The 47,331-nt window shown below is 37.5% G+C and carries 48 protein-coding genes, 2 tRNA genes and 7 pseudogenes; 42 read left to right on the top strand and 15 right to left on the bottom strand.

Annotated elements, in window-relative coordinates; translation table 11 throughout:
- The first annotated feature begins 307 nt into the window (after positions 1-307).
- From JCM17102_RS15840 to JCM17102_RS27975, 22 genes and pseudogenes are all read left to right on the top strand, one after another.
- The gene (locus JCM17102_RS15840) at positions 308-1,732 is read left to right on the top strand and encodes an NDP-hexose 2,3-dehydratase family protein (protein WP_025075879.1); all 1,425 of its coding nucleotides are present in this window, start codon (positions 308-310) and stop codon (positions 1,730-1,732) included.
- Complete coding sequence (locus tag JCM17102_RS15835) at positions 1,729-2,763, top strand: Gfo/Idh/MocA family protein (RefSeq protein WP_025075878.1); 1,035 nt, start codon at positions 1,729-1,731, stop codon at positions 2,761-2,763. Before JCM17102_RS15840 ends, JCM17102_RS15835 begins: the two co-directional genes overlap by 4 nt.
- Positions 2,760-3,635 carry an NAD-dependent epimerase/dehydratase family protein gene (locus tag JCM17102_RS24305; RefSeq protein ID WP_033886951.1) on the top strand — a complete coding sequence of 292 codons (876 nt, stop codon included), beginning with the start codon at positions 2,760-2,762 and terminating at the stop codon, positions 3,633-3,635. Before JCM17102_RS15835 ends, JCM17102_RS24305 begins: the two co-directional genes overlap by 4 nt.
- Positions 3,636-3,651: 16 nt before the next feature.
- On the top strand, positions 3,652-4,233 hold the full coding sequence (locus tag JCM17102_RS15825) for a hypothetical protein (RefSeq protein WP_025075877.1): 582 nt from the start codon (positions 3,652-3,654) through the stop codon (positions 4,231-4,233).
- A complete protein-coding gene (locus tag JCM17102_RS24300) occupies positions 4,185-4,772 on the top strand; it encodes a glycosyltransferase (protein WP_025075876.1) in 588 nt (195 codons plus the stop codon). Before JCM17102_RS15825 ends, JCM17102_RS24300 begins: the two co-directional genes overlap by 49 nt.
- Before the next feature lie 166 nt (positions 4,773-4,938).
- Positions 4,939-5,493, top strand: coding sequence for an EpsG family protein (locus JCM17102_RS32550; RefSeq protein WP_025075875.1), 555 nt, complete (start codon positions 4,939-4,941; stop codon positions 5,491-5,493).
- Positions 5,483-6,121, top strand: a complete 639-nt coding sequence (locus tag JCM17102_RS15810; RefSeq protein WP_148302072.1) for a hypothetical protein — start codon at positions 5,483-5,485, stop codon at positions 6,119-6,121. Before JCM17102_RS32550 ends, JCM17102_RS15810 begins: the two co-directional genes overlap by 11 nt.
- Positions 6,122-6,125: 4 nt before the next feature.
- On the top strand, positions 6,126-7,112 hold the full coding sequence (locus tag JCM17102_RS29140) for a glycosyltransferase family 2 protein (RefSeq protein ID WP_025075873.1): 987 nt from the start codon (positions 6,126-6,128) through the stop codon (positions 7,110-7,112).
- A 5-nt stretch (positions 7,113-7,117) separates the two neighbouring features.
- The gene (locus JCM17102_RS15800; protein ID WP_159106345.1) at positions 7,118-8,386 is read left to right on the top strand and encodes a right-handed parallel beta-helix repeat-containing protein; all 1,269 of its coding nucleotides are present in this window, start codon (positions 7,118-7,120) and stop codon (positions 8,384-8,386) included.
- A gap of 376 nt (positions 8,387-8,762) precedes the next feature.
- Positions 8,763-9,101, top strand: coding sequence for a hypothetical protein (locus tag JCM17102_RS15795; RefSeq protein WP_148302071.1), 339 nt, complete (start codon positions 8,763-8,765; stop codon positions 9,099-9,101).
- Positions 9,049-9,876 (top strand): glycosyltransferase, encoded by an 828-nt coding sequence (locus tag JCM17102_RS15790; protein ID WP_081800225.1) that lies wholly within the window; start codon positions 9,049-9,051, stop codon positions 9,874-9,876. Before JCM17102_RS15795 ends, JCM17102_RS15790 begins: the two co-directional genes overlap by 53 nt.
- A gap of 434 nt (positions 9,877-10,310) precedes the next feature.
- Positions 10,311-11,402: a glycosyltransferase gene (locus JCM17102_RS15785; RefSeq protein ID WP_025075869.1), complete on the top strand. Its 1,092-nt coding sequence runs from the start codon at positions 10,311-10,313 to the stop codon at positions 11,400-11,402.
- A gap of 9 nt (positions 11,403-11,411) precedes the next feature.
- Positions 11,412-12,386: an SDR family oxidoreductase gene (locus tag JCM17102_RS15780; RefSeq protein ID WP_025075868.1), complete on the top strand. Its 975-nt coding sequence runs from the start codon at positions 11,412-11,414 to the stop codon at positions 12,384-12,386.
- A gap of 34 nt (positions 12,387-12,420) precedes the next feature.
- Entirely contained in the window at positions 12,421-13,692 is a 1,272-nt protein-coding gene (locus JCM17102_RS15775; protein ID WP_025075867.1) for a nucleotide sugar dehydrogenase, read from the top strand.
- Between the two features lie 71 nt (positions 13,693-13,763).
- Complete coding sequence (locus JCM17102_RS15770; protein WP_199901483.1) at positions 13,764-14,870, top strand: glycosyltransferase family 4 protein; 1,107 nt, start codon at positions 13,764-13,766, stop codon at positions 14,868-14,870.
- A gap of 136 nt (positions 14,871-15,006) precedes the next feature.
- Complete coding sequence (locus JCM17102_RS15765; protein ID WP_025075865.1) at positions 15,007-15,615, top strand: sugar transferase; 609 nt, start codon at positions 15,007-15,009, stop codon at positions 15,613-15,615.
- 12 nt (positions 15,616-15,627) lie between these two features.
- A complete protein-coding gene (locus tag JCM17102_RS15760; protein ID WP_025075864.1) occupies positions 15,628-16,263 on the top strand; it encodes a PglD-related sugar-binding protein in 636 nt (211 codons plus the stop codon).
- A gap of 25 nt (positions 16,264-16,288) precedes the next feature.
- The gene (locus JCM17102_RS15755) at positions 16,289-16,513 is read left to right on the top strand and encodes a phosphopantetheine-binding protein (protein WP_025075863.1); all 225 of its coding nucleotides are present in this window, start codon (positions 16,289-16,291) and stop codon (positions 16,511-16,513) included.
- A 4-nt stretch (positions 16,514-16,517) separates the two neighbouring features.
- Positions 16,518-17,597 carry a 3-oxoacyl-ACP synthase III family protein gene (locus JCM17102_RS15750; RefSeq protein ID WP_025075862.1) on the top strand — a complete coding sequence of 360 codons (1,080 nt, stop codon included), beginning with the start codon at positions 16,518-16,520 and terminating at the stop codon, positions 17,595-17,597.
- Between the two features lie 8 nt (positions 17,598-17,605).
- Positions 17,606-18,364: an SDR family NAD(P)-dependent oxidoreductase gene (locus tag JCM17102_RS15745; protein ID WP_025075861.1), complete on the top strand. Its 759-nt coding sequence runs from the start codon at positions 17,606-17,608 to the stop codon at positions 18,362-18,364.
- Positions 18,365-18,961, top strand: coding sequence for an MBL fold metallo-hydrolase (locus JCM17102_RS15740; protein ID WP_025075860.1), 597 nt, complete (start codon positions 18,365-18,367; stop codon positions 18,959-18,961). It begins immediately after the preceding gene.
- Between the two features lie 330 nt (positions 18,962-19,291).
- Positions 19,292-20,559 (top strand): annotated as a pseudogene (locus JCM17102_RS27975) (DegT/DnrJ/EryC1/StrS family aminotransferase).
- Positions 20,560-20,711: 152 nt separating this feature from the next.
- On the opposite strand, the gene JCM17102_RS15725 reads toward JCM17102_RS27975, so the two are convergent.
- The 3 genes from JCM17102_RS15725 to JCM17102_RS15720 are packed head-to-tail and all read right to left on the bottom strand — an operon-like array spanning position 20,712 to position 21,761.
- Entirely contained in the window at positions 20,712-21,125 is a 414-nt protein-coding gene (locus JCM17102_RS15725; protein WP_025075859.1) for an N-acetylmuramoyl-L-alanine amidase, read from the bottom strand.
- Between the two features lie 4 nt (positions 21,126-21,129).
- Positions 21,130-21,237, bottom strand: coding sequence for a smalltalk protein (locus JCM17102_RS30720; protein WP_159106344.1), 108 nt, complete (start codon positions 21,235-21,237; stop codon positions 21,130-21,132).
- Positions 21,238-21,278: 41 nt separating this feature from the next.
- A complete protein-coding gene (locus JCM17102_RS15720; RefSeq protein WP_025075858.1) occupies positions 21,279-21,761 on the bottom strand; it encodes an HU family DNA-binding protein in 483 nt (160 codons plus the stop codon).
- A gap of 220 nt (positions 21,762-21,981) precedes the next feature.
- On the opposite strand from JCM17102_RS15720, the gene JCM17102_RS15715 reads away from it, so the two are divergent.
- Positions 21,982-22,200: a DUF4248 domain-containing protein gene (locus tag JCM17102_RS15715; RefSeq protein ID WP_025075857.1), complete on the top strand. Its 219-nt coding sequence runs from the start codon at positions 21,982-21,984 to the stop codon at positions 22,198-22,200.
- Positions 22,201-22,326: 126 nt separating this feature from the next.
- Here JCM17102_RS15715 and JCM17102_RS27970 read toward each other — a convergent pair.
- Positions 22,327-24,167: pseudogene (locus tag JCM17102_RS27970) on the bottom strand (DUF3987 domain-containing protein).
- A gap of 54 nt (positions 24,168-24,221) precedes the next feature.
- The gene (locus tag JCM17102_RS15705) at positions 24,222-24,860 is read right to left on the bottom strand and encodes a BT4734/BF3469 family protein (protein WP_245798619.1); all 639 of its coding nucleotides are present in this window, start codon (positions 24,858-24,860) and stop codon (positions 24,222-24,224) included.
- Positions 24,861-25,022: 162 nt separating this feature from the next.
- Here JCM17102_RS15705 and JCM17102_RS30960 point away from each other — a divergent pair, with 162 nt between their 5' ends.
- From JCM17102_RS30960 to JCM17102_RS15670, 7 genes and pseudogenes are all read left to right on the top strand, one after another.
- A complete protein-coding gene (locus tag JCM17102_RS30960; RefSeq protein WP_168770347.1) occupies positions 25,023-25,172 on the top strand; it encodes a hypothetical protein in 150 nt (49 codons plus the stop codon).
- Positions 25,169-25,318, top strand: coding sequence for a hypothetical protein (locus tag JCM17102_RS30715; protein WP_159106343.1), 150 nt, complete (start codon positions 25,169-25,171; stop codon positions 25,316-25,318). The genes JCM17102_RS30960 and JCM17102_RS30715 overlap by 4 nt, the downstream gene beginning before the upstream one ends.
- A gap of 95 nt (positions 25,319-25,413) precedes the next feature.
- The gene (gene feoB / locus JCM17102_RS15690; protein ID WP_025075855.1) at positions 25,414-27,900 is read left to right on the top strand and encodes a ferrous iron transport protein B; all 2,487 of its coding nucleotides are present in this window, start codon (positions 25,414-25,416) and stop codon (positions 27,898-27,900) included.
- Positions 27,897-28,112, top strand: coding sequence for a hypothetical protein (locus JCM17102_RS15685; protein WP_025075854.1), 216 nt, complete (start codon positions 27,897-27,899; stop codon positions 28,110-28,112). The genes feoB and JCM17102_RS15685 overlap by 4 nt, the downstream gene beginning before the upstream one ends.
- 50 nt (positions 28,113-28,162) lie before the next feature.
- Positions 28,163-28,234 (top strand) — tRNA-Cys (locus tag JCM17102_RS15680).
- Between the two features lie 192 nt (positions 28,235-28,426).
- Positions 28,427-28,657 (top strand): annotated as a pseudogene (locus tag JCM17102_RS15675) (Fic family protein); the annotation flags it as partial.
- 197 nt (positions 28,658-28,854) lie between these two features.
- Positions 28,855-29,595 carry a hypothetical protein gene (locus tag JCM17102_RS15670; RefSeq protein WP_025075852.1) on the top strand — a complete coding sequence of 247 codons (741 nt, stop codon included), beginning with the start codon at positions 28,855-28,857 and terminating at the stop codon, positions 29,593-29,595.
- Positions 29,596-29,632: 37 nt separating this feature from the next.
- Here JCM17102_RS15670 and JCM17102_RS15665 read toward each other — a convergent pair whose 3' ends face one another.
- On the bottom strand, positions 29,633-30,457 hold the full coding sequence (locus JCM17102_RS15665) for a hypothetical protein (RefSeq protein ID WP_033886949.1): 825 nt from the start codon (positions 30,455-30,457) through the stop codon (positions 29,633-29,635).
- Between the two features lie 149 nt (positions 30,458-30,606).
- Between JCM17102_RS15665 and JCM17102_RS27965 the strand changes: the two are divergent.
- A pseudogene (locus JCM17102_RS27965) lies at positions 30,607-31,490 on the top strand (DMT family transporter).
- A gap of 51 nt (positions 31,491-31,541) precedes the next feature.
- Here JCM17102_RS27965 and JCM17102_RS15655 read toward each other — a convergent pair.
- Positions 31,542-31,615: transfer RNA gene (locus tag JCM17102_RS15655), tRNA-Thr, on the bottom strand.
- 100 nt (positions 31,616-31,715) lie between these two features.
- Here JCM17102_RS15655 and JCM17102_RS15650 point away from each other — a divergent pair.
- On the top strand, positions 31,716-32,318 hold the full coding sequence (locus tag JCM17102_RS15650; protein WP_025075850.1) for a TlpA family protein disulfide reductase: 603 nt from the start codon (positions 31,716-31,718) through the stop codon (positions 32,316-32,318).
- A gap of 113 nt (positions 32,319-32,431) precedes the next feature.
- Here JCM17102_RS15650 and JCM17102_RS15645 read toward each other — a convergent pair whose 3' ends face one another.
- Positions 32,432-33,163 carry a class I SAM-dependent methyltransferase gene (locus JCM17102_RS15645; RefSeq protein WP_025075849.1) on the bottom strand — a complete coding sequence of 244 codons (732 nt, stop codon included), beginning with the start codon at positions 33,161-33,163 and terminating at the stop codon, positions 32,432-32,434.
- A 93-nt stretch (positions 33,164-33,256) separates the two neighbouring features.
- Between JCM17102_RS15645 and JCM17102_RS15640 the strand changes: the two genes are divergently transcribed.
- Entirely contained in the window at positions 33,257-33,442 is a 186-nt protein-coding gene (locus JCM17102_RS15640) for a hypothetical protein (RefSeq protein ID WP_025075848.1), read from the top strand.
- A gap of 237 nt (positions 33,443-33,679) precedes the next feature.
- Here JCM17102_RS15640 and JCM17102_RS15635 read toward each other — a convergent pair whose 3' ends face one another.
- The 6 genes and pseudogenes from JCM17102_RS15635 to JCM17102_RS27955 form a co-directional block, all read right to left on the bottom strand.
- The gene (locus JCM17102_RS15635; protein ID WP_025075847.1) at positions 33,680-34,057 is read right to left on the bottom strand and encodes a VOC family protein; all 378 of its coding nucleotides are present in this window, start codon (positions 34,055-34,057) and stop codon (positions 33,680-33,682) included.
- 17 nt (positions 34,058-34,074) lie between these two features.
- Positions 34,075-35,148 (bottom strand): DUF4468 domain-containing protein, encoded by a 1,074-nt coding sequence (locus JCM17102_RS15630; protein ID WP_025075846.1) that lies wholly within the window; start codon positions 35,146-35,148, stop codon positions 34,075-34,077.
- 13 nt (positions 35,149-35,161) lie between these two features.
- Complete coding sequence (locus tag JCM17102_RS15625; RefSeq protein WP_025075845.1) at positions 35,162-35,893, bottom strand: MBL fold metallo-hydrolase; 732 nt, start codon at positions 35,891-35,893, stop codon at positions 35,162-35,164.
- 67 nt (positions 35,894-35,960) lie between these two features.
- Positions 35,961-36,604: pseudogene (gene pdxH / locus JCM17102_RS27960) on the bottom strand (pyridoxamine 5'-phosphate oxidase).
- Between the two features lie 30 nt (positions 36,605-36,634).
- A complete protein-coding gene (locus JCM17102_RS15615; RefSeq protein WP_025075844.1) occupies positions 36,635-37,339 on the bottom strand; it encodes a pirin family protein in 705 nt (234 codons plus the stop codon).
- Between the two features lie 59 nt (positions 37,340-37,398).
- Positions 37,399-38,399: pseudogene (locus JCM17102_RS27955) on the bottom strand (2-hydroxyacid dehydrogenase).
- 207 nt (positions 38,400-38,606) lie between these two features.
- On the opposite strand from JCM17102_RS27955, the gene JCM17102_RS15605 reads away from it, so the two are divergent.
- Positions 38,607-39,959, top strand: coding sequence for an OmpP1/FadL family transporter (locus JCM17102_RS15605; protein ID WP_025075843.1), 1,353 nt, complete (start codon positions 38,607-38,609; stop codon positions 39,957-39,959).
- Between the two features lie 155 nt (positions 39,960-40,114).
- On the opposite strand, the pseudogene JCM17102_RS27950 reads toward JCM17102_RS15605, so the two are convergent.
- A pseudogene (locus JCM17102_RS27950) lies at positions 40,115-41,403 on the bottom strand (DcaP family trimeric outer membrane transporter).
- A 163-nt stretch (positions 41,404-41,566) separates the two neighbouring features.
- Here JCM17102_RS27950 and JCM17102_RS15590 point away from each other — a divergent pair.
- The 8 genes from JCM17102_RS15590 to JCM17102_RS24255 all read left to right on the top strand — a co-directional run.
- Entirely contained in the window at positions 41,567-42,070 is a 504-nt protein-coding gene (locus JCM17102_RS15590; protein ID WP_025075842.1) for an RNA polymerase sigma factor, read from the top strand.
- A 363-nt stretch (positions 42,071-42,433) separates the two neighbouring features.
- Positions 42,434-43,114 carry a queuosine precursor transporter gene (locus JCM17102_RS15585; protein ID WP_025075841.1) on the top strand — a complete coding sequence of 227 codons (681 nt, stop codon included), beginning with the start codon at positions 42,434-42,436 and terminating at the stop codon, positions 43,112-43,114.
- A 76-nt stretch (positions 43,115-43,190) separates the two neighbouring features.
- Complete coding sequence (queC, locus tag JCM17102_RS15580; protein ID WP_025075840.1) at positions 43,191-43,850, top strand: 7-cyano-7-deazaguanine synthase QueC; 660 nt, start codon at positions 43,191-43,193, stop codon at positions 43,848-43,850.
- Between the two features lie 486 nt (positions 43,851-44,336).
- On the top strand, positions 44,337-44,792 hold the full coding sequence (gene queF / locus JCM17102_RS15575; RefSeq protein ID WP_025075839.1) for a preQ(1) synthase: 456 nt from the start codon (positions 44,337-44,339) through the stop codon (positions 44,790-44,792).
- A gap of 66 nt (positions 44,793-44,858) precedes the next feature.
- Positions 44,859-45,365: an RNA polymerase sigma-70 factor gene (locus JCM17102_RS15570; protein WP_025075838.1), complete on the top strand. Its 507-nt coding sequence runs from the start codon at positions 44,859-44,861 to the stop codon at positions 45,363-45,365.
- 38 nt (positions 45,366-45,403) lie between these two features.
- Complete coding sequence (locus JCM17102_RS29135) at positions 45,404-45,952, top strand: hypothetical protein (protein ID WP_139262198.1); 549 nt, start codon at positions 45,404-45,406, stop codon at positions 45,950-45,952.
- On the top strand, positions 45,953-46,579 hold the full coding sequence (locus JCM17102_RS29130) for a FecR family protein (protein ID WP_306302484.1): 627 nt from the start codon (positions 45,953-45,955) through the stop codon (positions 46,577-46,579).
- 133 nt (positions 46,580-46,712) lie between these two features.
- The coding region (locus JCM17102_RS24255) for a DUF4974 domain-containing protein (protein WP_033886948.1) at positions 46,713-47,331 on the top strand (619 nt) is incomplete at its 3' end.

Here is a 47,331-nt window from a genome sequence, read left to right as displayed (position 1 = left end):
TAAGTCCGATGGATACAATGTTTGTAAGTATCATCACGACAAGCTGATTGACGTGGAGCACCTCTGTTGTATAGTTCATGCCTGTGCCAAGTTCCAATACGATTGTCAAAGGTCGTAGGGATTATGAGAACTTATTATCACTGACCATCGGAGTAAGTAATAACAAATACTAAAATACTGTCCAACTTTTGATTTTATTTATAGGAAAACCTCCTCTCATAGGCTTTCCTTGATAGATATGTCAAAATTGAATGCTAACTATAGAATATCTAAGAAATACAACATTTTTATAAACTATTTATAATATATGCATATAGAGCAAATAGAACTTGATTTTCTTATTTCTGCTATTAGTCAAGGCAATGTTATATCAACTGATAAAGTCCTTGCCTGGATGAAACAGCAGAATGACGAAGTAGTAAGCAATATAAGACAGATTCCACTTGAAGAGGTTAGAAACTGGAGCTATAGAGAAGATAGGTTACGACATGATTCTGGAAAATTCTTTTCCATTGATGGTATACGAATCACAACAAATTATCTTGATGTATCTACGTGGGATCAACCAATTATAAATCAGCCTGAGATAGGTTTCCTTGGTTTCATCACTAAGAAGATTGGTGGGGTTGTACATTTTCTTGCTCAAGCAAAAATAGAACCAGGAAACCTAAATATTGTTCAACTTTCTCCAACTCTGCAGGCTACTCGAAGTAACTTTATGCAGGTTCATGGAGGAAAGAAACCGAATTATTTGGATTATTTCAATGGAGTTAGGAAGGTACGCGTACTTGTTGATCAACTCCAAAGTGAGCAGGGGGCAAGATTTTTGCAGAAACGCAATCGTAACATCATAGTGGAGATTTCAGAGAATGAGGAAATAGAGGTTAAAGAGAATTTTATATGGCTTTCTCTTGGTCAATTCAAAGAACTGATGAGATATCCGAATGTGGTGAATATGGATTCGCGTACAGTAATTTCATGTATTCGATTTGGAAATTATTCTGAGCATTCTCTTAAGATGATGTCAGCATTCTTGAAGTTAAACACCAAGAGTGACGATCAACTGATATATTCAATGCTGAGTCATAATAATCACTTGCATGAATTGGAGGAGATTATACAATGGATGACTTCATTGAAATTCAAGTATGAATTGGATGTAGAGAAAATTGGTATTTCTAAGATGAATAATTGGATTTATGATGGTAATACTATCCATCATGAAGCTAATAAGTATTTTGACGTAATCGGTGTTCGTTGTGAAATTGCTAACCGTGAGGTTGTGTCGTGGGATCAGCCGATGGTGCGTTCTGCTCAGCATGGGTTGATGGGATTCCTTGTGAAGAAAATTAATGGTATTTATCATTTCCTTGTTCAAGCTAAACTAGAGAGTGGTAACTTTGATATCGTTGAAATGGCTCCTACTGTTCAGTGTCTTACAGGAAATTACCGTAAGGGTTTAAATGAATACACTATTCCTTATTTGGAATATTTTATGAATGCTTCAAAAGAGAATATTTGGTATTCTACATATCAGAGCGAAGAAGGAGGAAGATTCTTTCAGGAACAGAATCTGAATACAATCGTTGAAGTAGGAGATGATTTTCCTGTGGAGGTAGATCTTAACTATTGTTGGATGACACTTAATCAGATACTTTCGTTTGTGACTTATAACAATTATCTAAATATTGCAGCACGCTCGTTGTTGTCGGCAATAAGCTTTGTTAAATGATAAGAATAGGAATAATATGTCCTTCTGAAATAGCATTCAGAAGATTTTTGCCTGCATTAAAGCAAGTAAAGAATTTTACTTTTGCTGGAATAGGTGTCGCTAACGCTGAGGAATGGTATGGTAAGGGAGTTAGCTTTGATGCAGAAGCAGAGGAGAGTCGTTTAGAAAAAGAAACTGCAAAGGCGCAGACCTTCATTGATGAATGGGGAAGTGGAAAGATAATCAAAGGATATGAAAATTTTGTGTCTTTAGATGATATAGATGCTGTATATCTTCCTTTACCACCAGCATTGCATTTCAAATGGACTAAATTGGCTTTGGAGCATGGTAAGCATGTATTTGTAGAGAAACCTTCTACAACAGACACTGTTGATACTAATGAATTAATAGAACTTGCCCGCAAAAACAATCTTGCTTTCCACGAGAATTATATGTTTGTTTATCATGAGCAACTTAAAGTTATAAATGATGTTGTGAAAAGTGGGGAAATTGGGGATATACGACTCTATCGTATTTCTTTTGGTTTCCCTCGTCGTGCTCAAAATGATTTCCGTTATAACAAATCTTTAGGCGGAGGCGCTTTGATTGATGCAGGTGGTTATACTATTAAGTATGGCTCCTATTTGCTAGGGGATACAGCAAAATTAACAACTGCGCAACTCAATTATATCGATGAATTTGAAGTCGATATATATGGATCAGCTACCATGGTTAATGATAAAGGTATTACTGCACAGTTGGCTTTTGGTATGGACAATGACTATAAGTGCGACATTGAAATTTGGGGAAGTAAAGGAACAATTACTTCTAATCGTATTTTTACTGCACCTGCTGGTTTTGAACCTGAATACACTATCAAAAAGAACCAAGCTTACGAGACAAGAAAACTTCCAGTTGATGATGCTTTCCGAAAGAGCATAGAGCAATTTGAGGTTTGTATAAAAGATGAAGTGTTCAGAGAAAATGAATATAAATTAGTCGGTACTGAAGCAAAGCTACTGACCGACTTTAAAGATATGGCTGGATTATGAGTAAAGTAGCAATAATAGGCTCAAAGGGATATATTGGTCGTCACTTGGTTTGGTATCTGAAGGAACATAAAGGTATCATTGCCGAAGAATATGATATAGTTGATTCTCATGAAGAGTATTATCACAAAGTGAATATGCTGGAAAAAGAAGCTGTAGCGGGTATTAACCTGAACGTGGATTATATTTTCATGATGACAGGTTTAACAGGAACTAAAGCAGGCTTTGATAGTTATGAGCGGTTTGTGGATATAAACGAGATCGGGTTGCTTAATTTACTGGATGCAATCCGCAAATCTCCATATAGACCAAAAGTAGTATTCCCTTCAACAAGGCTTGTATACAAAGGAGTAGATAAAGCTTTGAAAGAGGAAGATGAGAAGGACACAAAGACTATTTATGCAGCTAATAAGATAGCCTGTGAAGGATATTTAAAGGCTTATAGTTATAACTTTGATATTTCTTTTACTGTATTCCGTATCTGTGTGCCTTACGGTAATATGCTGGATGATAACTACAGTTTTGGTACTGTGGGTTTTTTTATTAAAATGGCATCAGAAGGAAAGGATATTACTATGTATGGAGGTGGAACAAATAAACGTACTTTTACTCATCTTTATGATATTTGCTATCAGATGGTGGAAGGTGCTATGAATCCAGCTTCTGACAATCAGATTTATAATGTCGGTGGCGAGACTCATTCCCTCCATGATGCCGCTGAAATATTTGCAGAGAAATATGGTGTGAATGTAGTGGCAGTGCCATGGCCTGAAGCAGATTTGAGATTGGAGAGTGGTCACACTTATTTTGACGATTCGCGTATACAGTCATTGTTGGGTGAGCTTAAATATAAGAAACTAAAAGATTTGTTGTAAGAAACCTAGTCAATCTATGAGAATATTATTCTTAGGTGAATATTCTGGAGCTTTTCTTGAAATTTGTAAAGGCTTGAATAAATTAGATGTCGAAACTTATAGAATTTCTGACGGAGATAGTTATAAACATATACCAACTGATTATTTGATAAAAGTAAAGCCATTTTCAAATAGGTATGCATCAATATTGCATTATAAAGTTTGGAATAGGCTTGGTATTTCGAGATTATTTCTTTTCCTGAAAATTTGGAAATCTTTGAAGATGAAATTGATAGGATATGACGTTGTAATGCTTAATAATCCTAGATTTTTCCCGTTTGGAGATTTAATTAATAGATATATAGTCAGTTACTTAGTAAAGCATAATAAAAAAATATTTATGGCAGTCTTAGGTGATGACTATTATGTAGATAGATGGTATTTTGCAAATGATAATAAATCTTTGATGTATAAAATGCAGAAAAAAGATAAGATTATCTTTGAATTGTTCTTTGGAAAATATTTAACGGATTATATTGTAAAGAAGGCTACTGCTATAATAGCACCGACATGGTATATAAATCTGCTTATGAATGGACTGGCAAAACGTCAAAGTTGATACCTTTTGCTTGTGATGAGAGTAGAATAGGAATCCCTTTTTATATAAAAGAAGGAGAACCTATTAGAATTTTTCATGGATGGCAGAAAGGCAAAGAATACCGTAAAGGAAATGATGTTTTCGATAGAGTTATTAAGAAAGTCGTTCTTAAATATGGGAATAAAGTTGAATATCAAATAGTACAAGGCGTACCATTTGAAGAGTATCAAAAAATGTATTCAGAGTGTCATATCTATATCGATCAGCTTTATGCTCATGACAAAGCTACTAGCGGAATGTATGGAATGGCTGCAGGTAAAATAGTTTTTGCTGGGTTTGAAGAAGAGAGTCTGCAAGAATATCCTCATTACAAAGGGGAAGAGATAGGAATACCTTCAAGTATGGATGAAGACATTCTTTATAAACAATTCTGTGATTTGATTGATGACCCTCGCAGAATGGAACGAATATCAAAAAACGCAATAGAATTTGTGATGGCTAACCATGCATCAAAGAAGGTTGCTCAAATGTACCTTGATGTTTGGAATTCTGTACAGTAGCTTATAAATTTTACAATTATGTCTAACCCTACTGCATCTCTTGAGACATCAATTAACGGGAATACTCAACAGCCCCAGTTTTTCAAAATCTGAATAAGTAGCTTAGGGTGAATTGGTGTATAACCGTGTAACATGGATTTTGAAATGTTTAAAAAGATATTGAAAAATGTTGTTCGGATTTGATGAAAAATTTCAGACTATATTTTTGTTCATTTTTACATTGCTGATATTTTTCGTCGTTCCGTCTACATATTTGAATATTAAGGGTGGAAAACTGGAGAAGATATATAGCAAAAGTCTTTTAAAAGATGGGCGTTTTTGGGTAGTATGCATAGTCTACTTTGTAATTTTCGGATTCAGGTATAACTATTTACAGGACTGGAGTCAGTATGTTAGATATTACGAATACATTCAGTCGGGAGGTGAGAACAATGGTTGGCGAGAACCAGGGTTTTACATATTCGTAAAGATGTTGACGATACTGGGGTTCAACTATTACGCTATGTTCGTAATAGAGTGTTTCATGTGGATATTTTCTATATGTTATCTTTTTAAAGATAATAGAAAATATTTGGTATGGGTATTACCTTTCGTTTTCGTTACCTCTACTAATTTGGCTTTGGTAATATCTCGACAATTTTTTGCAATGTCGTTTTTACTTTTAGCTTATCGAGATTATTGGGACGGTAAGAATTTAAGGGCGCTGATATTTGCTGTATAGCCCCATGCTTCACTTTTCTGCTGTCATTTGGGTACCGGTATTTTATTTTCTAAAAAAGATAGAGTTTGTAAAGCCTGTATGGATGGTTGCAGCTTTCCTTGTGATCACTGTGTCATCTTCTGTTTTTTTTGATATTCTCGCTTCATCTGCAGAATCAATCACAGTGCTTTTCAACCTTTTTTTCGATTCGGCAGTGTACGATGTATCGACATTAGATTCGTTACAGTCTGAGACGACGGGGGCTAATCTACGTCAGATGCTCACCCTAAGTATAACACGAGGTATATATATATATAGTTATTACTATTTTCGAAAGCGCGGGTTCCTTAGCAATCCAATTATGAACAATATTGCTCTGATAGGTAGCTTGGCAATTATTGTTGATTTGTTGTTGGGTTATAACATGATTTTTTCCCGTTTTGCAACTTATATAAGAATATTCTATGATATAGGTTGGGGCATCTTTTCCTATATGGCTTTTGTTCGAATTAAAGCAGCCAGTACCACATCTAAAATACTCATATTCTTGGCTATGTTTTATATGTTTGGTAGCTTTTTTCTAGGTCTAGGTGGTCGAAAGGCGGAGGTGTCAGATGTTAATCCATTTCTAATTTACGAAATTAAATAAGAATATGTTACTAAGTATTATAATTCCTGTATATAATGTCGAGAAGTACATACGTAAGACTTTAGATAGCATCTATAGTCAGTCGTTTTTATATGAAGATCTGGAGGTCATTGTAGTTAATGATGGTACTCCTGATCATTCGATGAAAATTGTTGCAGAGTTTGATAAGGTTTGTAGCAATTTTCATGTGATTAACCAAAAAAACAAAGGACTTAGCGGGGCACGTAATACTGGACTTCTAGCTGCTCAGGGTAAGTATATTTGGTTTGTTGATAGTGATGATTGGCTTGAAGATGGATGTGTTGATAAAATCCTTCATCTGTTAAAATCAGCGACAGAGGATGTATTTGTTTTCAGAATTAGAGAATATGATGAAGAAGGAAGAATAATTATAGAAAGGCGTCATCCTTATCCTGATGGTTATCATTGTACTGGCAAAGAATGTATGCTTAATGAAAAATTTATTAATACTCCCGTTCAGATATATGTATTAAGACGGAAGTTTCTTTTGGATAACAAACTTGACTTTGTTGAAGGTCTTATACATGAGGATATGGAGTTTGTTCCTCGGATGATGATTTTTGCGCAATCTGTTGTATTTCAGCCTATCTTTTCTTATTGCTACCTTAGAAGAGTATCAGGGAATATTACCTCAGACAAAACGTTGAATCCTAAAAGACTTAAGAGTTTACTATATATAGTTGATAGATTCGAACGACTTGCCAAGCACTCTGATGATGAAAAAGCAAGAAGAATCTTTGTAAAGCATCAGGCTGGAATTGTATTAGGTATTTATTATCGTGTTACAGATGATATGATGGAGAATAATGCGGAGGGTATAATGAACCGTGAATATATCACAAGTTGTAAATTAATAGTGATGCATTGTCTTCGATACGAAAGAAATCTTCGTCATATATTGCGAGATATATTGTTCTTGTTATCAGTAAAGCAGTATCATAGAATCATGGTTCGTAAATTTATGAAATGATAGGTATGAGTAAAATGATGAAATATGCTTTTCTTTTATTCTGCATATCAATACCTTTTATTGCTAGTGCAAAGAAAATACTACTCCCTCAAAACTTCGAAAACGGGAAAAATGTGCTTAAGCAGTCTATGCTAACAGTATCTGGTGCAGAATATGTGCTACGTTATAAGTACGACTTGTTGGGTGATACAATTACTATGCCTAAGGGGGCTTCTCTTTCATTTAATAGTGATGCTTCAATAAGTAATGGTTTCCTTAAAGGTAACGATTCAAATATTAAAGCCGATGCTGCCTTTGTTATATTCTATGGAATTCAATTTGGTGGTGATTGGAATGTGAGGCATATTTATAGTACGTGGTTTAATATGAATGAAGATACTGAAGCTAATACAAGCAATTTTCGAAGTATGTGCATGCTTACTGGGGATAATCACAAAGGTACTATCTATATTGCAAGAGGAAATTATTCAGTAAAAGCCGATAAAAAGTATCCATCAGTTATGGTACTAAATAGTAACACAGAACTTATACTTGATGGAACTATTATTTTAGAAGGTAACGAACTTGAAAGTTGCAACATTATTGATATAGATAATAGACGTAATATTGTAGTGCATGGCTTAGGAATAATAATGGGGGATGTTACTACTCATATTGGCGATAAAGGGCAATGGGGAATGGGTATTTCTGTACAGAGTTCTGATAATGTTGACATAACAGATATTAAAATTAAGAATTGTTGGGGTGACTGTATCTATGTAGGCCAATCGATAAGAGAGCGAGGTAGCATTTGTCATAATGTGCGCATTCAGAATGTTGTATGTGAATCCGGGCGTCGTCAAGGATTAAGCATAATTGCAGGTAAGGATATCCTTGTGAAAAATTGCAAATTTATCAAAATTGGTTCTATTAAATTCACTGCTCCAGGTGCTGGTATTGATATCGAGCCAAACCATCCTCAAACTATTACGGAAAATATTATAATTGATGGATGTAGCTTTGGGGAGAACAATAAGGGCAAGGATCTTGCCATCATCAATCTTGATAAAACGGCAAGTATTAAAATACGTAACTGCAGTTTTGATCATAAACTAGTTTTTTGGGATAATAGTTACAATATTGAGGTTGAAAATTGCGTCATAAATATTTTAGATATAAATAAGGCAGAAAATATCATCATCAAAAATTCTTTGTTCAAAAAAAACATCTCGCCAAGAGTACGGAAACAAATTAAAGTTTTGAAGAACTGTTCTTTTCCAAAAGAAAGAATATAGTGGGACTATTTTTTGTCCATGTGGATAGGGTAAATATTTATCCGAAATGCCTTTAAAATCGACATGTTATAATGATGCAATTGCTAAAATATATGATTAAGAGTTTTTTGTAATCACACTTGTTTGTTTTGTAAAAATTGATTATTATGTTTTATTGTTTTGAAATTAAGTCAATAGCTACGTATATAGGCTTAGATCATTGAAAAATATAAAATAACACTAGTGCTAAAGTTGTGTGGATGCCTTCTATGCATCTAATGGAAAAAAGTTTATACTCACTTTGTGACGCTTACTAGATTAAGAAATGAAAATATTATATCTTACTTCACCTAACTTTTTTGATTTAGAGATTTCTTACATAAGAGAATTATCCAAGTTGGCTGACGTACGAGTGTTGTTGTATGTAGCACCTATGAATCTGAAGTCGTCAGCATTCAGTTTGGATAGTCAACTCAAAAAAGAAGAAATTATTATAGCTACAGAATATCCTGGTATGGAAAAATACGATGGAATGATAGATCGTAAACAGTGGTTTATAGTGAATGATTACACTAACTTCTCTTTGGGCTCTTGTTATCGTCTTAATAAGAAAATGATTAGATTCATGGAGGCTTACAACCCTGATATTGTGCATTTAGTTGGTACTGGCAAACAAAAAAAGTATGCTTGCTGCTATGATGGATGGAAGACGAAAAATGTTACTATCTGTTCATGATGTAATTGAACATGGGAATAACGAATCATTTAAAATACAATTGTTATATAAAGTTCGTAATTTTGTGATAAAGAAGATGCACAATATTTTGCTTTATTCATATATTTCGGATGACATTCTAAAGAAACAACTAAACAATATTCCTCATACTATATATCATTCTACATTGGGAGCATATGATTTCTTAAATTCGTATCCCTTAATAAGTAATCAATATGGTAAATATGTATTATTTTTTGGTCGTATAGACTATTATAAAGGTGTAGATATTTTGGTGGAAAGTTACCTTAAATCAAACTTGCCAAAGCAAGGAATAAGACTTTTGTTGGCAGGAAAAGATAATGTGGGTATCGTGAAGAATATGGATAATGAAAATGTCATAATCCTTAATAGATATATAGAAAATGATGAATTAGCTAATCTTATAAGAAATAGTATGTTTGCTGTTTTACCTTACCGAACTGCAACTCAGAGTGGCGTTACAAAATCTGCTTTTGCATTAGGAAAACCAATGCTGTGTACCGATGCAGGTAATTTACCTATTGAAGTGATAGATGGAAAATATGGAAAGATAGTAAGGGCAGATGATTCTTCTCATTTAACAGAAGGACTTAATTGGATGGTTTCTAATACAGATATACTAGAAGTTTATGCTGACAATATAAAGACAGATTGGAATGAGGATGGTCAGTATTCATGGAAATGTATAGCTAAAGATATGATAGCTAATGTATATGAAAAAATTATAGAAAACAACTTATATGGGGCTAATTAGAGTTTTGCAATTCCTAATATATATAGGAGTTGTGGTGGGCAAAAGGCATGCTTATGAATCTTTATTGAAAGATTGATAGAACAAGTTCCAGTTTGATTTTCTCGAACATTCATAATAAAAAGGTTTATTCGAAGATGAGAGTACTGTGTTGGGGCACGTTTTTAGGGTACAGATCTTTAAGGGATATACATCCTAAGATTTTGAAAGGAACGCATATGCTTTATGGGGAGAAGGTTTATCAGTAATCCTGTTTTGTTTAATGGTCATATATATTTGAACGAAGTGGGTACTGCACAATATATTGGAGTGATAATTGAGGAGATTAAAAATAATTAAATCATATAACAATATTTTATACGCCATTTGTGGAGGCGTTCGGACTTAGCAGGATTTTTCTTACTAAAAGAAAAATAAGAGGCATCAAATAGCTACATATGAAGATACTACAATTTGAAAATCGGCTTCAGCGGGGAGGAGGAGCTGAAAAATTTCTATTAGATTTAATTATTGCTGAACATCAAAATAATGAAGTTGAAGTTTCATTATTAAATCTTGTGGCTCCTTCAACTGATGAGTTTAGTAATCATATTAAAAGTATAGACGTAAAAGTAGATAATTTATCTACTTCTCTCTATTCACCACTTAATTTTATAAAACTTTGGAAATATATAAGGGATAACGATTTTGATATTATACATGTACACCTATTCCCTTCTCTTTATTTTGCTGTGGCTTGTAAATTCTGTCAAAAGAAAAAGCCAATATTAGTATACACAGAACATAGCACTAATAATCGTCGTAGAGGCAAGAAAATTTTTCAGATTTTTGATAGATTCTTCTATAAAAGGTATGATTACATTTTCGCTATCTCTGAAAAGGTAAAAGACTCTCTTGAAAAACATGTTACAGGATTACCAATTACTGTGATTAATAATGGAATAGATATTTCTGCAATTAAACAGACACCTTCGGTCAATATTCGAAAAGAATTAGGATTATCTGATGGTACAGTTCTTTTAACTATGGTCGCGCGTTTTGCATGGATGAAGGATTATAAGACAGTATTTCAGAGTATGAAAAATCTGTCAGATAATATACATTTTTTATGTATAGGTGATGGCGAGGGGCTTGAAGAACATCGACGGATTGTTGGCAATGAGGGTTTAAATAATAGAATTCATTTTTTAGGTTTGAGATCTGATGTGATTGGGGTAATGAAAGGCTCTGATATTATTATTCTTTCATCAAAATATGAAGGATTTAGTATCAGTATGCTCGAAGCAATGGCATGTGGAAAACCCTTTGTTGCAAGTGATGTTCCAGGTTTAAATGATAATGCCGCAGGAGTAGCTGACTTTTTTGAGTATCAGAATGCAGATTTACTCGCTTCGGTAGTAAAATCTCTCATTAGTGATAGAACACACTATGATAATGTTGCTCAACGATGCTATCAGTTTGCAGAGAGATATGACATCAATTATATAGCACAGAAATATATTGACGAGTATAAAAAACTAAGAAAATAATATATTAATATGACTTACAAAGAGTTACAATTTCCTGCGAGAAGTCTATTTCTTGTAACAGGAGGTGCTGGGTTTATTGGATCAAATTTGTGTGAGGCCATTCTTAATCTTGGTTATAAGGTACGCTGTTTAGACGATTTGAGCACCGGAAAGCAAGAGAATGTGGATTTGTTTCTAAATAACCCTAATTATGAATTTATTAAGGGAGATATTAAAGATTTTGACACCTGCATGAGAGCGTGTGCGGGTGTAGACTATGTACTTAATCAGGCGGCATGGGGAAGTGTGCCTCGTTCTATAGAAATGCCTTTGTTCTATAGCTTGAACAATATTCAAGGTACATTGAACATGCTGGAGGCAGCTCGCCAAAATGGAGTGAAGAAATTTGTGTATGCATCAAGTTCATCAGTTTATGGTGACGAGGCTAATTTGCCTAAAAAGGAAGGCGTGGAAGGAAACCTTCTTTCTCCGTATGCATTGACAAAACGCTGTGATGAAGAGTGGGCAAAACAGTATACGCGGCATTATGGACTTGATACTTATGGTATGCGCTATTTCAATGTATTTGGCCGCAGACAAGATCCTCATGGTGCCTATGCCGCAGTACTACCTAAGTTTATCAAGCAGTTACTGAATGATGAACAGCCCACTATTAATGGTGACGGAAAACAGAGTCGTGACTTTACTTACATTGAAAATGTGATTGAAGCAAACTTAAAAGCATGTATGGCTTCACATGAAGTAGCAGGGCAAGCTTTCAATATTGCATATGGCGGTCGAGAATATCTCATTGATATTTATTACACATTAACAAAAGCTTTAGGAAAGAATATAGATCCTAACTTCGGTCCTGATCGTAAAGGTGATATCAAGCACTCTAATGCCGATATTAGTAAGGCTAAGGAAATGCTTGGCTATGATCCGCAATATGATTTTACAAAAGGTTTAAATGAGGCAATTGCTTGGTATAGAGAGAATTTGTAAATACTTTTTGTATAATTAATCTCATAAATATATTATGGAAAAGAAAATTAAAATTGCCGTTATTGGTCTTGGCTATGTAGGGTTGCCACTTGCACGTCTTTTTTCTACAAAGTATAAAACAATTGGTTTTGATATGAATCAGCATCGTGTTGATGCCCTTATGGATGGTCACGATGCGACTCTTGAGGTCAGTGATGAACTTCTTCAAGATGCAATCAATAATCATGGATTTGTGTGTACGGCAGATATTGAGCAAATTAGAGATTGTAATTTTTATGTAGTTGCCGTACCGACTCCAGTAGATGAGAATAACAATCCTGATTTAACTCCGCTTTACGGGGCAAGTACTACAATTGGTAAGGTAATCAGCAAGGGAGACATTGTTGTTTATGAATCAACAGTATATCCAGGTGTTACAGAAGATGAGTGTCTTCCGGTTGTAGAAAAAGTATCTGGTCTGAAATTCAATGAGGATTTCTTTGCAGGATATTCACCAGAACGTATAAATCCAGGTGATAAACTTCACACAGTAGAGAAAATTAAGAAGGTGACTTCGGGTTCTACTCCTGAAATAGGTAAGGTTGTAAACGATGTTTATGCATCGGTAATCACCGCAGGAACTCATCTTGCACCAACGATTAAGGTAGCGGAAGCTGCTAAAGTGATTGAAAACTCCCAGCGTGATATTAACATTGCTTTTGTAAATGAGTTGGCTAAGATTTTCAATTTGATGGGTATCGATACTCAGGCAGTTTTGGAGGCAGCAGGTACAAAATGGAATTTCCTTCCATTCCGCCCGGGTTTGGTAGGTGGTCACTGCATTGGTGTAGACCCTTACTATTTGGCTCAATGTGCTCAGCGTCATGGATACAATCCTGAAATTATCCTTGCTGGTCGTCGTATGAATGATGGTATGGGGGAGTATGTAGCTAACCAAGTGATTAAATTAATGCTGAAAAAGGGGATTCAGGTACTGGGTTCAAGTATCTTGATTCTTGGTTTCACTTTTAAAGAAAATTGTCCAGATTGTAGAAATACGAAGATTGTAGATATCGTCAAGTCACTCAAGGAATATAACTTGAATTTAACTATTTACGATCCATGGGCTAATCCTGCAGTGGCAATGCATGAATATGGTATTGAAATCACTAATAAATTGCCTGCTGACAAGTTTGATGCTGTAGTACTGGGTGTTGCTCACAATGAGTTCACAGGAATGGATGTAAAATTATTCGGCAAAGAAAAGTCAATCGTTTACGACGTGAAATGGGTATTACCTAATACAGAAGCTAACGGAAGATTGTAATTAAATCAAAAACAGTTCCTACCTATGTATAGCATAGATTTGGAACTGTCTCATACTATTTTAAATATATTATGCAGATTTTACTGTTAGCAAATAATGTTTCAGGACTCCTTTCGTTCCGAAAAGAAGTAGTAGAAGCTATCATAAAGGCAGGCCATAAAGTGACTATTTCAGTTCCGTATGATCAAAGGATGGACGAATTAAAGTCACTTGGGGCAGATTGTATAGCAACGGAAATCGATCGCAGAAGTACGAATCCAATTAAAGACATAAGTTTGTTATTTACCTATAGAAATTTAATTAAATTTATTAAGCCACAGGTAGTGCTGACTTACACCATCAAACCTAATGTCTATGGGGGTATGGCTTGTCGCCTAAGTCGTGTTCCGCAAATTGCCAATATTACGGGGCTTGGTACTGCTGTAGTAAATCAAGGACTTTTGCAGAAGATAATTATCTTGTTGTATAAATTAGGATTAAAAAAAGCACATAAGGTTTTCTTCCAAAATAGTGATAATAAAGCTTTTTGTTTGGCAAAAGGAATGGTGTCCAATCGTATTGAAGTTATTCCAGGTTCGGGAGTCAATTTAAGCCGTTTCCAAGCGATGGATTATCCACAAGATGATGTGGTGAAGTTTCTCTATATCGGACGTTTGATGAATGACAAAGGCACCAAAGAACTTTTTAATGTAGCACGTATCATTCGACAAGAAAGAAAAGATGTGGAGTTTCATATAGTAGGCGCTTTTGAAGAAAATTTTGAAGAAGAACTCAATGAACTGGTTTCGCAAAATATAGTGATTTTTCATGGAAAACAATTGGATGTCCGTCCCTATATTGCACAAAGCCACTGTTTAATTCATCCTTCTTATCATGAAGGTATGTCGAATGTTATTTTAGAGAGTTGTGCATCTGCTCGTCCTATTATCACCACGTATGCAAATGGCTGTAAGGATGCAGTAGACGATGGAGTGAATGGCTTGTTGGCAAAAATTAAAGATGCCGATGATTTATTGTTGAAAGTCCGGCAATTTCTATCTTTATCATGGGAAGATAAGAAAAATATGGGGCTTGCTTCTCGAAAAAAAGTAGAGAAGGAATTTGATCGAAATATTGTAATAAAGGTCTATTTGAACGCTATTGATACAGTGCAATATGTAAGTAGAAGTGAACGATAGCAAAAAGTGGGCTATTTTTCATTTGTTATCTTTAGTTCGATATCAATATCTCATTCTTCTTATGGCTTTTTATAGAATACGGATAGGAAAAGGTTGGTTAGAAAAATCTTCTTCAACTTTATAAATAAAGACAATAATGTATAAAAACTATTTTAAAAGAATTGTTGATTTCATAATCGTATTTATTACATTATCAATAATCTGGCCAATTTTATTGTTTATCACCATTTGGCTTCATTTTGCCAATAAGGGTGCAGGTGCTTTCTTCACGCAAGAGCGCCCGGGTAAAAACGGTAAAATTTTTAAGGTGATAAAGTTTAAGACTATGACTGACGAGCGTGATGCCGAGGGCAATCTTCTTCCCGATGCCGACCGCCTGACCCCAGTAGGTAAGTTTGTGCGCTCAACATCAATTGATGAGTTGCCACAGTTGATAAATGTACTAAAAGGTGACATGGCGTTGATAGGACCACGTCCGTTGTTAGTGAAGTATTTACCTCTCTATAGTAAAGAGCAGGCTCGCAGACATGAAGTAAGACCAGGTATAACTGGTTGGGCTCAAGTGAATGGTCGCAATAACATTTCGTGGACAAAGAAATTTGAGTTGGACGTGTGGTATGTAGACCACTGTTCACTAATGACTGATATCAAGGTTATTTTATTTTCAATAAAGAAAGTTTTGTTTAGAGAAGATATCTCAAAGGAAGGGCAAGCGACTACGATTCCTTTTAACGGTAAAAACTAAAAAGAAATAAAGATGAAAGATATTGCTATATATTGTGCTGGTGGGTTTGGTAAAGAGGTATACTGTACTATGAGACGAATGAATAATCCAGAATGGAATTTTATAGGATTCTTTGATGACGGTGTGGAAAAAGGCAAACAGTTGCAATATGGTGTGTGCTTAGGAGGAATCAATGAACTGAATGCATGGGCTACTTCTATTGATGTATGTATTGCTAATGGAAATCCTAGAATGTTGAGACGTATCAGCGAGAATATTATTAATCCAAAGGTGGATTTTCCCAATATAATTGACCCGAGTTGTTTCTTTGCTGATAGGAAAACTAATGTTATAGGCAAGGGAAATATCTTGTGTAGAGGAGTGGGTATAAGTGTAAATGTGTCGTTGGGCAAATTTAATGTGGTGAATGCTGATGGTAATTTTGGTCATGATGCAACTGTAGGTGATTTCAATGCATTTATGCCAGGTGTAAGAATTTCTGGTGAAGTGAAAATAGGGAATGAAAACTTCTGGGGATTTAACAGTGGAATTATTCAACAGAAAACTGTGGGTAACAATGTTACAGTGGGAGCTGGTGCGGTTCTTCTAAGAAAACCCAAAGATGGATGTACATATGTAGGTGTGCCTGCTAGTATGGTAAAGTATTAATGTAAATAATTAAATTAATAAAATTATGGAATTCAAAGATTTTATTGAGAGATTGGCAGAGGCCGTTGAAATTGAGAGTGTTGAAAATTTGATGCCTGAGACAGAATTTCGTGAATTGGACGATTGGAGTTCTTTATCTGTTATGTTACTTATTGCATTTTTCGACGAGGAGTTTGAAAAAGAAATATCTTCGAGTGCTATTAAGGAGTGTATAACAATTCAAGATCTTTATAATTTAGCAATTGCATAGAAATATGGCATTTTTAACTTTCCAAAACGTTGGAGTAACAGCTATGGCGGCAGCTGTTCCTCAACGTGTTATTAACAATTACGAATATACTGAATATTTTCCTGCTGATCAGGTCAAGGAAGTAGTTGATAAGGTTGGGGTTTTTGAACGACGTTTTGCGGATGAAAACACATGTTCTTCTGATTTATGCTATGCTGCTGTTGAAAAATTGATAGAAGACAATAATATTAATCGTGAAGAGATAGATTTACTAATATTTATATCTCAAACTCCTGATTATAGAATGCCTGCAACCTCTGTTATATTGCAAGATAGACTGAAATTATCAAACTCATGTATCGCTTTTGATATAACTTTGGGCTGCTCTGGCTTTTGTTATGGTTTATCTGTAGCATATAGTATGATCCAGAATTCTGGTATTCGTAAAGCGTTGGTTTTGGATGGTGAAACTCGTTCAAAAGTTTATTCTCCAAAAGATAGACGTAGCGCATTTATTTTTGGTGATGGCGGTGTGGCTGCTTTAGTAGAGCGCGATGAAAAGTTTGGCAAAAGCACCTTTTCTTTAAATTCAGATGGTTCAAGATTTGACCTTATCATGATAAAAGGAGGAGGATATAGAAATCCAAGTTCTGTAGAAACTTTAACAGAAAAGATTGTAGATGAATATGGCAACATACGTAGCGACGAACAAGGATATATGAATGGTGGTGATGTTTTTAATTTTGTCATTCGTGAAATACCTCGAGATGTTAAGAATACGTTGGAATATGCAGAAATTGAAACAAGCCAGTTGGATTATATAATATTCCATCAAGCAAATAACTTCATTAACTCTTACATTGCAAAGAAAATGAAGTTAGATGCGGATAAAATTCCTGCTACTATACATAAATATGGTAATACATCTTCTGTATCTGTACCGCTAACAATTGTAAGTGAGTTGAAAGATAAATTAAGTGGAGAAAATACGTTACTACTTAGTGCCTTTGGAGTAGGTATGACTTGGGCAACTGCAATAGTTCCATTTGTAGATTGTAAGATAAGTGATATCGTTGAAGTGAAAGATGGTAAAACAATAAAATAAGGAGAAGAATGAATCCGTTTTCATTATTGGGAAAGACCATTCTCGTTACTGGAGCATCAAGTGGCATTGGAGCACAATGTGCTATTGATTGCAGTAAAATGGGAGCAAAAGTAATTCTGCTCGCTCGTAATAAAGAACGTTTGCAACAAACACTTTCATTATGTGAGGGTGAAGGCCATAAGTATTATTGTGTTGATTTGACGGATTTTAAAACTTTGCCTGAAAAAGTTCAAAACGTGATAGCTGAATGTGGCCCGTTGTCAGGTATTTTACATTGTGCAGGAATCTCTAATACAATGCCTCTTAAAATAACTACAGCTGAGCTTATGGATACTTTCTTTAAAGCGAATGTTATTGGTGCTATGATGCTGACTAAAGAGTGTTGCAAGGTAAAACGTTTTGTTAAAGAAGGTGGAAGTATTGTTTTCTTTTCTTCTGTCATGGGATGTGTTGGTGAAAGTGCTAAATCCCTATATTCTATGACAAAAGGTGCTCTTATTTCTGCTTCACGCTCTCTTGCGTGCGAATTTGCGGCTAAGAAAATACGTGTAAATTGCGTCTCACCTGGGGTTGTGCAAACACCTATAAATATGAATCAACCATATATGCAAGATCCTGAATTGCGAGTACAGTTTGAGGCTAAGCATTTATTAGGATTTGGCGAGACGACAGATATTTCCAATGCTTGTATTTATCTGTTAAGTGATGCTTCACGCTGGGTAACAGGCCAAAATCTTATAATCGATGGAGGCTTTACGGTGCGATAAATGAAAGTTGTAACAATCAGAAATTCTGTATTACAGTCTTGTTCCTTTCTTCTTTATAAAGAAGAGAAACATGACGCTATATTAATTGACTGTGGTGATGTACAACCTATTTTGGATGAATTAAATAATAGAGGTCTAAGACTTGTTGGAATCTTTATTACCCACTGCCATTATGATCATGTTTATGGATTAAATAATCTTTTACGTAGCATTAATTTTCAATGTAAAGTTTATGTGACAGAGATTTGTATGATAGGTCTAAAGGATATTCGAGTTAATCTCTCAAAATATCATAAAGATCCATTCGTGTTAGATGAAGATGTTCAAACAATACTAATTGCATCTAATTGTTTGCAAAGAATTGCAGGTATAGAAATAAATTGTATACCAACACCTGGACATGATTCTAGTTGTATCTGTTATTTGATTGAGAAATGTTTATTTACTGGCGATTCTTATATTCCTCATCTGCCGGTTTTCACTAAATGGAAAAGAAGTAATAAAAATCAAGCTTTGAAAAATGAAGAAAAGTTGAGAATAATGAGTCAACAGAATGGCTATATAGTATATTCTGGACATTGGACTAAAGTAAGGTAAAAGTAAGCAGATCCTTTTTTTAATCTGCTAATTATTACCTCAATTTGCATATCATTTTTCAGTTTATGGCACAGGACTTCAATATGCTTTCTTTAGATGGAAATCGTCTGCAAGCATTACATGGTATATATTTTTCTCTGTTGATCAAAATCGATATTGAGTAAAGCATATCTCTAATAATTGGATTGAAAGACAGTATATTCAATAAAGTATTATTGTATCATTTTTTATATGTCTGATTCGTAACTCATACGGGTCGGTTTCTTTTTATGCCTATACTTAAAAGTGTATAGGCAAATTTCTAATTCTAGTAAACTAAATTGTGGTTTTATGTCAAACAGGATTTATCTATGTCTTGCCCACATGTCGGGCAAAGAACAAAGCTTCATTAAAGAGGCGTTCGATACCAATTGGGTAGTGCCTTTAGGACCTAATGTGAATGGATTTGAGGCAGACTTGAAGGAGTTTGTGACAGCGAGTATTGACGAGCTTGAAACTAAGGAGGTCGTTGCTTTGTCTGCAGGTACAGCTGCTGTGCATTTGGCCTTGATCGCTTGTGGTGTGAAGCCCGGTGACGAAGTGATTGTGCAGTCGTTTACTTTTTGTGCTTCCTCGCACCCGATAACTTATCTTGGTGCTAAACCTGTGTTCGTGGATTCGGAAATGGATACCTGGAACATGGATCCTGAACTATTAGAAGTAGCTATCAAAGACCGTATTGAGAAAACTGGAAAGAAACCGAAAGCGATTGTACCTGTGTATCTGTATGGTATGCCTGCCAAGATCGATGAAATCATAGCAGTTGCGGAGAAGTACGACATCCCTGTTATCGAGGATGCTGCCGAAGGTTTTGGCTCGAAGTATAATGGCAGATGTGTGGTACATTCGGAAAATACGGTGTGCTGAGTTTCAATGGTAATAAGATGATTACGACTTCAGGTGGTGGTGCTCTAATAACTCCTTCTGCAGATGATAAGAAAGAAATAATGTTCTATGCTACCCAGGCTCGTGAAGCGTATCCATATTATCAACACGAGAAGATCGGTTATAACTATCGTATGTCAAATATCTGCGCTGGTATCGGTCGAGGTCAGATGACTGTGGCTAACGATCATATTTCTCACCATAAGCACATTCAGAAGATGTATGAGGAGCTGCTTGCTGACATTCAAGGTGTGACTATTCATAGTCAGCCTTCCACAGGAGAATACGATAGCAATTATTGGCTCTGTACCATAACTCTTGACCCTGCATTGAGGGTGAACGGACAGGAGAACGCTTATAAGTCAGCTGTTCAGGGTGCAGTGGGAGGTGCTGCCGGTGTAACTCACGAGGCAAAAGAATTGCATACCGATTGCGAACCTAATGCTAATGTTGAAGCTATGCGTATTTTCCTTGATACGAAAGGCATTGAGAGTCGCCCTCTTTGGAAACCTATGCATAAACAACCAGTATATGCCGATGCTGATGCTTATGTGAACGGGGTTTCAGAAAGTCTCTTTAAAGTTGGTATGTGCCTGCCTAGTGGTCCATGCGTTACTGATGATGATGTATGTTACATTGTTGAGTGTATTAAAGAAGCAATTCTTGCCGGTTAATACTTCATATCCAATTTTAGTTTGTAATTAGTAATAAGAACTTCTTTTCACTGAGACGAAATATCAATGTGTTTGTACGATGGAGGGTGGTTAATAAAATTGAAAGGGACCTATAAAGCTTCCACCTTATAAATCCCTTTATCAATCCTATCTTACAACTCCTCAAATTCCTTCACACAATTAAAGCATGGACATTCTTTCATCGGATTCAGATCATGATGTCCTACTATCAACGCTTTCGGAAATCTTCTCCGTAATTCTCGAAGTAAAGCCAGCAAAGAACCTCGTTGCTCCAGCGTGCGTGTATCCTTAGGTACTCCATTTATGTCTAATCCTCCTTCATAGCAAATTCCGATAGAGTGCGTGTTGTGATTCACACAATGCGCTCCGACTTTTTCCAAAGGACGGCCCCGGTGGATCTCTCCATCGCGTGTGATATAAAAATGGTAACCGATATCGAGGAAACCCCGGTGATGGATATGATCTTGTCGGCAAGCCTCCACCGGGAGGGATTTTCCCTCCGGTGTGGCACTGCAATGAATGATGAACAGCGTGATGGTTCGCATAAGCCTACATACAACTCTGTACACCTATCAACCCTCCGATAGCGGTGGCGATAGTGATGATAACTTTAACAATAAAGCTCCATTTGGAGCGGGGTGAAGATGAACTACTCATGTGATTCCGTTTTTAAGTTGATAAAATTTTAATTAGAAGAATTAGAGAGTGGGATCAGGAGATTCACCCTCATCCGGTTTAGGGTCCGGGGTATTACCAGAGCCTTCTCCTCCTGGGGTAGTCGGTTTCTGATACTCGGTTTGCTGTTTCAACTGGCTGTCAAGTTTCAGGTTGGTAGTAGATAGATTGCCGGTAGCTCTAGCTTTGAGACGCATACCTGTGATGTTTTTCTCTAGTGAAAAATCGTCCAGTGTTTCGGCCGCTTTACTGCGGATACCTACACCAAAGATTGCCAGATCGTCAATTTTTACGTTCTTGCCGTCGAGCAACAATTCTTTGATACAGCCTACCATATCTGTGAGCACACCTTTGATAACACCACCAGAATACGGAGTGTTGTGTTTAGACATGTGTTCGGCTAACTTTGCTAAGTCGAACGTTTCGTCGGCAACCGAACGAGCGAACCACTTACCTGCGTTCACTCCTTTCTTTTGTTGGTTTTGATAAATCTTGTAACGAATCATAAAACAATAAAATTTAATGGTTAAACATCGTGTCGCGGAGATTTTTCCCTTTTGACGATACAAAGATAACTCACTGAAATTCGCGAAAGTCGGTTATGCTCAGTAGTGAGCTGTTATAGTCACTTATAGTCAATTATTGTCCCTTATTCCCGGTATATAATGTTGTAAATATGGATATATTTAGTTAATTTTGTGACTATAAATCAGAAACTTATAAGCCATGATAGAATTCAAAATACGTGCTTATGGCCGCATGGAACTCGCTCAACTCTATTCTCCCGAACTGACTAGTATTGCCGCTTACCGGAAAATGAATAAATGGATTACCCGATGTCCCGGGCTTCAACAACGGCTGTATGACTTGGGATATCAGCCACAACGCCGATCTTATACGCCGTTGGAAGTAAGGGTAATTGTAGATGCGTTGGGTGAACCGTAAAAAACACTGCTTTGTAGGAGTTAAAGCATAGCTTTACGATCTCTATAGCTATGCTTTAACTCCTACAAAGCAGTGGGGTGGTTTATGGGTAAATGGGTACAATAAGTACACCTTTCCCCGACCTCTCTAGCACGCACACACGTGTACGCGTGCGTAAGAGCCTTTACCGTCGACACTGGTTATTAATCGGCGCTTTACCAAGCGTTTAAGCCAGGTGAGAGCGGTATTAGCTTTAATTTCCATCTTTTCTGCTTGTTCCAACATCTGTGTACGGGTAAACTTGTTGCCCAAAGCGTCGAAAAAAGCGTCACGGTCGGCATTAATCCGATGACTGATTTCGGTAGGGGGAAGGAAAGACAATATATGCGTGGCATGACAATAGAGGGGTGTTACAAGCCTAATACGGCTTTAAAATCCTCGGGACTAATGGTTATATCCCAGCGAGTAATGATATTGTCTTTGATATTGTCGATAGCGATGTCTTTGTCCGGAGTAAAGGTCTGTTTGTTGGAGGTCTGCGGACAATAAGGTTGGGGAGTTTCGAGGGTACGCAGTGTGGCTACTTCTGCCATGATACGGCATGTATTGACAGCTAGTCGTGCTACTGAACTGTTCATTTCACTGCCGTTGGCGATGTTTGAACGGTCGAACAAGTTGGAAAAGTGTTGATTGAACTCCTGTTTCTGTTCATCAGTGAGCCGGAGCGTGTGAATACCATGTGCCTTCAGTAGCTTTAGTTTCTTTTCCCATTCCAGTCCCATGGCAGTGAAAAAGGCTTCTTTATCTGTCTCGTCTTTATCAAACTGATCGACCCATGCCCGTATACCGTATATGTAGTAGAATAACTGGCGTGAAAAGAGACCGTTTTCTGGTGAAGGAATCAGTGATTTTACTTGTGCGGGGGTTCCGGATAGCAAGACGGAAAGGTAGCTTCTCTTCACTTCCCGGTATTCCCGGTCGGTGCGGCGATTATACGATAATCGGTCGTGGTCGAATGCCTTGCGGAGGGTATCGCTCCAATGCCCGTATTCTGAACCGATGGCGGAGGAGATGGTGTCTGCTTCAGCCTCACAAATAAAACCTGTGCCGTCGGCATCCATGATGTTTTGCAGGATTCCCGTACCGGTGTTGTTTCCTGCGATCAGAAACATTTTGTTTAGAGGCATTTGAGGAGCTTCTACTTTAGCACGTTCCTTACCTAGTATGTCGTAGGCTGCTTTTTCTCGGTGGTATCGTTTCAGCTCTTCTTCCGATTGTCGACGAAGTTCTTCGTGAATGGGTTCTACGAGCATGCGAACGAACGGAAGAGTCCCTTTTCCCGCAGCTGAAGGGGCCACAATAAAGGTTTGCAAGCAAGGTGATTGGAATCTTCCGCCGTAAGGACATCTCACATATCGTTCTATGCTGGCACCCAAAGTGGTTAATGATCCGAGTAGAAGTATATCCTGTTGTGCAGCGGTAGTGCCGTAGCTTATGATACGCATCAAAAGTTGCGGCCAGTCTGCTGTGGGAAAAGTAGGCAATGGCTGGTGTGGTTCACTGCCGGACAGCCGTTCTTCCGGTTCATCAGCGTCTTCCGTTTTCTCGTTGTCTACCTTATTATATACGTGCGCGTGTGTGAGATTTTGATGGGGTGAACTTACTGTACCTGTTGCACTCGTTTGGTTGTTCATCAGTTTTTCTTTGGGGAATTCTATTCCTGCCATTTCGGACAGATGAAATACTGTGCCTAAGTGTATGTCTCCATGCTGCTTGATGAGTGCGTTGGAGTATATCCGTTCGGCGTGTTCATGTTGATACTTGGCCGATAATCTACATAGGCGATGAAAAAACTCACGTCCGGCTTCACCGCAATCTGTTGCGATGGCAAATGCCAATTGTACATACTCGGCATAAGTGGGGGCAATATCGGTCCCTGCCGTTTCTACCACTTCGGTGAGGTGGTATAAAGATTCAATGTTGTTCATTTTTTTAGATGATAAATAATTAATTCAAAATTTGTAATTCCATATTGATAAAACTTATAATGTTCGAAATAATGCTTCCGGGTCATGACTAAGGAAACAGGCTCTCACTATGTCTTTACCTGAAATGTCTACTCCCTTAGTCGGTGTATTGGTAGAAAGATCGTTTTTTGCTCCATAGGTTAGCTCGACATATTGCATTGCCCAAATCATGTTTTCTGTAACACGTTTCACTTCATCATCCTGACTTGCCGCACAGTAGGGTACAAATGCTTTTACACCCCGACCACTGGGGCTGATAAATGTGAGAACCGGACGGAGAAACGGATCATTGAACAATGCATAGCGCAATTCTGCCGCTTCCTGATAAGAATCCATGTGATCTATATCTACTATCGCTAAGCCGGAAGGTGATACAAAACATTTGCTGTTGCGACGAGTGAATATTCCGCAAGGTGTTACATAGGGTAGTAGTGAAGCTTTGCCTGTCCTTATATCTGCCGCACTGCGTACTTGCTCGGTCAGTATTCTGAGTTTCTCGCTACGTGTAATCATCTGGTATATTTGATTTGCTGAAACATCACAAAAGGGGATGAGTGTGGCGGGAGCAATAGTCTGTCCCTGTTCATTTTTTATGGGAGCAATAGGGGGCATGAAATAAGACATCTTATATTCATTTGTTAAAACATTTTTCATGATATTCATTTTTATATTGATTGAATTAAATATTGTTCTGTCTTTCAGAACATGTTGCGAAATTATGATAAATAAAATAAGTGAGGTTCAGATATGTATGAACCATTGTGAAAATATTTAGTGTATAATAACTTTATTTTAATAATTAAATGAGAAGAAGAAATGAAAAAAGAATTTCACCATTATGCCTTTGGGCTTTTTATTGAAGAATTGCTAAAGTTTGAACACGTGAAAATCACAGAAATGTGTCACGAATTAAAAATGAGTAAGGAAACTTACGAGCAATTAAAAAAAGGGATGATAAAAAATTGAGTTTTTACGAACGTATTCTGAATTATTACTACGAACAGCTTACAGAAGAAGAGTTTATGGAAAAAACACGTGAATGGACCTTACGCTTTATCCGGTATAAAAAGAAGTGTGAACGTTTGCATGAGGAGGAATTAAAAAATGAATGAGTAAAGAAGGTTATCAATGTTGTTATTTAAAAACATTCTAAATAATTTGTATGCAAGAAAGTTATGAATTATCTTTGCCGAAAATTTAGAGAGTTATGCGTTTATCTGAGTTAAAAACAGGTGAGAAGGGTGTTATTGTCAAGGTGTTAGGACATGGAGGTTTTCGTAAACGTATAGTGGAGATGGGTTTTATAAAAGGTAAGACCGTTGAAGTATTGCTGAATGCTCCACTAAGGGACCCTATTAAATATAAAATTCTGGGATATGAGATTTCTCTTCGCCGGCAAGAGGCTGAGATGATAGAGGTGGTAAGCGAAGAGGAGGCTAAGAAAACAGCTGGCGAGTTTGCTTATCATGAAGGTTTGGCTGAAGATGTTTCAGTGAGAGAGGAAGACCTGAAGCGGGCTGCTTTGGGAAAACGTCGCACCATTAATGTGGCATTAGTGGGAAATCCGAATTGTGGCAAGACTTCTCTTTTTAACCTGGCTTCGGGTGCGCATGAGCATGTGGGGAATTATAGCGGTGTGACTGTGGATGCCAAAGAAGGTTATTTCGATTTTGAAGGTTATCATTTCCGGATTGTCGATCTTCCCGGAACGTATTCTCTTTCTGCATATACTCCTGAAGAAATTTATGTACGTCGGCATATTATTGATGAAACTCCGGATGTGATCATCAATGTGGTCGATTCTTCTAATTTGGAACGGAATCTCTATCTTACTACGCAGCTCATTGATATGAATGTTCGTATGGTAGTGGCTCTCAATATCTATGACGAACTGGAAGCCAGTGGAAATAATTTGGATTATCATCTACTGAGTAAACTATTCGGAGTGCCTATGGTTCCTACTGTCTGTAAGAAAAATAGGGGAGTGGAAACATTGTTTCATGTAGTTATCAATCTTTACGAAGGGATTGATTTCTTTGATAAGCGTGGAAAGATGAATCCGGAAGTGTTGAAGGACCTCACAGAGTGGCATGATTCTTTGGAAGACCGAAAGGAGCATGAAGAAGATCATATGGAGGATTATGTTCATAAACATCCTTCTTCCGGACGTGTATTCCGGCATATTCACATCAATCATGGTACCGATCTGGAGAAAGCCATTGAGGCTGTCAAAGAAGAAGTGTCTGAAAATGAATTTATTCGTCACAAATATTCAACTCGTTTTCTTTCTATAAAATTATTGGAGAATGATCCGGATATTGAACGTTTTATTCATACATTGCCTAATGGAGAAGACATAATTCGCGTCCGGGATAAAATGGCCAAACGCATTCAGGAGACTATGAAGGAAGATTGTGAATCTGCCATTACGGATGCTAAATATGGTTTTATCAGTGGAGCGTTGAAAGAAACGTTTACTGATAATCATTTGGAACAGGAGCAGACGACTAAAGTACTGGACTCGATTGTTACTCACCGTATCTGGGGATATCCCATCTTTTTCCTTTTTATGTATCTGATGTTTGAAGGAACGTTTGTGTTGGGAGAATATCCGATGATGGGAATTGAATGGTTGGTAGAGCAGTTTGGAAATCTGATTCGTAACAATATGGCTGAAGGTCCTTTGAAGGATATGCTGATTGATGGAATCGTTGGTGGGGTAGGAGGAGTAATTGTCTTTCTGCCGAATATCCTGATTCTTTATTTCTGTATATCTCTGATGGAGGATTCCGGCTATATGGCTCGTGCTGCTTTCATTATGGATAAGATTATGCACAAGATGGGATTGCATGGAAAGTCGTTTATTCCTTTGATTATGGGATTTGGCTGTAATGTTCCTGCTATTATGGCTTCCCGAACCATTGAAAATCGGAAGAGCCGTCTTATCACGATGTTGATTAATCCTTTGATGTCTTGTAGTGCCCGATTACCTATCTATTTGTTGTTGGTAGGTGCATTCTTCCCTCGTTCTGCTAGTTTGGTATTGCTGAGTATTTATGTGACGGGTATTTTATTAGCCGTTTTATTAGCACGAATCTTCAGTAAGTTCCTGGTGAAAGGAGATGACACTCCGTTTGTAATGGAACTTCCTCCTTATCGTATGCCGACGGCGAAATCTATTATTCGTCATACTTGGGAAAAGGGTGAACAATATCTGAAAAAGATGGGAGGTATTATTATGATTGCTTCTATCATAATCTGGTTCCTTGGGTATTATCCGAATCACGATAGTTATGAAACTGTGGCAGAACAACAGGAGAATTCTTATATCGGGCGGATTGGACAGGCGGTAGAACCTGTTCTAAAGCCTTTGGGATTTGATTGGAAGTTGGGTATCGGATTGATATCAGGTGTGGGAGCCAAGGAATTAGTAGTAAGTACATTAGGCGTTTTGTATGCTAACGATGCGGATGCGGATGCAGTCAGTCTGGCGGATCGTATACCGATAACGCCGTTGATTGCCTACTGTTATATGCTGTTTGTTCTGATTTATTTCCCTTGTATTGCGACTTTTGCGGCTATTAAACAGGAATCTGGTAGTTGGAAATGGGCATTCTTTGCTGCGGGTTACACTACCATATTGGCTTGGGTTGTTTCATTTGCTGTGTATCAGATTGGAGGATTGTTTGTATGAGTAATTGGCAAGAATGGATAGTCGGGGTATTAATTATATTTTGTATTATCCGCGTATTATATGGAATTTTTCTTTTTTTTCGGCGAACTAAAGAAAAAGCTAATCCTTGTTCTACTTGTGTAACTGGTTGTGAATTAAAGGATATGATGGAGAAGAAGCAGAAGGAATGTGGGAATAAGAAAAAAAGTACAAAGAAAAATTGTTGCGGATAGTTGGTAGTTTCAAAATTTGTACTACCTTTGCAACCGCAAACAGGAAAAATGGTTCCTTGGATGAGTGGCTTAGTCAGCGGTCTGCAAAACCGTGTACGGCGGTTCGAATCCGCCAGGAACCTCAGAAAAACCTTGTAACTAACTGAATTTCAGTATATGGTTACAAGGTTTTTTGGTTTAAGGACTAAAAAGAGGATTGAAACCAACGATTCTCCAGTGATTTAAGGGGTTTTAGAGAGGCGCATAGTAAAAATAATTTTTTTATAATTACTTTTACTGCATATAAAATAACCTCATCAAATATGCTAAGGTATGAAATCGAAGCGTTACTGAAAGACGGTATTACTTCCGAAAAGAGATATGAAGATGCCCAGATGCTTAAAAAACTCTACAATACTTTTATCTCTGAATTAGAATATATTCATAAAGAAAAGAATCAAGAAATTATAGACGAACGCACTCTTTTTAGAGTGCATCAATCTATTTCCACAGGATTAGTCTCTAATGAAGAATCGGGGGCACTACGGGCACGAGCAGTCCGTATAATTAGTTGTTGAAGCCGACATAGTTGCTTTAAGGGAAGTATTTATCTATCATGCTTTGAATCGATTTAGAAGCATGAGAAATTGAGGACAGTTACTATGGTGCTTTATAAGGGGATAAGGATGGAACCTTAAATTAAAATATTAATATATAAACTTTTATAGACTGATAGATCTTATCTTAATTAAAAAATTTAGGCATGAAATATAATATTTCAGGAGTAGACAGGGAACTTGCAAAAAAAATGCAAGGTAGAGAAGGTAAAGAGCTAAAATTAACCCTTCTAGAAAAAATTAGAGAACAAGAGATGATGTTGGATTTGTTTAAAAAAAGTATCAATCACTGTAATCAACAAATTCAATATTGTATTGATAAGGCTAATAATGAGCAAGATGTTTTAAAGAAACAAGAGTATGAAACTCAAAGAATTGTATTTGATGACAATAAATTGATTTGGAATATTTCCGGTTTTGTCAATTTGATCTCGATTGATATAAAAACGATACAAGTGGGGATGTTTTTTGCAGAAACAGAGTGGCATAAAAGATTTTATGCAAGGCAGATATGTACTATTATGTATGAATCATCAAAAGACATATTTGAATTATTAGGTAAAAACTTTAAAGATCTCGTATCTAAGAGGATTGATATAACGGCCTTTGAGTTAGAACTTAAAAATATCCGTTCTCGACTAAATCAATTTCAATCGAAGAATTCCACATACTTATACACCGTAAGAAATAACACTGCAGCTCATAAAGATCAAGACGTTTTAAATCAACTGGATATTATTACTAATATTAACTGGTCGAGTATAATAGGAACAACTATGGAATTTGAAAGTATTATCAATGATTTAGGAGTTTTTTTGCAGAAGCTAATAAACTCTGGATTAAATAATCTCAAAAAATCTCCTTTAGGAAGAGAAGGAGGCTTATAGAAGTTTAAATATGTTGATAAATCTTTCCTTTCTTATTTTATCCAACTTTAGTTTGTATTTCTTCAAACTCTTGTTTGCTTATTTCTGTAATATCGATTAATTCACTATCATCCTGAAGTTCGTATAAACTATATGAATCGCTTTGGTTAGGTTCCATTGAAATGTATTCATGATCTTCAGTAACAATAATACCTTTGATTACTTCACCATTGCGATAATGCATATAGTGATGATATTCAGCGGATCTGTCATAGAAATGGATATAATGTTCAATGGATTGCAGATGATATGTTTTGATTGTTTGTTGAAAAAAATGGTAGAGCTTGTCGAAGATATCTTGTGAAATAAAGATTTTGGCTTCAAAGCTGATTTGGCAGGAATGAAAAGTTTCTTCATTAATGAAAAATACACATTCTTGCTCCTTCAGATATTGTTTTGCTACGGATTTTGCTGTTGTAGTTATCTTCTTCCAATCTTCTTCATAGTTTTCAGAAGGTAAAATAAAACTCATGGAGAATACCGTTAGCGGTTCATCTTCAATGTACATCAAAGCTAAAGTAAATGCTACATCTTTGCCTTGATACTCCGTATGTATATATAGCTTGCTGTCTTTTGGCTCTTCTTCTTTAAATGTTTGTTCGGAATCTCGTTTTAATATGTCTTCGAGAATACGAAACGATTTGCGCACTTTATTACGTTCCAGAATTTTTTTCCAATATAACCATGCAAGATATAGTCCTCCTGAAATGAAGCCTAAATCTCTTAATTCTGGTAATTCTTCACACTGTGCCCATAAGATGAACAATGCAATAAGTAGTATAATTAATATAGGTAAATTGTCGTGTCTTTTTTTCTTTCTCATTTTAGTGTTGTATTTATATTCTTTCTTATGCCAAGTTACATATTTATATTTGAATAATTATGATAATCAGCAAAAAAGTACGATTTTTGTATTGAAATTCGATATTATGATCGAAAGTAAGAATATAGAAGATAAAAACAGATCATGTTATGAATCGTATAAAAGGCATATTGTATGCAGCGGCATCTTCCTCTACTTTTGGGTTAGCTCCGTTTTTTCTATCACGTTGTTGTTGGCAGGATTTTCATCTTTTGAGGTACTTTCCTATCGCTGGGGAGTAGCTGCTATTACTTTGACGATCATTGGTTTGCTCTCTGGATGTAATTTCCGGTTGAGCAGAAGGGATTTTATTGTCGTGTTCTGTTTGAGTTTATTTCGGGCTGCCACTTCTTTTAGTTTGATTGTCGCTTATCAGAATATTGCGAGTGGAGTTGCTTCTACTATTCATTTTATGTATCCATTGGCTGTTGCGTTAGTAATGATGTTCTTTTTCGGGGAGAAGAAATCTATGTGGGTGATTATTGCTGTTTTGATGTCACTGTTTGGAGCATCCATGCTTTCTTCAGGAGAACTGAATGTTGAGAATGGAAATACAACAATCGGATTAATTGGGGCCTGTGTTTCTGTCTTTTCTTATGCAGGTTATATTATCGGAGTTCGGAAGACGAGGGCTGTGCAGATTAATTCCACTGTTCTGACTTGTTATGTCATGGGGATAGGAACTATTTTCTATCTAATAGGATGCGGCTGTACAACCGGACTCCGAATGGTAACAGATGAATATACCTGGTTGATTATTTTGGGGCTCGCTTTACCGGCTACAGCTATTTCTAATATTACTTTGGTACAGGCTATTAAATATGCAGGTCCTACATTAACCTCTATTTTAGGAGCTATGGAACCATTGACAGCCGTAGTAATAGGTGTTTGGGCTTTTCATGAGCTTTTTACCATGAACAGTGCCGTTGGTATTTTGTTAATTCTATTGGCGGTGAGTATTGTGGTATTTCGTGAGCGTAGAATCAAAGGTTAGAATAGGGGAGGAATAAAAAATGCCGCATAAAGCGGCATTCGTTTTTGAGAGAGCCTCTTGTCGGATTCGAACCAACGACCCCGAGATTACAAATCACGTGCTCTGGCCAACTGAGCTAAAGAGGCATTTTTTCTTTTGCGGGTGCAAAGGTAAAAATATCTTTTTAATTTGCAAATACTAAGTTTACTTTTTTTATATTTGTAGTCTAACTAATAGTCGTAAAAGATGAAAAAGAAAATGATGAGTGTATGTGGTATGGCGTTTTTAGCCATCGGGTTAATCGCCTGTTCCGGTCAGAAGAAAGGAACTGAAACGGTTGAAACAGTGACAGATAGTGTAAAGAAGACAAGTGATACGATTGCGGTAGAAGCAGATAAAGTGGGATATATAGTGAAGGTAGGTGAAATGGCTCCTGATTTTACTATCATATTGACTGACGGTAAGCAAGTAACCTTGTCTTCTCTTCGTGGTAAAGTGGTTATGTTGCAATTTACGGCCAGTTGGTGCGGAGTATGTCGTAAAGAAATGCCATTTATTGAAAAAGATATTTGGTTGAAGCATAAGGATAATGCTGATTTTGCTTTGATTGGCATTGATCGCGACGAACCTCTGGATAAAGTTCTTGCTTTTGCCAAGTCTACCGGAGTAACTTATCCATTGGGATTAGATCCCGGTGCTGATATTTTTGCGAAATATGCGCTACGGGATGCAGGAATAACAAGAAATGTCTTGATTGACCGTGAAGGACGAATTGTGATGCTGACACGTTTGTATAACGAAGAAGAGTTCGCATCACTTGTAGAGAAAATCAATGAAATGCTGAAATAGTAATATTTACATTTTCCATTAAAACAAGAGGGGAAGAAATATTGAATGAGTCAAAATGTATCACTTGTATATTTCCCCTCTTTGCTATTCTCTGTTCAAATGAAGTTGATTCTTTAAATAATACTCAACTTAGTCAAATAGTCATAGTGTTTTCCTTCCTTGACTAACTCTGCTTTAAATCCGCACTCATAAGCATATAAACTGAGTGTCTGGAAATCTACGTATAACCAATCAAACGGTTCTCCTTTAATTTCCTTGTATTGCATTTGAAAATCGATCTCTCCGTAATAATCTCCGGCAAGATTAATTAGCATACTTCCGTCTTCTTCTTCGAAAAGATAACGCAGATCGCTAGAATCCATTAAGATACATCCATTCGGACGCAGGATACGTTTCATTCGTTGGAAGAAAGCTGGCATATTACTAAGCTTTCCGATGATACCTGAACCATTCATAAGCATTAAGATGGTATCGAATGATTCGGTGAATGTCTCATCGAAAAGATTGATGAGGCGGCAATCTTTTACACCGCGCTTTTTCATTACATCGACAGAAAGTGGTGAAATATCGATAGCACAGACCTCTTTTTCCATTTCCTGAAGTGCTAAAGCATGGCAACCGCTTCCTGCACCGACGTCCAGAATATGTCCCTTAGCCATCTGAAGGGCAGTACGCTCCAGCAAAGGCATAGCTTGCATACTACGAAAAAGTTGTTTCACCGGGATCTCATCCTCATCGAATAGGGAAGAGAATACACGCAAACGATTGGCTTTGTGATGATTGAAATAGTCGGCTATTGCAGCACCCATCGGGTCTTTTTCAGCAGGGAGGATGATTGTTTCCATTTTGGTGGTATAAGATTGTTTAATTGACAAAGATAGATATTTTCGTAGAAAAGGGTTATCTTTGCAGTTGAAAAAAATAAATCACCAATAGATATGAGTATAGAAGATGCAATAATGGGTGGGATCGTTTTTAAAGGTAAGAAAGACGGTCCGAAACCAGAGGAGAAGGTAAAAACGAAAGCAAAAAAGGCAACATATATTCGTGGACAACATGGTTCTGGAGCTGCGAAGATGAAAGCGGAAATTCGTAGAAAAAGAGCAAATAGACATAAAAAATAAGCGGAAAATGAATATAATTATTAGTATATTGGTGTTTGTATTAGGATTGAAAGGTTTTTTTTGCTGCTGGATTTGACACATTTGTGGATTGGTTTAAGGCAAATCCTGACGCGATTTGATAGTAATGTGTGTGGTAAATATGTTTTTTCAGGGGTGTCTATAAAGCGATTGTTATAAAATGAATGAGATAAAAAAGCGGGGCAACACTAAAATGTGCTGCCCCGCTTTTTTATCTCATTATTTCTGAGGAAGAATTTCAATCCAATAATCGTCTGGGTCGTTGATGAAATAGAGTCCCATGACAGTGTTTTCAAAGCAAACGCAATTCATTTCCTTGTGATATTGACGTATCTTTTCGTAATCACCGGCTACGCGGAAGCATAAATGACTTTCATTTTCTCCCAATTCGTAAGGTTCCGGATGAGCTTTCAGCCATGTCAGTTCCAGTAGAAATCCGGTTTCATTATCCGTCAGATATACCAGGATGAACGAACCGTCGGGGGCCTCTTTCCGGTGATGTTCCTTTAAGCCAAGCGCTTTCTCATAGAAAGCAATACTTCTTTTCAGGTTTGTTACATTAATATTGAAATGATCGAATTTGCTTTTGATTTCCATTCTTTTTTTAATCCAATTTATTTCTTCATTAAGATTTTAGTGATTTCTCCCACATAAGTGCGAGGTTGCCCGGATTTGGCTTCTTGCACACTTAGCTTCTTGCATTCAATAACAGCTGTCGGAGCTGTTTGGTTCGGAGCATAAAGTTTTAATGTGTAATTTCCTGCTTTATCCATTGCTTCATAAGGTTGATCGGCGGATAATGAGCAGTAAGCAACTACCTTACCAGACTGTTTGCCTAAAGCACCACCGGCGTTGGCTGTCATGTTCGTCATATTAAATTCTTCATCACCAATAGAAATCACTAACTTACAATTCCCAATCAAAGCATATAATTCTGCTGGAATTTGTTTCAGATCAACTTCGATATAACCCGGCATATCTGCAGATTCTTTTCCGGCTGTGGTAAGATTACCACCTTGCCCTATAACCACAGGACCTGCTCCGGCAACAATGGAAGTAGCTTTATTTTCTTCCTCTTTTTTCTTCTGAGCTTTTGGACGGGTATCTGGTGCTCCGAAGGCTACGGCTACGTCAAAGAACAAGTCATCAGCGAAGTCTACAGTTTTTCTACGCCATTTTGCCATTGCGCGTACCAATTTCTTTTTGTCTTTCTTAAGAGCATACTTATCGGTGATCCATTCTTCAGCCTTATAATTTTCCGTATCGCGGTAGTTATAACGAATCTTTTCCAGCTCAACGCGACAACTATTAGGCATACAAGTAACTGTAATCTGATAGTTCATCAAAGAGCGGTCTAACATCAGAGCAGCGGATCTGAACACTAACCATTCTTCACCTATTCCGGCGATGGTTCCTTCTGCCTGGTTTTCATAAACCACACGACTTTCCTGATTATTATTTTCTTTCAGACGCTCTGTTATCCACTTTTTCATAGTGTCGTAGATTTGTGCTTGACTCATTCCGGGAATCTGGAATTCTTTTGAGAATACTACTTTACCATCTACTTCCGGAACAGCTCCCGCAAGATATCTGGTATCATCTCTTTTTTCTTTTAAAGATTCGGCTCTCGTTGCCATCGGCAAACCTACGAGAAACAGTGTAAGAAACAGAATTGCTAACTTCTTCATAATTATTATGTGTTTATTTGGTTATTTCAAAACTTTCTCCCCGGTGGGTGATGTTGATGAAACGGCACCCCGCTTCTTCAGCAAAATTATAGAACGCGTTACCACCTTCATAATCTTCACTGAAGTGCATGGGCACAAATATAGTAGTTTTTATTTGTTCAATGAACTGTTTTGCACCTTTCATGTAATTTTTTCCCATTCTACGGTCCACAGGAAATAGTACCAGATCAATATTCGGTGCTTTTTCTTTTAAATATTTAACTTCTGCAAGGAAGTCACCATTAGCTTTTCGTATCTCTTCTTCCGTTGATTCTTCACTCCAATGCCAATTGTTCAGGTCACCGGCATGGAAAATGCTCCACCCTTGCAAATGAAGCAGGAATGAACTTCCTACATCCGTTGAGCCGAAAACGTCGATTCGAATCGTATCGTCTTCGTATGTTTCCCCTTTTTGTATATAGATAGCATCTTCGATTTTCGCACGATGATGTTTTAGGATGTCTTTAGAGAAAATATAGTGGGTATCAGGACGCTGTTCTTTCCAGCTTAGGATTTCACGATTGAAATGGTCGGGATGAAAATGAGTGGACAATACATACAATTTACCCGGTCTATTAAGCAGGTAGTCATGAACAATTCCTCGGTCTCGTTCAGTTTCCGATGAATCTTTGTAGTAGTCTATAATCACAGTTACGCCTTCGGCTTCGATGGCGAAACCACTATGATAAATATAATCCAGTATCATACACTGTTCATTTATAGGTTGCAATATTAAGTATTCTAATTGGAGTAGCCAAAAAAAATCGACGAAATCAGGGAGCAAGCCGACTGATTTCCCAATTGCCTTTTGGCTCAAGAGTATACAGAAAACGATCGTGTAACCGATTAGGTCTTCCTTGCCAGAATTCTATTCTCGTTGGAGTAACGGCATAACCTCCCCAATTCTCCGGTCTTTCAGCTTCTCTACCTACCATCGGGCTGCTTCTTGTACGAATCTACGCATCAATTGCATCCGGTTCGCGATAGGTTGGCTTTGTGGAGATATCCGCGCTCCGATTCGGCTTTTGTAAGGTCGCTGGCGGAAATACTCATCCGATTCTTTCGGAGAAACTTTCGTTGCCTTTCCTTCTATATGTACTTGCCTTTCGAGTTCGTGCCAAACGAAAGAGAGGGAGATGAAGGGGTTGTGTGCTAACTGCTTTCCCTTTCGACTGTCATAATTCGTATAAAAAATAAATTTTCCATCACTCAGCCCTTTTAGCAATACAGTGCGAGTAGACGGTTTTCCATCTGCCGACACTGTACTTACAATTACGGCTGTCGGCTCGTTTACTTTAGCGTCGATTGCTTCTTGCAACCAACGGTCGAAAAGCAAAAGCGGGTTGTCGGGAAGTTCGCTTTCCCTCAACCCGCCTTTGGTATATTCCTGCCGGATACCAGCTAGATTTATTTTCATAATTGAATAGTTACGATTAACATGATTATTCTACATCGGTACTTCGATCAATAAGATATATGAATCTTTTAAAGTTTCCAGTTCGAAACTTATAGTATCATAAATTCCTATTCCGTCACGACGTTTCAAAACTTCACCGTCTACAATGATTTCTCCTTCAATGAGGAAAATGTAGACTCCGGCATGACTTTGGTGCATATGATAACCAAGTTTCTTTCCGGCTTCTACTTTACCGATAGAAAACCAAGTATCTTGCAATAACGAAGCAGGAGTACTTCCGTCAGGCGATACGATAACAGCCAATTCATTGGGCCGTTCCAGATCCCGGATACTGAAATCCTGATAAACGGGGCGAGTATTCCGTTCTCTTGGCATAATCCATATCTGTAGAAATTCTACTGGTTCTACGGGGCTGGCGTTCATTTCGCTATGAAAGATTCCTGTTCCGGCACTCATTACTTGAATGTCTCCAACAGTGATAATCCGGCTGTTTTTCTTGCTGTCTCCATGTTGTAAATGTCCTTTTAGCGGGATGGAGACAATTTCCATATTTTTATGAGGATGGGTCTGAAATCCTTCTCCGGGTGCTACCTTGTCATCATTCAATACACGAAGCGCACCGAAATTGATGCGATCGGAATCGAAATATTCATCGAAGCTGAAGGTATGATAACTATCTAACCAATCATATTTCGAATGTCCTCTCGTTTCTGCTTTATGTATTACTTTTTTCATATATCTCTCCTTTTTTAATGTTTATATGTTTTCTAAACAATAGGAGAATTAGAAAAGTTCTACTTCTTCACTTCATTTAGCAAAGGCTTATGATTGATGAAGTCTTTAATATTTTGTAATGTTGTCATGGCGATGTTCTCCATTGCTCCTTAGTAAAGAAAGCTTGGTGGGAAGTGACAATCACGTTGTTGAATGAAAGTAGACGTGCCAGTACATCATCGTCGATAATACGGTCGGATTGGTCTTCATAGAAGTATTCACTTTCTTCTTCATATACGTCCAATCCGGCAGAGCCGATCTTCTTGTTTTTTAAACCTTCAATCAGGGCGTTGGTATGAATTAATTGTCCACGACCGGTATTGATAATCATTACACCATTTTTCATCTTACTGATAGAATAGTCGTTGATAAGGTATTTGGTCTGTTCGGTAAGGGGGCAATGAAGAGAGATAATATCAGAGCTATGGTACAATTCATCCAACGAAGTATATACGATCTGTTCTTCTCGGGCAAAGTTATGGTCCGGATAAAGGTCATAGGCTAATATATTCATACCGAATCCTTTTAGAATATGAATCAGGATTTTGGCAATTTTACCCGTACCGATGATACCCGCTGTCTTTCCATGCATATCGAATCCCATTAATCCGTGAAGCGAAAAGTTCCCGTCTTTGGTACGCCAGGTGGCACGTGGTATCTTTCTGTTTAATGATAACATGAGGGCAACGGTATATTCAGCTACAGCGTAAGGTGAATAGGCCGGTACGCGCACAACGGTAATGTTGTTTATCGCTGCTGCATTCAGGTCTACATTATTGAATCCAGCACAGCGCAGGGCAATTAACTTTACTCCGTTAGCAGCCATAATGCGTATAACTTCAGCGTCGGCGACATCATTGACAAAAATACATACGGCATCTACTCCTTGTGTAAGGAGTACATTATTTTTATTCAGATGTCCTTTATAATACCGAAGTTCAAATCCGAATTCTTTATTTTTATTGTTGAAAGAAGCTTCATCGTAGGGTTTTGTTCCAAAGAAAGCAATTGTATAGGCCATAATGATCTGTTTTTATTATAAATAATAAACGTCCGGGTTAGCTGATTTGTTCATCTTTAAGTCTTTTGTAAATATGAATCGTTTCATGAGAAACAGTTTATGTTTTCAATTAAATTAGTCCATAAAATGAAAATAAGTGCACATATATATTTCCTATGTGCAATATTGTTGTACCTTTGCGCCCAAAATAACTTAAAAAAGATTTAGATGAGAAAAATTTCTTTGGTTAGCATTGTGATGCTAATCGTTTCAATTTCAACTTTTGCCGGGGGGATCCTGACAAATACAAATCAACACGCTGCATTTCTTCGTATGTTATCTCGTGGTGCTACTACCGAAATAGACGCTGCTTTGTCTAATCCTGCCGGTTTGGCATTCTTGCCGAATGATGGTTTTCATATGGGTTTGAGTATTCAAAGTGCTTTCCAAACAAGAAATATTGATGCTAGTTTTTTCACTTTTAGCGGTTATGATGGAACGAATCCTATTGTTTCCGACCAACCGTTCAATAAGTATTATAAAGGGAAAGCTGCTGCTCCGGTTATTCCCAGTTTGTTTGCTGCTTATAAAAAAGGTGATTGGACAATCTCCGGTTTCTTTGCGATTACTGCCGGAGGAGGAAAAGCTTCGTTTGACGATGGTCTGCCTATGTTCGAATCGTTGGCTATGGCAGGTATCTTCCAAACAGCTTTGAAGAAAGAAGGCAAGATTGTGACTCCTGATATGTACAACATCAACAGTGCTATGGATGGCAAACAATATATTTATTCTGTGCAATTGGGCTTGACCTACAGAATCAATGAATGGCTTTCTGCATTTGGTGGTGGGCGTATGAACTACTTTACGGGTGGTTATAAAGGCTTTCTGCGAGCTAATTTGAAAGAGGCTTTAGGTGGTGCGCAACTAATGGATCCTCTGGAACTGGACTGCGACCAAACGGGTTGGGGATTAACTCCGGTTATCGGTGTTGATGCTAAGTTTGGTAAGTTCAATATTGGCGCGAAGTATGAGTTTAAAACGAATTTAAATATTGAGAACAATACGAAACAGAATACCGCTGCTGATGGTGCACTAGCTGCCTTTAGGCATGGTGTGAATACTCCGAATGATATACCTTCTATGCTTTCGGTAGCAGTGGCTTATGAGTTCATTCCGACATTGCGTGCATCAGTAGAATATCACTTCTATGATGATAAGAAAGCAGGTATGGCGGATGGTAAGCAGAAATTCTTGACCAAGGGAACTAATGAGTATCTTGCCGGTATTGAATGGGATGTTACTAAATACCTGACGTTGAGTTGTGGTGGTCAGATTACTGATTACGGATTGTCCGATAACTTTCAAAGCGATACCAGTTTCTCTTGTGACTCTTATACTTTGGGTTTTGGAGCAAAATTGAAGTTGAGTGAAAGAGCTGCTTTAAACGTGGGGTACATGTGGACTAACTATGACGATTACACGAAGACCTCTAAGAATTATAACAATATAGGGTTGAGTGGCACGAATGTATATAGCCGTACTAATAAGGTATTTGGTGTAAGTATAGATTACAGATTTTGATTTCATAGTCCCACCTTTCATAATAGGAAGAAGCCGTCTCGGACATTGTCTTGAGACGGCTTCATTAATATTTAATATCATGTAAATTTGATATAATACTTTCGGGTTGAAAGCTTGATATAGCTCCCAAGTACTCCAATCGAATTCAAGTTGGATTAGAAAGAATACTGTACCAACGCATTCAACCGATTCGCATGACGGGTGGAAGTATTAAAGTCAGTGCGCCATCCTCTCAAGTATTCTACACCTACTTGCAAATTACTGCTGACATTCCAGAATGCATTAGCAACGAGGTATTGTCCTTTACGATAGGATTCCGGGTTGGAGCTTGGATAATTATGTTCGGAATAAAGTCTGGACAAACTATATGTTCCGGATACAAACACATTCGGAGTAATGTTATACTGTAAACCTGCATACCAACCAACATCGGGAGAACTTGCATTTTACCTTCATTTTCCGGATCCGGAACGATGTCTACATTCAAGTTACTAAGGTCGTTCAGATATGAGCCGATTCCTTTGCCATAATTAAACTGTCCGTATACTTGCCATTTTTTAGTGATATTGAATGTACTGGAAGCTTGCAAACCGAATCCGGTAGTGGAAAAAGCTTTATTATGCACTGCGCTTGAATAAGTCATACTGCGAACAATAGCTGCCAGTTTGATGTGACCATTATTATTCCAGTTGTACTGTGCAGAAGCGGCAAAATCCGGCATTCGCTGCGTACTGACGGAAACGTCATTGTTGGTAGTACCATCTACAGAAGGCATTTCTACAGCAACACCAAGTTTCCAGTTTTTTAGTTTACTGTACATATAGCTTAATTGGGTTGTACGGTAGAAGGCAGAACCGTTAGGACCGGCAAAGTCGATCGTAGGCGGGAGGGCAGAAAGATCCATGAATGTACCATAATTATATCCGATGGTGAATCCGAGGAATTGCGCATAAGCATTTTGCAATTCAAATGTTTTTCCGTCACCACGAAAGTTTCCGGCGGTATATATCACAAAATCACCGAGACGTTTGGTATGTCCAACTAACTTTAAGAAGAGGGTGGAAGTACTGATATCCATCTGGAATTGATTCTTCGCAAAATTACCATTACCTTTTTGGGGAATCAATGCCGGATAGAAATCCACGTCGTTTACTATGCCGCCGAAGTCATATTCAGCAGTAGCACGTACATAACCACCGATACCCAGAGCAAATTTTCCTTTTTGATCGGTCAATAGAAAACGAGGAGCGTTCGGGTCCTGAAAACGAAACTGTTGCCGGTCGTTCATGATCCGGATGATCTCATCTCCTGCCTTGTCTCGTGAGACAAACATGATGGAATTAGGTTCCTGGTCTTCTATAATTACTTTTTTTTGTGCTTGAGCGCACAAGGGGAAAATGCTTACCCCGAGTAGCATCGCTACCATCTTAAAGCTTGTTTTCATTATCAGTTAAGTTTTAGGTGAATGCCCAAACAACAACTCAAGAAAGAAATGGTTGAGAGGGGTGAAGGAAAAATTGCCAAACTTATTGGAAGAATTGCTATTTATATTCGTTCTAAAAAAGCAGATCTTTGTACCGTACTAATTAGATAAATTGAATACGACGATGGAAAAAAGAGATTTTACACAAGGAATATTAGCGATGGAATCGGATTTGCATCGTTTTGCATACAAATTGACGGCTAACCGCGATTCTGCTAATGATTTGGTACAAGACTGTGTGTTGCAGGCGTTAGACAATCATGAGAAATTTATTCATGCAAAGAATTTGAAAGGGTGGATGTACACTATTATGCGGAATATTTTCGTTAACAACTATCGTCGTGCAGCTCGTGAGATGAATATTATCGATGATAATTACTCCATCAATCAGCAAAACCTGATAGAAGATGAGGATGCCGACCGTTTTGAATCGGCTTATGACATGAAACAATTGTATCGTGTCATTCATTCTATTCCGGAGGATATGAAAATACCTTTCCAAATGTTTGTTGCTGGTTTTAAGTATCGGGAAATTGCAGAGAAATTAGGGTTGCCAATGGGAACTGTAAAGAGTCGTCTTTTCTTTATACGTAAACGATTGAAAGAAGAATTGAAAGATTTTTCATGATATAACGTGTCTCTATGATAATTATGTAGTTTAAGGTCAAAGTGATGAGCCTTCCTGTCAGATTGATGAACAATGACGGGGAGGCTTTTTTAACGTTCTTCCGAGATACAGAGTTTGTAAAATAAATCTGTTTAGTATCTTATTACTTGTAGTAGAAAAGAACTTGATCTGAATAACTTTTTTTATAACCGCTTGTTAATCAGTAAATCATTAACCATAATATATGATGAAGAAAGATACTTTTAAGAAGGAGTAAAATAAGAGAAATATTTCTTATCTTTGCTGCCCGAAGCGAATTTAAAGATGTATGATGCCGTGAATAGCGGTCGTGTATTCTAGAACACCACGTAAAAAACAGGAATTATGAAAGAAAAAGTATCTGTACCTTTTATGCTGCTTGGCATTCTCTTCAATGTATGTCTTATAGCAGCTAATCTTCTTGAAACAAAAGTGATTCAGGTAGGTGGCTTGACGGTTACTGCCGGGTTGTTGGTTTTTCCCATTTCTTATATTATTAATGATTGTATTGCCGAAGTCTGGGGATTCAAGAAGGCACGTCTTATCATCTGGAGTGGCTTTGCCATGAATTTCTTTGTGGTGGCTCTCGGACTGATAGCTGTATCTCTGCCTGCTGCACCTTTCTGGGAAGGAGAAGAACACTTCAACTTTGTATTCGGTATGGCACCACGTATTGTTGTTGCCAGTTTGATTGCTTTCCTTGTCGGTTCATTCCTCAATGCGTATGTGATGAGTAAAATGAAAGTAGCTAGTCAGGGACGTAACTTCTCGGTGCGTGCTATTCTATCAACTATTGTAGGAGAAACTGCTGATTCTCTAATCTTCTTTCCGGTTGCTTTCGGAGGTATTATTGCCTGGAAAGAATTGCTTCTGATGATGGGACTTCAGATTGTCCTGAAATCTATGTATGAAGTTATTATTCTTCCTGTAACGATTCGCGTGGTCAAACTGATCAAGAAAATAGATGGCAGCGACGTTTACGATACCAATATCTCTTACAACGTATTGAAAGTCAAAGATATTTAGCATAACTAGCCATTGTGGTTATTTATGAGTATTAGTATATCATCGCCATAAAATAATAAAAACATTAGTACTCATCATGAACAGAGATCGTGTATTAGTTGTGTTCAGCGGAGGGCAGGACTCAACCACTTGCCTGTTTTGGGCAAAACGTAATTTCAAGAAAGTATATGCACTGAGCTTTCTATATGGTCAGAAACACGAAAAAGAAGTGGAGCTGGCACGCGAAATAGCCCGGAAAGCAGAAGTAGAATTCGATGTGATGGATGTATCCTTTATCGGAAAGTTGGGACATAACTCTCTGACAGATACTACTATGGTAATGGATCAGGAAAAACCTGCGGATAGTGTTCCGAACACATTTGTGCCGGGACGTAACCTGTTCTTTCTGAGCATTGCAGCAGTCTATGCTCGAGAAAGGGGAATAAACCACCTGGTTACCGGAGTTTCCCAGACAGATTTCAGCGGTTATCCTGATTGCCGGGATGCGTTTATCAAGTCTCTTAATGTTACTCTGAATCTGGCGATGGATGAACAATTCGTGATTCATACTCCGTTGATGTGGATTGATAAAGCGGAAACATGGGCTTTAGCAGATCAATTGGGAGTGTTGGATGTGATTCGTAAGGAGACATTGACGTGTTATAATGGTATCCCCGGAGACGGTTGTGGACATTGTCCGGCTTGTAAATTACGTCAGGAGGGATTGGAAAAGTTTTTAAAGAGTAAGAATCAATAATCTCTCTATATAGAGAGTTAAAACGCATTTTTTATTGTTATTTGTCACTTTATTGTCATCGAAACTAGGATGATGTCTGTTTTTCTGTTGATGTATTGTTCGGAATCTATAGATACTAATTAGCTTCAAAGGCGTGAAACTAACTGTTTCAATAGGTGAATACTTAGTTTCAATAAGGTGAAACTATAGGTTCCAACGCTTGAAACACTTAGTTTCAATGGTTGAAACACATTGTTTCAAGGCTTGAAACTCTTGGCTTGAGCGTATGTTAGGCAAGAAAGTAACGGTTGTTTTCGGATTTAGTGCGAAACTAATGGTTCGTGTACCGCATAAATTCCGGTGATAGGTGATAGATCGGGTGATAGGTTAAAATATCATCTATCACCTCTCAAAGTACGATGAATAAACGGTTGTAGAACTTTGGTGATAGGTGATAGAGGAAAATGAGTTTTTTCTTTGTGTAGGGATCAAAATTAAAGTGAAGAAATGACTGAATTGAAAGATCAACTTTCCTTGTTGGGAAGAAAAACGGAGTATAAGCAAGATTATGCTCCTGAAGTGTTGGAAGCGTTTGATAACAAACACCCTGAAAACGATTACTGGGTACGTTTCAATTGTCCGGAGTTTACCAGTCTTTGTCCTATCACCGGACAACCGGATTTTGCGGAAATCCGTATCTCTTATATCCCTGATATTAAAATGGTAGAGAGCAAAAGTTTGAAACTTTATTTATTTAGTTTCCGTAATCATGGTGCTTTTCATGAAGATTGTGTTAATATCATAATGAAAGATTTGATCCGCCTGATGGGACCTAAATATATCGAAGTAACCGGAATTTTTACTCCTCGTGGTGGAATCTCTATCTATCCGTACGCTAACTATGGTCGTCCGGGAACAAAATACGAACAGATGGCGGAACATCGATTGGCGAATAGAGAATAATACGATTGTCCTTTAGTAAAAAAAGACTAACTTTGTGACCCAATATGTTAAAAAGATAAGTGATTCATGGAGGATAAAACGGAATTTGATCGTATGTTTAAAGAATGGTTTGCAAGGCTGTTTTTCTTTGCCAACCATTATTTGCAAGATACGGAAGCAAGCCGGGATATTGTGCATGATGCATTTGAATACGTTTGGCGGAATTATGAAAAAATGGACTCTGCTACCGTAAAAGCTTATCTTTATTCCATTGTTCGTTCGCGTTGCATTGATTATATTCGCCTGCAGAACGCCCAGGAAGATTATGCAGAATTTGTTCTTAAGATGACTCAGGACGATACGGATACGGAAGACCGTTTGTTGTGGGAAGAACGAATGATGCGTATCCGTAAGGCAATGGATAAGCTGACTCCTTTGACCAGACATGTGTTGGAAAGATGCTATAATGGTCGTAAGTCTTACAAAGAAGTAGCCGATGAACTGAATATTAGTGTAAGCTCCGTCCATAAACATATTGTTAAAGCACTTCGGGTGATACGTGAAGAAATTAAAAATGAATCGCCGGAAAGGTAACTGATTGTAGGTTGTGTCCGTAGTATAATAAACAATGTATGGATAGGTGTATGGAAATAAGTGAGTCGGAAAAGAAAGCATTAGACGTAATGGAGAACCCTAAAAGGGTGACCAGGGAAGACGTTGAGACTTTGCAGGGAGAATCTCTGCAAAATTGTCAGCTATTAGATGATATCTCTTTCTTGTTGGAAGAGGAAACTGCGGTTACTTGTCCGGATATTGATCAGGAATTGCAGTATTTCCACCGCAAACGGCAATACAAAATATTGAAGCGTCGTGTGATAGAGTGGAGTATAGCAATCGGTGCGGTAGCGGCTTTATTTATTAGTGGTATCTTCTTATTAGACAGAGAACCAGAGGCGTCTTCGGCTACTGTCGTTGAAGTAGCTGATTCGACTAATATAGTTCTGGAAGCAGATCTTTCTCCACAAGAAGTTATCTTGGATGTAGAAGATGCCGGGCAACAACACGAAACCTATTCGTTGAAAGAAATAGAAAAAACTCCGGTAGCTCAAACGGCAACTGTCCATACGAAAGAAATTAATTACCTTGATAAAAACGAGGAACAGGAAGAAGTAAATACTTAAATCCATACTCTGAGTATTCCTAGAGGGCAAATGTTCAAGATTGTTCTCTCCGATGGTACAGAAGTCTTTTTGAATGCGGGTAGTCGTCTTGCTTATCCTACAAAATTTGTTCGTAAAGAACGGATAGTGACTCTTGAAGGAGAAGCCTATTTTAAAGTAGCCAAAGACAAAGACCACCCTTTTATTGTGAAAACAGGAACGGTGGAAACTCGTGTACTGGGTACAGAATTTAACGTTAGCAGTTATTCCGCTTCGGATGTTCACGTCACATTAATCGAGGGAAGTGTACAGGTAGACGCTTCCGGTAGTTCTAAGGTTATTGTACCGGGGCAGGATTTATGTATACGTGAAGATGGAAACATGACTGTAGAAGAGGTGGATTTGCATTCCTATATGTATTGGCGAGATGGGTATTTTTATTTCGATAATCTTCCGTTGGTCGATGTACTGAAAAGTATAGGGCGTTGGTACAATGTAGGAGTCGAGTTTCGCAACACAGAGGCAATGGGCTGCAAAGTACATTTCCTTTCCGAACGTTTTCAGGGATTGGAACATACGCTTACATTACTTAACAGAATGGAAAAAGCCGATATCCGGTTGGAAGGCAATACGTTAGTTGTAGACTAATGCATGACAATTTGGTCGCTTCTGAAAAAAAAATATCACTTTCTGAAAAATATTCGTTTGAAAAGGTAACCGTTTGAAGTTTTACTCCGTATATAAACTGATAATATGAAATTCTATTTTAATAAAGTCAGTTATGAAAAAAGATCGGTTACTTGCCATTATCTTTTTTATTTCCTGGTTGGGCTCGCTTAGTGTAGGAGCACAGGAAGTGAAAGAAAAGCGGATTACGATGGAATTTAAGAACGAGCATCTGTCTTCTGCATTTAAGAGGCTCGAAAATGTATCTGGATATAAGATACTATTTGCTTATGAGGATGTCAATCAATACACAGTCGATGGAAAAGTGAAGAATCAAACCATCGAACAGGTATTGAAATTTATGATTGGCGACAAACCATTAAAATTTCTTATCGACGGGCAATTTGTGAACATCACTCCCCAAAGAAAAGAGCCGGCAAAAACTGTGGAAAAAGTAAAGGGAACAGTTGTTTCCGTCGAAGACGGTTTGCCGGTTATCGGAGCGTCTGTCCATGTAGCAGGAACAACTATCGGAGCACAAACCAATATCGATGGAAACTTTGAACTTATCAAAGTGCCCGGTGATGCAATGGTACAAATTTCTTATGTAGGAATGGAGACTGTGTCACTGCCTGTCAGTGCTGTGATGAATGTTCGAATGAAAGCAGACGTACAGACATTGGACGATGTCGTTGTGACGGGATATTACACGCAACGCAAACAAACATTTACTT

This window comes from Bacteroides faecichinchillae JCM 17102 (assembly GCF_000614145.1).
GTDB classification, from domain to species: domain Bacteria; phylum Bacteroidota; class Bacteroidia; order Bacteroidales; family Bacteroidaceae; genus Bacteroides; species Bacteroides faecichinchillae.
This window is presented reverse-complemented; position numbering and strand designations above follow the sequence as displayed.

Coding starts and splice junctions, on each gene's coding strand:
- JCM17102_RS15840 (WP_025075879.1), top strand. CDS start 308: ATGCATATAGAGCAAATAGAACTTGATTTTCTTATTTCTGCTATTAGT.
- JCM17102_RS15835 (WP_025075878.1), top strand. CDS start 1,729: ATGATAAGAATAGGAATAATATGTCCTTCTGAAATAGCATTCAGAAGA.
- JCM17102_RS24305 (WP_033886951.1), top strand. CDS start 2,760: ATGAGTAAAGTAGCAATAATAGGCTCAAAGGGATATATTGGTCGTCAC.
- JCM17102_RS15825 (WP_025075877.1), top strand. CDS start 3,652: ATGAGAATATTATTCTTAGGTGAATATTCTGGAGCTTTTCTTGAAATT.
- JCM17102_RS24300 (WP_025075876.1), top strand. CDS start 4,185: ATGGTATATAAATCTGCTTATGAATGGACTGGCAAAACGTCAAAGTTG.
- JCM17102_RS32550 (WP_025075875.1), top strand. CDS start 4,939: ATGTTGTTCGGATTTGATGAAAAATTTCAGACTATATTTTTGTTCATT.
- JCM17102_RS29140 (WP_025075873.1), top strand. CDS start 6,126: ATGTTACTAAGTATTATAATTCCTGTATATAATGTCGAGAAGTACATA.
- JCM17102_RS15800 (WP_159106345.1), top strand. CDS start 7,118: ATGAGTAAAATGATGAAATATGCTTTTCTTTTATTCTGCATATCAATA.
- JCM17102_RS15790 (WP_081800225.1), top strand. CDS start 9,049: ATGCTTGCTGCTATGATGGATGGAAGACGAAAAATGTTACTATCTGTT.
- JCM17102_RS15785 (WP_025075869.1), top strand. CDS start 10,311: ATGAAGATACTACAATTTGAAAATCGGCTTCAGCGGGGAGGAGGAGCT.
- JCM17102_RS15780 (WP_025075868.1), top strand. CDS start 11,412: ATGACTTACAAAGAGTTACAATTTCCTGCGAGAAGTCTATTTCTTGTA.
- JCM17102_RS15775 (WP_025075867.1), top strand. CDS start 12,421: ATGGAAAAGAAAATTAAAATTGCCGTTATTGGTCTTGGCTATGTAGGG.
- JCM17102_RS15770 (WP_199901483.1), top strand. CDS start 13,764: ATGCAGATTTTACTGTTAGCAAATAATGTTTCAGGACTCCTTTCGTTC.
- JCM17102_RS15765 (WP_025075865.1), top strand. CDS start 15,007: ATGTATAAAAACTATTTTAAAAGAATTGTTGATTTCATAATCGTATTT.
- JCM17102_RS15760 (WP_025075864.1), top strand. CDS start 15,628: ATGAAAGATATTGCTATATATTGTGCTGGTGGGTTTGGTAAAGAGGTA.
- JCM17102_RS15755 (WP_025075863.1), top strand. CDS start 16,289: ATGGAATTCAAAGATTTTATTGAGAGATTGGCAGAGGCCGTTGAAATT.
- JCM17102_RS15750 (WP_025075862.1), top strand. CDS start 16,518: ATGGCATTTTTAACTTTCCAAAACGTTGGAGTAACAGCTATGGCGGCA.
- JCM17102_RS15745 (WP_025075861.1), top strand. CDS start 17,606: ATGAATCCGTTTTCATTATTGGGAAAGACCATTCTCGTTACTGGAGCA.
- JCM17102_RS15740 (WP_025075860.1), top strand. CDS start 18,365: ATGAAAGTTGTAACAATCAGAAATTCTGTATTACAGTCTTGTTCCTTT.
- JCM17102_RS15725 (WP_025075859.1), bottom strand. CDS start 21,125: ATGCGAACCATCACGCTGTTCATCATTCATTGCAGTGCCACACCGGAG.
- JCM17102_RS30720 (WP_159106344.1), bottom strand. CDS start 21,237: ATGAGTAGTTCATCTTCACCCCGCTCCAAATGGAGCTTTATTGTTAAA.
- JCM17102_RS15720 (WP_025075858.1), bottom strand. CDS start 21,761: ATGATTCGTTACAAGATTTATCAAAACCAACAAAAGAAAGGAGTGAAC.
- JCM17102_RS15715 (WP_025075857.1), top strand. CDS start 21,982: ATGATAGAATTCAAAATACGTGCTTATGGCCGCATGGAACTCGCTCAA.
- JCM17102_RS15705 (WP_245798619.1), bottom strand. CDS start 24,860: ATGAAAAATGTTTTAACAAATGAATATAAGATGTCTTATTTCATGCCC.
- JCM17102_RS30960 (WP_168770347.1), top strand. CDS start 25,023: ATGAAAAAAGAATTTCACCATTATGCCTTTGGGCTTTTTATTGAAGAA.
- feoB (WP_025075855.1), top strand. CDS start 25,414: ATGCGTTTATCTGAGTTAAAAACAGGTGAGAAGGGTGTTATTGTCAAG.
- JCM17102_RS15685 (WP_025075854.1), top strand. CDS start 27,897: ATGAGTAATTGGCAAGAATGGATAGTCGGGGTATTAATTATATTTTGT.
- JCM17102_RS15670 (WP_025075852.1), top strand. CDS start 28,855: ATGAAATATAATATTTCAGGAGTAGACAGGGAACTTGCAAAAAAAATG.
- JCM17102_RS15665 (WP_033886949.1), bottom strand. CDS start 30,457: ATGAGAAAGAAAAAAAGACACGACAATTTACCTATATTAATTATACTA.
- JCM17102_RS15650 (WP_025075850.1), top strand. CDS start 31,716: ATGAAAAAGAAAATGATGAGTGTATGTGGTATGGCGTTTTTAGCCATC.
- JCM17102_RS15645 (WP_025075849.1), bottom strand. CDS start 33,163: ATGGAAACAATCATCCTCCCTGCTGAAAAAGACCCGATGGGTGCTGCA.
- JCM17102_RS15640 (WP_025075848.1), top strand. CDS start 33,257: ATGAGTATAGAAGATGCAATAATGGGTGGGATCGTTTTTAAAGGTAAG.
- JCM17102_RS15635 (WP_025075847.1), bottom strand. CDS start 34,057: ATGGAAATCAAAAGCAAATTCGATCATTTCAATATTAATGTAACAAAC.
- JCM17102_RS15630 (WP_025075846.1), bottom strand. CDS start 35,148: ATGAAGAAGTTAGCAATTCTGTTTCTTACACTGTTTCTCGTAGGTTTG.
- JCM17102_RS15625 (WP_025075845.1), bottom strand. CDS start 35,893: ATGATACTGGATTATATTTATCATAGTGGTTTCGCCATCGAAGCCGAA.
- JCM17102_RS15615 (WP_025075844.1), bottom strand. CDS start 37,339: ATGAAAAAAGTAATACATAAAGCAGAAACGAGAGGACATTCGAAATAT.
- JCM17102_RS15605 (WP_025075843.1), top strand. CDS start 38,607: ATGAGAAAAATTTCTTTGGTTAGCATTGTGATGCTAATCGTTTCAATT.
- JCM17102_RS15590 (WP_025075842.1), top strand. CDS start 41,567: ATGGAAAAAAGAGATTTTACACAAGGAATATTAGCGATGGAATCGGAT.
- JCM17102_RS15585 (WP_025075841.1), top strand. CDS start 42,434: ATGAAAGAAAAAGTATCTGTACCTTTTATGCTGCTTGGCATTCTCTTC.
- queC (WP_025075840.1), top strand. CDS start 43,191: ATGAACAGAGATCGTGTATTAGTTGTGTTCAGCGGAGGGCAGGACTCA.
- queF (WP_025075839.1), top strand. CDS start 44,337: ATGACTGAATTGAAAGATCAACTTTCCTTGTTGGGAAGAAAAACGGAG.
- JCM17102_RS15570 (WP_025075838.1), top strand. CDS start 44,859: ATGGAGGATAAAACGGAATTTGATCGTATGTTTAAAGAATGGTTTGCA.
- JCM17102_RS29135 (WP_139262198.1), top strand. CDS start 45,404: ATGGATAGGTGTATGGAAATAAGTGAGTCGGAAAAGAAAGCATTAGAC.